Origin of the sequence: Methylobacterium sp. NFXW15, from assembly GCF_049887755.1 — a bacterium.
Classification (GTDB): Bacteria; Pseudomonadota; Alphaproteobacteria; order Rhizobiales; family Beijerinckiaceae; genus Methylobacterium.
Genome location: NZ_JAGEKG010000010.1, coordinates 113,813 through 154,681, shown reverse-complemented (window position 1 = coordinate 154,681; position 40,869 = coordinate 113,813). Strand labels below are relative to the sequence as shown.

General features: G+C 67.2%; 45 protein-coding genes and 1 pseudogene (1 of these 46 running past the window's edge). 21 read left to right on the top strand and 25 right to left on the bottom strand.

Features of this window, described 5'->3' with window-relative positions; genetic code table 11:
* Both J4O73_RS20475 and J4O73_RS20470 read left to right on the top strand, forming a co-directional pair.
* Positions 1-124, top strand: a pseudogene (locus J4O73_RS20475) (porin family protein); the annotation flags it as partial.
* Positions 125-321: 197 nt separating this feature from the next.
* On the top strand, positions 322-1,074 hold the full coding sequence (locus J4O73_RS20470) for a DUF2076 domain-containing protein (protein WP_426220366.1): 753 nt from the start codon (positions 322-324) through the stop codon (positions 1,072-1,074).
* Between the two features lie 77 nt (positions 1,075-1,151).
* On the opposite strand, the gene J4O73_RS20465 is transcribed toward J4O73_RS20470, so the two are convergent.
* Positions 1,152-1,928 (bottom strand): L,D-transpeptidase, encoded by a 777-nt coding sequence (locus tag J4O73_RS20465; RefSeq protein WP_426220364.1) that lies wholly within the window; start codon positions 1,926-1,928, stop codon positions 1,152-1,154.
* A 316-nt stretch (positions 1,929-2,244) separates the two neighbouring features.
* Between J4O73_RS20465 and J4O73_RS20460 the strand changes: the two genes are divergently transcribed.
* The 5 genes from J4O73_RS20460 (at position 2,245) to J4O73_RS20440 (ending at position 6,825) form a co-directional block, all read left to right on the top strand.
* Positions 2,245-2,949, top strand: coding sequence for a protein phosphatase CheZ (locus J4O73_RS20460; protein ID WP_426220362.1), 705 nt, complete (start codon positions 2,245-2,247; stop codon positions 2,947-2,949).
* 49 nt (positions 2,950-2,998) lie between these two features.
* The gene (uvrC, locus tag J4O73_RS20455) at positions 2,999-5,065 is read left to right on the top strand and encodes an excinuclease ABC subunit UvrC (protein WP_426220360.1); all 2,067 of its coding nucleotides are present in this window, start codon (positions 2,999-3,001) and stop codon (positions 5,063-5,065) included.
* A 64-nt stretch (positions 5,066-5,129) separates the two neighbouring features.
* Complete coding sequence (gene pgsA / locus J4O73_RS20450) at positions 5,130-5,729, top strand: CDP-diacylglycerol--glycerol-3-phosphate 3-phosphatidyltransferase (RefSeq protein ID WP_426220359.1); 600 nt, start codon at positions 5,130-5,132, stop codon at positions 5,727-5,729.
* A 7-nt stretch (positions 5,730-5,736) separates the two neighbouring features.
* A complete protein-coding gene (gene moaD, locus J4O73_RS20445) occupies positions 5,737-5,988 on the top strand; it encodes a molybdopterin converting factor subunit 1 (RefSeq protein WP_426220358.1) in 252 nt (83 codons plus the stop codon).
* A gap of 138 nt (positions 5,989-6,126) precedes the next feature.
* A complete protein-coding gene (locus J4O73_RS20440; RefSeq protein WP_426220357.1) occupies positions 6,127-6,825 on the top strand; it encodes a ribonuclease activity regulator RraA in 699 nt (232 codons plus the stop codon).
* Between the two features lie 2 nt (positions 6,826-6,827).
* On the opposite strand, the gene senB is transcribed toward J4O73_RS20440, so the two are convergent.
* Positions 6,828-7,778: a selenoneine biosynthesis selenosugar synthase SenB gene (gene senB, locus J4O73_RS20435; RefSeq protein ID WP_426220355.1), complete on the bottom strand. Its 951-nt coding sequence runs from the start codon at positions 7,776-7,778 to the stop codon at positions 6,828-6,830.
* Here senB and senA point away from each other — a divergent pair.
* Positions 7,753-9,117 carry a selenoneine synthase SenA gene (gene senA, locus J4O73_RS20430; protein WP_426220353.1) on the top strand — a complete coding sequence of 455 codons (1,365 nt, stop codon included), beginning with the start codon at positions 7,753-7,755 and terminating at the stop codon, positions 9,115-9,117. The genes senB and senA overlap by 26 nt on opposite strands.
* 5 nt (positions 9,118-9,122) lie before the next feature.
* Here senA and J4O73_RS20425 read toward each other — a convergent pair whose 3' ends face one another.
* Together J4O73_RS20425 and J4O73_RS20420 are read right to left on the bottom strand one after the other, a co-directional pair.
* The gene (locus J4O73_RS20425; protein WP_426220351.1) at positions 9,123-10,322 is read right to left on the bottom strand and encodes a flagellin; all 1,200 of its coding nucleotides are present in this window, start codon (positions 10,320-10,322) and stop codon (positions 9,123-9,125) included.
* Positions 10,323-10,522: 200 nt separating this feature from the next.
* On the bottom strand, positions 10,523-11,713 hold the full coding sequence (locus J4O73_RS20420; RefSeq protein ID WP_426220349.1) for a flagellin: 1,191 nt from the start codon (positions 11,711-11,713) through the stop codon (positions 10,523-10,525).
* 272 nt (positions 11,714-11,985) lie between these two features.
* Between J4O73_RS20420 and J4O73_RS20415 the strand changes: the two genes are divergently transcribed.
* On the top strand, positions 11,986-12,408 hold the full coding sequence (locus tag J4O73_RS20415) for a flagellar biosynthesis repressor FlbT (RefSeq protein ID WP_426220347.1): 423 nt from the start codon (positions 11,986-11,988) through the stop codon (positions 12,406-12,408).
* Positions 12,409-12,457: 49 nt separating this feature from the next.
* Here the strand turns inward: J4O73_RS20415 and flaF are convergent, their stop codons facing one another.
* On the bottom strand, positions 12,458-12,820 hold the full coding sequence (flaF, locus tag J4O73_RS20410; RefSeq protein WP_426220345.1) for a flagellar biosynthesis regulator FlaF: 363 nt from the start codon (positions 12,818-12,820) through the stop codon (positions 12,458-12,460).
* 429 nt (positions 12,821-13,249) lie between these two features.
* On the opposite strand from flaF, the gene J4O73_RS20405 reads away from it, so the two are divergent.
* Entirely contained in the window at positions 13,250-13,501 is a 252-nt protein-coding gene (locus tag J4O73_RS20405; protein ID WP_426220343.1) for a hypothetical protein, read from the top strand.
* A gap of 43 nt (positions 13,502-13,544) precedes the next feature.
* Here J4O73_RS20405 and J4O73_RS20400 read toward each other — a convergent pair whose 3' ends face one another.
* The 3 genes from J4O73_RS20400 to J4O73_RS20390 form a co-directional block, all read right to left on the bottom strand.
* Entirely contained in the window at positions 13,545-13,667 is a 123-nt protein-coding gene (locus J4O73_RS20400) for a hypothetical protein (RefSeq protein WP_378969820.1), read from the bottom strand.
* A gap of 110 nt (positions 13,668-13,777) precedes the next feature.
* Complete coding sequence (locus J4O73_RS20395) at positions 13,778-14,059, bottom strand: hypothetical protein (RefSeq protein WP_378975438.1); 282 nt, start codon at positions 14,057-14,059, stop codon at positions 13,778-13,780.
* A gap of 158 nt (positions 14,060-14,217) precedes the next feature.
* The gene (locus J4O73_RS20390) at positions 14,218-14,739 is read right to left on the bottom strand and encodes a metallophosphoesterase (protein WP_426220341.1); all 522 of its coding nucleotides are present in this window, start codon (positions 14,737-14,739) and stop codon (positions 14,218-14,220) included.
* A gap of 113 nt (positions 14,740-14,852) precedes the next feature.
* Between J4O73_RS20390 and selD the strand changes: the two genes are divergently transcribed.
* The 4 genes from selD (at position 14,853) to J4O73_RS20370 (ending at position 20,768) form a co-directional block, all read left to right on the top strand.
* The gene (gene selD / locus J4O73_RS20385; protein ID WP_426220339.1) at positions 14,853-15,899 is read left to right on the top strand and encodes a selenide, water dikinase SelD; all 1,047 of its coding nucleotides are present in this window, start codon (positions 14,853-14,855) and stop codon (positions 15,897-15,899) included.
* A 180-nt stretch (positions 15,900-16,079) separates the two neighbouring features.
* The gene (locus tag J4O73_RS20380; protein WP_426220337.1) at positions 16,080-17,999 is read left to right on the top strand and encodes a glycosyltransferase; all 1,920 of its coding nucleotides are present in this window, start codon (positions 16,080-16,082) and stop codon (positions 17,997-17,999) included.
* Complete coding sequence (locus J4O73_RS20375) at positions 17,999-19,084, top strand: glycosyltransferase (RefSeq protein WP_426220381.1); 1,086 nt, start codon at positions 17,999-18,001, stop codon at positions 19,082-19,084. Before J4O73_RS20380 ends, J4O73_RS20375 begins: the two co-directional genes overlap by 1 nt.
* A 205-nt stretch (positions 19,085-19,289) precedes the next feature.
* Complete coding sequence (locus J4O73_RS20370) at positions 19,290-20,768, top strand: GumC family protein (protein WP_426220335.1); 1,479 nt, start codon at positions 19,290-19,292, stop codon at positions 20,766-20,768.
* A 53-nt stretch (positions 20,769-20,821) separates the two neighbouring features.
* On the opposite strand, the gene J4O73_RS20365 is transcribed toward J4O73_RS20370, so the two are convergent.
* The 5 genes from J4O73_RS20365 to J4O73_RS20345 form a co-directional block, all read right to left on the bottom strand.
* On the bottom strand, positions 20,822-21,394 hold the full coding sequence (locus tag J4O73_RS20365; protein ID WP_426220333.1) for an NUDIX domain-containing protein: 573 nt from the start codon (positions 21,392-21,394) through the stop codon (positions 20,822-20,824).
* 45 nt (positions 21,395-21,439) lie between these two features.
* Positions 21,440-21,691 (bottom strand): sulfurtransferase TusA family protein, encoded by a 252-nt coding sequence (locus J4O73_RS20360; protein ID WP_426220332.1) that lies wholly within the window; start codon positions 21,689-21,691, stop codon positions 21,440-21,442.
* Between the two features lie 75 nt (positions 21,692-21,766).
* Positions 21,767-22,186, bottom strand: coding sequence for a hypothetical protein (locus J4O73_RS20355; protein ID WP_426220331.1), 420 nt, complete (start codon positions 22,184-22,186; stop codon positions 21,767-21,769).
* A gap of 101 nt (positions 22,187-22,287) precedes the next feature.
* Positions 22,288-23,655 (bottom strand): glutamate--cysteine ligase, encoded by a 1,368-nt coding sequence (locus tag J4O73_RS20350; RefSeq protein ID WP_426220330.1) that lies wholly within the window; start codon positions 23,653-23,655, stop codon positions 22,288-22,290.
* Between the two features lie 280 nt (positions 23,656-23,935).
* Entirely contained in the window at positions 23,936-24,688 is a 753-nt protein-coding gene (locus J4O73_RS20345; protein WP_426220329.1) for a 16S rRNA (uracil(1498)-N(3))-methyltransferase, read from the bottom strand.
* A gap of 217 nt (positions 24,689-24,905) precedes the next feature.
* On the opposite strand from J4O73_RS20345, the gene J4O73_RS20340 reads away from it, so the two are divergent.
* Both J4O73_RS20340 and ubiA read left to right on the top strand, forming a co-directional pair.
* Entirely contained in the window at positions 24,906-25,454 is a 549-nt protein-coding gene (locus tag J4O73_RS20340) for a hypothetical protein (protein ID WP_426220328.1), read from the top strand.
* Positions 25,451-26,416: a 4-hydroxybenzoate octaprenyltransferase gene (gene ubiA / locus J4O73_RS20335; protein WP_426220379.1), complete on the top strand. Its 966-nt coding sequence runs from the start codon at positions 25,451-25,453 to the stop codon at positions 26,414-26,416. Before J4O73_RS20340 ends, ubiA begins: the two co-directional genes overlap by 4 nt.
* A gap of 12 nt (positions 26,417-26,428) precedes the next feature.
* On the opposite strand, the gene J4O73_RS20330 is transcribed toward ubiA, so the two are convergent.
* Entirely contained in the window at positions 26,429-26,899 is a 471-nt protein-coding gene (locus J4O73_RS20330) for a DUF6101 family protein (protein ID WP_426220378.1), read from the bottom strand.
* A gap of 201 nt (positions 26,900-27,100) precedes the next feature.
* Positions 27,101-27,268, bottom strand: a complete 168-nt coding sequence (locus J4O73_RS20325; RefSeq protein ID WP_426220327.1) for a hypothetical protein — start codon at positions 27,266-27,268, stop codon at positions 27,101-27,103.
* A 44-nt stretch (positions 27,269-27,312) separates the two neighbouring features.
* Here J4O73_RS20325 and J4O73_RS20320 point away from each other — a divergent pair, with 44 nt between their 5' ends.
* Positions 27,313-28,128, top strand: coding sequence for an inositol monophosphatase family protein (locus tag J4O73_RS20320; RefSeq protein ID WP_426220326.1), 816 nt, complete (start codon positions 27,313-27,315; stop codon positions 28,126-28,128).
* 16 nt (positions 28,129-28,144) lie between these two features.
* On the opposite strand, the gene J4O73_RS20315 is transcribed toward J4O73_RS20320, so the two are convergent.
* On the bottom strand, positions 28,145-28,375 hold the full coding sequence (locus J4O73_RS20315; protein WP_426220325.1) for an AsnC family transcriptional regulator: 231 nt from the start codon (positions 28,373-28,375) through the stop codon (positions 28,145-28,147).
* 153 nt (positions 28,376-28,528) lie between these two features.
* The gene (locus J4O73_RS20310; RefSeq protein WP_378969785.1) at positions 28,529-28,738 is read right to left on the bottom strand and encodes a cold-shock protein; all 210 of its coding nucleotides are present in this window, start codon (positions 28,736-28,738) and stop codon (positions 28,529-28,531) included.
* Positions 28,739-29,102: 364 nt separating this feature from the next.
* Between J4O73_RS20310 and J4O73_RS20305 the strand changes: the two genes are divergently transcribed.
* Complete coding sequence (locus tag J4O73_RS20305) at positions 29,103-29,498, top strand: hypothetical protein (protein WP_378969783.1); 396 nt, start codon at positions 29,103-29,105, stop codon at positions 29,496-29,498.
* A gap of 15 nt (positions 29,499-29,513) precedes the next feature.
* Here J4O73_RS20305 and J4O73_RS20300 read toward each other — a convergent pair whose 3' ends face one another.
* Positions 29,514-29,717 carry a hypothetical protein gene (locus J4O73_RS20300; protein ID WP_426220324.1) on the bottom strand — a complete coding sequence of 68 codons (204 nt, stop codon included), beginning with the start codon at positions 29,715-29,717 and terminating at the stop codon, positions 29,514-29,516.
* 164 nt (positions 29,718-29,881) lie between these two features.
* Here J4O73_RS20300 and J4O73_RS20295 point away from each other — a divergent pair, with 164 nt between their 5' ends.
* Positions 29,882-30,460 carry a type 1 glutamine amidotransferase domain-containing protein gene (locus tag J4O73_RS20295; protein ID WP_426220323.1) on the top strand — a complete coding sequence of 193 codons (579 nt, stop codon included), beginning with the start codon at positions 29,882-29,884 and terminating at the stop codon, positions 30,458-30,460.
* A gap of 6 nt (positions 30,461-30,466) precedes the next feature.
* On the opposite strand, the gene J4O73_RS20290 is transcribed toward J4O73_RS20295, so the two are convergent.
* Positions 30,467-32,110, bottom strand: a complete 1,644-nt coding sequence (locus J4O73_RS20290; protein WP_426220322.1) for a calcineurin-like phosphoesterase C-terminal domain-containing protein — start codon at positions 32,108-32,110, stop codon at positions 30,467-30,469.
* A gap of 124 nt (positions 32,111-32,234) precedes the next feature.
* On the bottom strand, positions 32,235-33,563 hold the full coding sequence (locus J4O73_RS20285; RefSeq protein ID WP_426220321.1) for a L,D-transpeptidase family protein: 1,329 nt from the start codon (positions 33,561-33,563) through the stop codon (positions 32,235-32,237).
* Positions 33,564-33,975: 412 nt separating this feature from the next.
* Here J4O73_RS20285 and J4O73_RS20280 point away from each other — a divergent pair, with 412 nt between their 5' ends.
* Positions 33,976-34,506: a DUF1465 family protein gene (locus J4O73_RS20280; protein ID WP_426220320.1), complete on the top strand. Its 531-nt coding sequence runs from the start codon at positions 33,976-33,978 to the stop codon at positions 34,504-34,506.
* 33 nt (positions 34,507-34,539) lie between these two features.
* Here the strand turns inward: J4O73_RS20280 and J4O73_RS20275 are convergent, their stop codons facing one another.
* The 3 genes from J4O73_RS20275 to J4O73_RS20265 are packed head-to-tail and all read right to left on the bottom strand — an operon-like array spanning position 34,540 to position 37,331.
* Positions 34,540-35,793: a cytochrome P450 gene (locus J4O73_RS20275; RefSeq protein WP_426220319.1), complete on the bottom strand. Its 1,254-nt coding sequence runs from the start codon at positions 35,791-35,793 to the stop codon at positions 34,540-34,542.
* A 25-nt stretch (positions 35,794-35,818) separates the two neighbouring features.
* Positions 35,819-37,108 (bottom strand): NAD(P)/FAD-dependent oxidoreductase, encoded by a 1,290-nt coding sequence (locus tag J4O73_RS20270; RefSeq protein ID WP_426220317.1) that lies wholly within the window; start codon positions 37,106-37,108, stop codon positions 35,819-35,821.
* Positions 37,101-37,331: a ferredoxin gene (locus J4O73_RS20265; RefSeq protein ID WP_426220316.1), complete on the bottom strand. Its 231-nt coding sequence runs from the start codon at positions 37,329-37,331 to the stop codon at positions 37,101-37,103. Before J4O73_RS20265 ends, J4O73_RS20270 begins: the two co-directional genes overlap by 8 nt.
* A 274-nt stretch (positions 37,332-37,605) precedes the next feature.
* On the opposite strand from J4O73_RS20265, the gene J4O73_RS20260 reads away from it, so the two are divergent.
* Positions 37,606-38,118 carry a hypothetical protein gene (locus tag J4O73_RS20260; RefSeq protein ID WP_426220314.1) on the top strand — a complete coding sequence of 171 codons (513 nt, stop codon included), beginning with the start codon at positions 37,606-37,608 and terminating at the stop codon, positions 38,116-38,118.
* A gap of 10 nt (positions 38,119-38,128) precedes the next feature.
* Here J4O73_RS20260 and J4O73_RS20255 read toward each other — a convergent pair whose 3' ends face one another.
* Together J4O73_RS20255 and J4O73_RS20250 are read right to left on the bottom strand one after the other, a co-directional pair.
* Positions 38,129-39,586: a DUF882 domain-containing protein gene (locus J4O73_RS20255; protein ID WP_426220312.1), complete on the bottom strand. Its 1,458-nt coding sequence runs from the start codon at positions 39,584-39,586 to the stop codon at positions 38,129-38,131.
* A 182-nt stretch (positions 39,587-39,768) separates the two neighbouring features.
* A protein-coding gene (locus tag J4O73_RS20250; RefSeq protein WP_426220310.1) for a L,D-transpeptidase family protein crosses the window boundary here: on the bottom strand, positions 39,769-40,869 show its 3' portion. It continues 906 nt past the right edge of the window; the window shows 1,101 of its 2,007 coding nt (coding positions 907-2,007); its start codon lies beyond the right edge, outside the window; its stop codon occupies positions 39,769-39,771.

Genomic DNA, 40,869 nt, shown 5'->3' with positions numbered 1-40,869 from the left:
CGGCCAGACCATCACCACCACCTCCCCGGGCGTGACCCTGGTCTCCGGCCCGGCCAACAACCGCCGCGACACCGAGTTCGCCGTCGTCCGCGCCGGCGTGAACTACAAGTTCGGCTCGTACTAAGACCGGCATCGCCGCGGCTTCGGCCGCGGCCTTCCACCTTCGAAGCCCGGCCGCACGGCCGGGCTTTTTGTTTTCATCCCTCCGCGCGCGCACGAAGATTTTGAAAGACGCCCCTGACAAAGCGTCGCCGCGTTCCCATGTCCTGCGCAAGCCGAGCGGTGCGCCGCCGGTTGTGCGCTCGATCCGAGGAGGTTCCGATGAACAGCGAGGAACGCGATATCATCTCCGGTATCTTCCAGCGTCTGCAGCAGGCCCAGAGCCAGCCGCGCGACGCCGATGCCGAGCGGTTCATCGCCGAGAAGATCCGCGCGCAGCCTTATGCGCCCTACGCGATGGCCCAGCTGATCTACGTGCAGGAAGAGGCGATCAAGAGCCTCAACCAGCAGCTCGAAGAGGCGAAGCGCCAGTCGGCGTCCTCGCAATCCGCGGGCGGCGGTGGTGGCTTCCTGTCGAGCATCTTCGGTGGTGGCGGCTCGCAGCGCCCGCCGGAGCCGCAGCAGCGTCCCGGCGGCGCCTGGGGCGGCCAGCAGCCCGGTTACGCGCCTCAGCAGGGCTACCCGCAGCAAGGCGGTTACCCGCCCCAGCAGGGTGGGTATCCTCAGCAGGGCGGTCCGTGGGCCGGTCAGCAGGGTGCCCCGGCCCGTGGTGGCGGCTTCCTCGCCACCGCACTGCCGATGGCGGCAGGCGCGGCGGGCGGCATGTTGCTCGGTAGCGCCCTCTCCAACGCCTTCGCGGGCGGTCACTCGTCGCTGGGCAGCGCCGCTTCGGCGGGGCTCGGCGGCGGCGGTGAGACCGTCGTGAACAACTACTACGGCGACAGCGCCGGCAATTCCGACCTCGGCTCCGCCCTCGGCGGCGACGGCGGCTTCCAGGATGCCGGGTGGAGCGACCAGGGCGGCGGCGATTTCGGCGGCGACCTGGGCGGTGGCGACGACAGCGATTGGACCTGATCGCCTCGCCTCGATGACCTGAAACGAAAAGGGCCCGGCTGTTTCCAGCCGGGCCCTTTTTCATGCGCGTGGATCGATCAGAGCACCTCGACCCGCGTGCCCACCGGGACGCGTCCGTAAAGATCGATCACGTCCTCGTTCATCATGCGGATGCAACCGGAGGACACGTTGCGACCGATCGTGTGCGGCTCGTTCGTGCCGTGGATCCGGTAGAGGGACGAGCCGAGATACAGCGCGCGCGCGCCGAGCGGGTTCGCCGGGCCGCCCGCCATGTGGCGCGGTAGATCGGGCCGCCGGGCCAGCATCTCGGCCGGGGGAATCCAATCCGGCCACTCGGCCTTGCGGCTCACGGTTTTCAGGCCGCTCCACGAGAAGCCCGGCCGCCCGACGCCGATGCCGTAGCGGATCGCCCGGTGCCCCGGTTGCACGAGGAAGAGGTGCTTGGAGGCCGTGTCGACCACGATGGTGCCGGGCCGCTGGGGGCCGTCGAAGGCGACCTCCTGACGGAGGTAGCTCGGGTCCATTTCGCGCTGAACGCGGTATTCCTGCTGCTGCACGTAGGTCTCGACGGGAGCCGACGGCTCGAAGGCGGTGATCGGCGCTGCGAAAGGCATCGTCGAGGGCTCGCCGTAGGGCGGCACACGGTCGTCGTGCGAGAGCGAAGCCTGCCGACGCGGGGCCAAGCCGGGCTGCGGCCATGTCGGCCGGGTGCGGGAATCGGCACGGCCGGTCACGAGATACTCGATCAGGCCGCCGCCATAGCCGCCCGTCGAGGATGCCTCGGCGTAACGGGCCTGCTGAGCCGAAGCCGGCCCGCACATTACGGACGCCAGCAGCAAGCCGGCAACCGCCATTCCCCTTTCAGACCTCATCGCAGCCACTCCGCAGCGGACCTCTTCCGTCCTGTGCGGGAAACATCGACCGCGATCCTGCGAATTCGCGTCAATGATTATGGTAAACCGCTTACTTCGGCGTCCTATTCCACGAGCGGAAGATTTTAGCGTGAATCAACCGCTAATTGCTTCGCTTCAGACGCTATTCAGTATTGGGCGACCGTGCCCCGGGGAACTCAGGCCGACCGTTAGGGTTCTGAGGTCCTTGGTCACGGTCCGCTAAGGGTTTTCCGTCAAATCTGCACCATTCGAGCAAGCGCAGGCCGTCAGCCGACCGATGAAGACCAAACGCTACCGTATCGAGCAGAGCCTGGGCATCGAAACTCCGGCGGCCATCGAGTTGCCCGAGACTGGCCGCACGGATGAGATCCTCGCAGCCATCGGCGATCTGAAGCGCATCATGCAGATGAGCGCCAGCGAGACCGTGGAGGCTTGTCGCAAGGAGCTGAACGACGCTCTCGCCATGCGCGGCGAACTCGACGCGATGAAGGACGCCATCGTCCGCACGAAGGCCGACCTCGCCGCGCTTCACCGCTCCGACGCAACCGGCAAGGGCATGCGCCGCGCCGCCGACGAGCTCGATGCGGTCGTCGAATCCACCGAGCGCGCCACATCGACGCTGCTCACCGTGGTCGAGGATGTCGAGAGCCGCGCCTCGGTGCTGCGCTCGCTCCAGTTGTCGGCCGATGCGCGCCCCCATGTGGACGCGATCCTCGAACAGGTGATTCAGGCCTACGAGGCCTGCAACTTCCAGGATCTGACCGGTCAGCGCATCAGCAAGATCGTCCAGGTCATGAAGTTCATCGAGGAGCATCTCGACCGCGTGATCGCGGCTTGGTCCGCCCTCGACAGCTTCCGCGATCTCGTGGCCTCCGAAGCCGCGCCGGAGGATCTCGGCGACGCCAGCCTGCTCAACGGGCCGAAGCTGCCCGACGATCCGGGCCACGTCGATCAGTCGGATATCGACGCTCTGTTCGATTGATCGTCAACTCCGCGATGCACGGGCGCCGGAAAGCGCCTACATTCGCGGGATGAGCCGCAGAGCCCTCAACGACCTGCCACCGGACACCTTCGACGACGGCCGCGCGGCCGAGATGGAAGATGCCGACGAGTCGGAGGTCTCCCTTACGGCCGATCCCTCTCCCGAGATCGACTTCGATCTCGAACCGGGGGCGGTGCAGGCGGGGACGGAGGTCATCCGTCGCTTCTGGTCGACCCTGCCGCCCTCACCGGGCGTGTACCGGATGTTCGACCACAAGGGCGACGTCCTCTATGTCGGCAAGGCGAAGAACCTGAAGGCGCGCGTCGGCTCCTATGCGCGGGGCCAGGCGCATTCGAACCGCATTGCGCGGATGATCTCGCAGACGGCGGCGATGGAGTTCGTCACCACCGCCACCGAAACCGAGGCGCTGCTTCTCGAAGCCAACCTGATCAAGCAGTTGAAGCCCCGCTTCAACGTGCTGATGCGGGACGACAAGTCCTTCCCCTACATCCTCGTCACGGATGACGGGCCCGCGCCGCAGATCGTGAAGCATCGCGGCGCGCGGCGGCGGAAGGGGAATTACTATGGCCCCTTCGCCAGCGTCTGGGCGGTGAACCGCACCGTGAATGCTCTGCAGCGGGCCTTCCTCCTGCGCACCTGCACCGACAGCTATTACGAGAACCGCACGCGGCCCTGCCTGCTGTTCCAGATCAAGCGGTGCTCGGGTCCCTGCACCGGGGAGATCAGCACGGAGGATTACGCCGCGATGGCGGATTCCGCCCGCGCCTTCCTGGCCGGCAAGTCGAATGCCGTGAAGGACCGGATGCGGACGGAGATGCAGGAGGCTTCCGAAGCGCTGGAATTCGAGCGGGCCGCCCGGTTTCGAGACCGCATCGCCGCCCTGTCCGCCATCCAGGGCGTGCAAGGCGTCAACACGCAGGGCGTGGAAGAAGCCGATGTGTTCGCGCTGGACGAGCAGGCCGGGCAGTTCTGCATCGAGGTGTTCTTCTTCCGCAACTTCCAGAACTGGGGCAACCGCGCCTACTTCCCGAAAGCCGACCGCAGCATGACGGCGGACGAGGTGCTGGGCTCGTTCATCGGCCAGTTCTACGACGATAAGCCTGCACCCCGCGTCGTACTGACGAGCCACGTGGTGGAGGATGCCGAGCTGGTGGGCGCCGCTCTGTCGAGCCGGGTCGATTACCGGGTCGAGATCCACAAGCCGATGCGCGGCGAGCGCAAGAACCTCGTGGATTACGCCCAGCGCAACGCCAAGGAGGCCTTGGCCCGTCGGCTCGCGGATACGGCCTCCCAGGGCAAGCTGCTGGCCGCCCTTGGGCAGGCGCTGGGAATGGAGAAGCCGCCGCGCCGGGTCGAGGTCTACGACAACTCCCACATCATGGGCACGAACGCGGTCGGCGGAATGATCGTCGCCGGGCCGACCGGGTTCATGAAGCAGTACTACCGCACCTTCAACATCAAGTCGGAGGAGCTGACCCCCGGCGACGATTTCGGGATGATGCGCGAGGTGCTTCAGCGCCGCTTCAAGCGGCTGGTGAAGGAGGCGCCCCGCAACGCCCCCGAAGCTGCAATGGCCGAGGCCGAGGGCGGCGCCCCCGAACCGGCCCCCATGCCGGAGGACTCCGATGCCGATGCATTCCCCGCTTGGCCCGACCTCGTGCTGATCGACGGCGGCAAGGGTCAATTGGAAGCCGCGCGTACCGCCATCGCGGCCATCGGCGTCGAGGATGTGCCCCTGGTCGGCATCGCCAAGGGTCGCGACCGCGATGCCGGACGCGAGACGTTTTTCGTGCCGGGCAAGCCGCCCTTCAAACTGCCGCCGCGTGATCCGACGCTCTATTTCATTCAACGCCTGCGCGACGAAGCACACCGTTTCGCCATCGGCACGCATCGGGCGAAACGGAAGCGTGAGATGATCAAGAACCCGCTGGATGAGATTGCCGGGGTCGGACCCTCTCGAAAGCGCGCGCTGCTCCACCATTTCGGAACGGTGAAAGCGATCGAACGCGCCGCATACGAGGATCTGGCCAAGACGCCGGGCGTGAATGCGGCGACGGCCCGCGCCGTCTACGACTTCTTTCATGCCGGCGCCTGATCCAGAGCGCGAGAATGGAGCCGAGCCGTTGACGGGATTGCCGCGCTCTGATTTCACCCCCCCTATGAACGCCGTCCTGCCCCGGCGACGCTCACCGGCCTGGAACCTGGCGAACTGCCTGACCTATGGGCGGCTCGTCGCTGTGCCGGTGATGGTCGCGCTCCTGTTCTACCCGGACTCGACCACCGCCCGCTCCGTGGCCTTCGTCGTGTTCGTCGTCGCCGCCGTGACCGATTACCTCGACGGTTACGTGGCGCGGACCTACCAACAGAGCTCGGCACTGGGCCGGATGCTCGACCCGATCGCCGACAAGCTGCTGGTGGCCGCTTGTCTCCTGATGCTCGCCGCCGACCACACGATCACCGGCCCCTCGGTCTGGGCAGCGGTCGTCATCCTGTGCCGTGAGGTGCTGGTTTCGGGATTGCGCGAATACCTCGCGGAGTTGAAGGTCGGCGTGCCGGTCAGCCGGATCGCCAAATGGAAGACGACGGTGCAGTTGATCGCCCTGGGCTTCCTCGTGGCTGGACCGGCGGGCGAGAGCATCCTGCCGGGCACGCAGGCCATCGGCCTCGCCCTCCTGTGGCTTGCCGCCGCCCTCACCATTTGGACCGGGTGGGACTACATGCGGGCGGGCATCCGTCACGTCATCAACGATCCGCGATAGAATTGGGATGAAGCTCGTCTATTTCGCCTGGGTCCGCGAGCGGATTGGCCGGGCCGAGGAAACCCTCGATCCCCCGCCGGACGTCGTTACCGTGGCCGATCTCGCCCGGTGGCTGGCGGGACGAGGCGAGGAATACGCCCACGCCTTCGAGAACCCGGGTATCGTGCGCGCGGCGATCGACCGCGTTCACGCCAAGCCCGATGCGCCCATTGCCGGGGCTGGCGAGATCGCGTTCTTTCCGCCGATGACCGGTGGCTAGTGCGGGCGCACGCTCACCCCGTTCGTGCGTCCCTGCCCTAGCTTTTTGTTCTTGCATCGATTTCTTAGGCGTAGCTGACGCCTCCGTCTGGATCGATGCACCAGGGCTAGCGTGCCCGAAATGAAAGAGTGATCGCAGATGTCGAACGATGCGCGGATCGTCGAGACGCTGTCGGGCGTCACCACCGCCACGATCACCACGATTCTCTTGAAGAAGGGCCTGCGCAACGTCTGGATGCGCGGTACCCGGCCCTTGCGGCCGGACCAGCCGCGACTCGTTGGCCGTGCCTTCACCTTGCGCTTCGTTCCCGCGCGAGAGGACCTCGCCACACCCGAATCGTGGTCGTCCCCCACCTCCACCCGTGCCGCCATCGAGGCGATGCCGGAGGGATGCATCGCCGTGGTCGATGCCATGGGTGTGACCGATGCGGGCATCTTCGGTGACATCCTCTGCGCGCGCATGGCGAAGAAGGGCGTCGCGGGCCTCGTGTCCGATGGCGTGGTGCGGGACCTGTCGGGCGTGCTGGGCACCGGCCTGCCGGTCTGGTGCCAGGGCGCGGCCGCACCGCCCTCCGTCGCCGGCCTGACCTTCGTCGGCTGGCAGCAGCCCATCGCCTGCGGCGGCGTCGCAGTCTTCTCCGATGATGTCGTGGTCGCCGATGCGGATGGCGCCGTGCTGATCCCCGCGGCCCTGATCGACACGGTCCTCGAACTCGCCCCCGAGCAGGAGCGGTTCGAAGGCTGGATCATGGACGAGGTCGGGCGCGGCGCAGCCTTGCCTGGACTCTATCCGCCGAACGCCGAGAACAAGGCCCGCTACGAGGCCTCGAAAAAGTAAAGCTATCGAAGCTCGTCGAGCAATGCGCCGAGCTTCTCGCGCTCCCGCTCCGGCCGGAACAGGGGCTCCCTCTCCGCGCAGGCCGCAGTGAGACGGCCGAGAAAGGCGGGCTCGTCCTCGGCGTGGGCGAGCAGCCGGGCCAGGGCGTTCGTATCGCTCGGCGGGAAGTAGCCCGGATAATCCGGGCCCAGAAGCCCGACCGAACCGTCGATCCGCGAGGCCAGGACCGGCAGACCGGATACGACCGCCTCAGAGATGACATTCGCACCGCCCTCCATGAGCGAGGACAGCACCATCAATCGGGCACGGGCCATGTGCCGCCGGACCCGCGACGAGGGACAATCGCCAAGCCAGACGTAACGCGGATTCTCCTGCATCTCGGTGCGGGCGGTCTCGGCCCAGGCGGGCTCGTGCGCCCCACCGAGATGCACCACGCGGATCCGCGAATCCTGCCTGAGGTGGCGCGCCGCGCGTGCCGTGCGGAACGGGTCCTTTTCGGGCCGCAAATGCCCGACGACGAGCACTTCGAAGATGTCGGGATCGGGCGCCTCGCGATTGGCTCGTCCCCGTGCTGATTGGTGGATCACCCGCAACTTGGGGCGGAATCGCTCGGGCAGGGCTCGCGCAACCTCATCGTGGAGACCGACCAGCCGGTCCGCGAGATCGAGGCTGCGCAGGGTCGCCTCCGGTTCGCTCGCGAGAAAGTGGTAAAGGTCGGTGCCGGTCAGCACGACCACGACCGGCCGGTTGGGATAGGCCGCACGGAATTTCGCCACGGCTCCGGCGCTCCGCCAGGCATGGAGCGCGATCAGCGCGTCCGCGTCCAAGGTGGACGGTGGGTTGATCAGGGCTTCATGCCCGAGATCGCCGAGGAACCCGGCCCACCGCGTCGCCGTGGCGCGGTTGCCGGTGCGGCGTGTGGCGGCAATGGGTGTGGCGATGGCGATGCGCATGTCAGACCGCAGCTTGCGCGGAGGTACGGCGATGGACGGGATACGGACAGCGACGGGATCCGACCTGATGGCCGCGCTGAAGGATGCCCGCGCGCGGACCCTCGAACTGATCGATGGCCTCGATGATGAGGCCCTGATGGGACCCCGCCTGTCGATCGTGAACCCACTGCTCTGGGAGATCGGGCATCTCGCGTGGTTTCATGAGCACTTCATTCTGCGTGGGCTCGACGGGCGCCCTCCCCTGAGGGCGGATGCGGACGCCCTGTATGATTCGGCCGCCGTGCCCCACGCAACGCGCTGGGACCTGCCTTTGCCCAGTTTGGCCGAGACGCTCGGCTACATGGACAGCGTCCAATCGGCCCTCGCCGACCGGATCGACGGGCGGGAGCCGGAGCCGCACGAGGCTTATCTCTACCGCTTGGTCGGTTTGCACGAGGACATGCACGCCGAGGCCTTCACCTACACCCGGCAGACCCTCGGCCAGCCTCGCCCCACCTTCGCGGCAGCCCTCACCGGCGAGGCGGAAGCCGGTCCGCTCCCAGGAGATGTGGAGGTCGGCGGCGGCCTCTTGCGGCTCGGAGCCGAGCGGGAAGCGGCCCACTTCGTCTTCGACAACGAGAAATGGGCGCATCCCGTAGACATCGCGCCGTTCCGCATCGCGAGGGCGCCGGTCACCAACGCGGAGTTCGCCGCCTTCGTCGAGGATGGCGGATACCGCGAACGGCGCCATTGGGATGAGACGGGACAGGCGTGGCTCGCGGAAAGCGGCGCTGAGCATCCGCTCTACTGGCGCCGCGACGGCAATAGCTGGATGGTCCGCGAGTTCGATGCCGATGCGCCGCTGAAGCCGCATCGTCCGGTAATTCACGTGAATTGGCACGAGGCACGGGCCTGGTGCCGCTGGGCGGGGCGCCGCCTTCCGAGCGAGGCGGAATGGGAGGCAGCGGCGATCGGAGCGCGCGAGCCGGAAGGCGGCCTCGCGACGACGAAACGCACCTACCCCTGGGGCGAGGCTGCGCCTGACCGGATCCTGGCCAATCTCGATGGTCTGCGGCTCGGCACGGTGGATGTCTCCGCCCATCCGGAGGGAGACAGCCCTTGGGGGTGCCGCCAGATGATCGGCAATGTCTGGGAATGGACGGAGAGCCCGTTCCTCCCCTACCCCGGCTTCGCGCCGGACGCTTACGCCGACTATTCCGAGCCGTCTTTCGGCTCGCGGAAAGTGCTGCGGGGCGGGGCCTGGGCGACCCGCGCCCGCATGGTGACGGGGATGTACCGCAACTTCTTCAGCCCGGAGCGCCGCGATGTGCTCGCCGGTTTCCGGACCGTAGCCGTCTAAAGTGCTTATCGCAGAAGCTGAAGGATGCCCTGCTGAGCCTGGTTGGCGAGCGACAGGGCGGAGATGCCCAGCGACTGACGGGTCGAGAGGGCCTGAGAGTTCGCCGCCTCGGCGTTGAGGTCGGCGTTCGTCAGGTTCGCGGAGCCCGTGTCGAGCACGTTGACCAAGTTCTTGGTGAAGTCCTGGCGATTCTGCACCACCGACAGATTCGATCCGAAGGTCGAGGAATCGGTACGAAGCTGGTTGGACGCCTTGGTCAGGCCGGTCAGCGTGTTGTTGATGTCGGTGTTCAGCAGGAAGCTGCCCTGGCCATAGAGGCCGCCGGTCCCCGCCGACGTGGTGGTGATCGCCTGGAGGCCGAGGCCGTTCGAGGTCTCATCCGTGGACTGGACGATCAGGCTTGAATTGCCCTTCGGGTTGAAGTTGATCGTCAGGTTGTTGTTCGTGCCCTTGCCCGCGATCAGGTTCACACCGTTGTAGCTGGCGTCGGACGCAAGCTGGTCGATCTGCGTCAGCAGGCTGTTGTACTGGCTCGCAAGGGCGGCCCGGCCCGCGACGCCGTTGACGATGAGGTCGGAGCTCTGCGGAGCCGCGACCGTGGAGCCGTAGCTCGCGCCCGTACCGGAGCCGGCGCTGAAGCCGAGCTTGGTCTGATCGCCCGAGGTCGCGAACTCGATATCCGCGCTCGCGTTCATGACGATCTTCGTGCCCGTCGTGTCCTTCGAGAAGCTGCCGGGGCCGACCACGCTGTTCAGGGCCAGGACCGCCTGATCGATGGTCGCGCTTGTCGGCAGCACCGCCGAGGTCGAGGTGCCGTTCACGAACAGGTTGATGGTCGTGGTGGCGGTCGTGTTCGGGGTGGTGAAGGCCGTCGAAGCCGAGCCGGTGGTGGTGATCTGCGTGGCGAGGGCTTGGTTCGCCACCGACTTCGCCTGATCCACGAGTTTCTGGATCGAGGTGATGCCCTGGTTGGCGGCCTGGATCGTCTGGATCCCGTTGGAGATACCGTCGAGCAGGCTCGCCAGGTCGCCCGAGCGCTGATTCAGCGACTGCGAGGTAAAGAACGTGACCGGATTGTCGAGGGCGGAGGAGACCTTCTTACCCGTCGACAAGCGGCCCTGCGTGGTCGCCTGGATGGCTGCGGTGTCCTGCAGCGAGAGGAGGTTCTGGCGGGTCGCTGCGGTGAGGGTAATGTCGGACGACATGGGCGTGATTCCGATAGATGGATACGCGAGCTATCCACGCGTTATCCCAATCAGATCACGAACATGCTTTCCGAAGCGTTAAGCAGCTTTTCCGACGTTCTTCTTAGAAAAAGATGCTGCGCGGCAAATGGCACAAAAGAAAACGGCCGGCGCAAAGCGCCGGCCGCATCTATGGTAGTTTTCCGGTCCCGGCGCTTCGATTAGCGGAGGAGCTGGAGGATACCCTGCTGAGCCTGGTTGGCGAGCGACAGGGCGGAGATGCCCAGCGACTGGCGGGTCGAGAGAGCCTGGGAGTTCGCCGCCTCAGCGTTGAGGTCGGCGTTCGTCAGGTTCGCGGAGCCCGTGTCGAGCACGTTGATCAGGTTCTTGGTGAAGTCCTGACGGTTCTGCACGACCGACAGGGCCGAGCCGAAGGTCGAGGAGTCGGACCGGAGCTGGTTCGACGCCGTGGTCAGGTTGTTCAGGGTGGTGTTGATGTCCTTGTTGAGCAGGAAGTTGCCCTGACCCACCGTGCCGGCGGCGGAGCTGCCGGTGATGGCCTTCAGGCCGAGACCGTTCGAAGTCTCATCGGTCGCGGTGACCGTGAGGTTCGAGTTGCCCTTGGCGTTGAAGTTGATCGTCAGGTTGTTGTTGGTGCCCTTACCGCCGATCAGGTTCGTGCCGTTGAAGCTCGCGTCGCCAGCCAGCTGATCGATCTGGGTCAGCAGGCTGTTGTACTGCGTCGCGAGGGCGGAACGAGCGGACACGCCCGAGACCGTGAGATCCGAGCTCTGCGCCACGGCGGTGGTGGCGCCGTAGGCCGTGGTCGAGCCCGAACCGGCGGCGAAGCCGAGGTTCGTCTGGTCGGTGGTGGTGTTGAACTCGACGTCCGAGCTCGCGTTCATCACGATCTTGGTGCCGGTCGAGTCCTTCGAGAAGCTACCCGCGCCGACCGCCGTGTTGAGGGCCGTGATGGCCTGATCGATCGTGGCGCTGGTCGGGATGGTGGCCGAGGTCGAGGTGCCGTTCACGAACAGATTGATGGTCGTGGCGGCCGTCGTGTTGGCGCTGAACGCCGTCGAGGCCGTGCCCGTGGTGGTGATCTGGGTCGAGATCGCCTGGTTGGCGACGGACTTGGCCTGATCCACCAGCTTCTGGATGGAGGTGATGCCCTGGTTGGCCGCCTGGATCGCCTGCACGCCGTTGGAGATGCCGTCGAGGAGGCTCGACAGATCGCCCGACCGCTGGTCGAGGGCCTGCGAGGTGAAGAAGGTGACCGGGTTGTCGAGGGCCGAGGAGACCTTCTTGCCGGTGGCAAGGCGGTTCTGGGTGGTGGCCGTCAGAGACGCCGTATCCTGCAGCGACAGCAGGTTCTGACGGGTAGCAGCGGTGAGAGTAACGCCGTTCGACATGACGTCGTATCCATTCTGGTTGATGCGCCTCCGTTTTGGAGACGGCCATCATTTCGAACCAGCCGACTTACTACTGTCTTAAAACGGACATTTGCTTTTGTCGGAACGAGCCTCTCCAGGTAAACTCAGTTAATGGATTGACAATGCAGCCCGTATTGCAGCCCAGATTGCGATCGGCGACACTCGGCTCTCGTCCCGACGGGTCGGCAGGGTTAGCGCAACGTTAACGTCGCCGTGCCTACCAAGGGGCAGCCTGCGTGGGATGTCGCATCATGCCCCTGAAAATCGAGCTGAAGCCCGACGAGCGGCTGATCATCGGCAATGCCGCGATCCGCAACGGCCCGCGCCGCTCTACCTTTGTGATCGAGACCAACACGAAGTTCCTGCGCGAAAGCGACATCATCACGGAGTCGGAAGCCGACACGCCGTGCAAGAGGCTCTATTTCGCGCTGACGCTGATGTATCTCGCGGATGATGCGACGCTCGCGGAGAACAGCTTCGTCGAACAGGCCAACGCCCTGATGGAGGCGGCCCCGAGCACGAAACCCTACATTGCGGCGATCTACGAGCAAGTGCAGGGCGGCGACTTGTACCGCGCCCTGAAGCGGGGGAAGGATTTGCTCGCCTACGAGGCGCAGCTGCGCTCTCTTCTTGAAGGCAACACCGCGAAGGCCGAGACGGCCGACGCGCCTTGATACCCCAGCCGAACCGGCTCCGGTTCCGCGCGGGGGAGACGTCCCGGCCTCAGCGACCCGCGAGGCCCGCGGCGAGGTTCAGATTGATCGAAATGATCGAGGTGAGCTTTTCCGGAGCGGGCTCGGCCATGGTGTCGATCATCTGCCGGAACACATAGACGGCCAAATTGGCCACGCCCTGTTTCACATCGGCGGGGAGCGGGTTGGCCGTATCGGTCGCGGCGGTCGCCAGGATCGTCCAGACCTTCTGATTGAAGTTCAGGGCTGCAACGAGTTCGCCCGACTGGTTCGCCCAATCATCGCGCACCATCTGGAGGCGCTGCGCTGCCTTGGTCAGCACTGCCGATTCCGCCTCTCGCGGGGTGAGAACGCTGCGCGAGGTTTTGGCATAGGCGTTTGCGGCGTAGCTCATCGCAATCCTCGGTTGGCGATGCGAAATCGGGCGGACGTGCCGACTTGTCGCGCCATACCAGTTAAGGACGCGTGAGTTTGCTGCTGAGTTTGTCGTGAGAACCCGAAATTCGGTTACCGGTACGTGCCGAAATTCCAAGAAAATTCCGCGTTCTGTTATAGCGCGCCAAGCTTGAACTGAAGAAGCCGAAACTACAACCTGTACAGTACAACCTCTGCCTTTACTGCCTCTTGAGATTGCATTGCGCGCGCACCGATGAACTTTAGCAGTGCCACGCGCTCCAGCACTTCACGGAAACGCAAGGATCCCCCCTCATGCTGAGGCAGGGTCACATTCTCGGGATCGGCCCCGTGCCGCCATCTTGCAGCCGACATATCGGGCAAAAAGGCGAACAGGCCGCAGATCGAGACCCAACGGGTCGTAACGCGTATGTTGAACTTTTCCCTCGGCGCGGTGGCGGGTGCCCTTATCGCCGGAACCCTGACGATCGCTGCGGCGCGTCAGCCCGAGTTGCAGACCAAGCTCGGGCTGGTCTCGGCGCCTCTGCCAATCACGACGGCGGCGGCATCCACGCGCCCGCCAGAGCCGCAATGCCGACCTGAACCGGTGACGACGGCATCGGTGAACAAGGTTCAAGACATCCTGTTCAACCGGCAGCGTTTCTGGTCCGTAGTGCCCTGATGGCCGGACCGCCCCCGGATCACAGGGGGCCAGGGGTTTCGCCTCAGAGCGCGACGAGCAGAAGGACCAGGGCCGAAGCGGCCACCATGGAACTCACGAAGCCGCACAGGGCAGCGGCGAAGGACGGGCCGTTGACGACGGCGGTCTGGGTCGTGGCTTCGGACATGATCGAACAGGCTCCCCGGAGGCCGTCAGGCCGTCCGTTGCATGTGAATGTTGGAGGATGGTTCATGCCGCTGTGCGTCAGCACACGACTCTAGACAATTCGCTGCATTCTCAGTCGCAACGGTTAATCTTCTTTGCAATGCGCAATTGCCGCAACTCGTCACGAAGATCGATCGCGATGACACCCTGGCCACAATCTTCGAAAGCATCGCGGGCATCGTTGTAGCGATCCCCGATCTCGTCGAGGGTATCGCAGACCCGGTCGTGATCGCCGAGGCGCATGTCCTGACGCACTTGGTGGCGCAGGGCCGCCGCCTCATCGACCTTCCTGCGCGCCTCGATGCAGGCAGGCGCCGCCAGGACCGAGGTCGCGGCGACCGAACCGACGATCATGCCGAGCAGGCTGGCCGAAAGATTTGATCTGAAGGTGCGCATGATATCGACTGATGGTGAACGTACACACAAGGAAAGCTGACGAGATCTTGAGCAGATCTACGCCGCCCCGTCTTATGTTCGCTCAACGGTGAAGCTGCGCGAAGGGTTCCTCATTTTCAGGGTCGGCTTCGCGGTGCACCACGGCGGCGGGAGATCAGGATGGTTGCCAGATCGACCGGCCGGAAGCCCATCGGATCGACGCCGACATCGTATTGTCTCGGGATCGGCGCCAGCGCGCCGTGTGAATGCCCGTGAAGATTGATCGAGCCGCGCCCGCCGCCATTCCAGGTGCGGAATGCGTAGTGGCAGAGCACGAGCGGACGATCATCGACCACGATCTCTGCGTAAGCCTGGACGGAGGCCCAGCCGGACGCCGCCAGCGTCGCGGGACAATCGTTGTTGCCCGAAATGAGGTGCTTCTCACCGTTTAACCGACCGAGGATCTCCGCGATCCGCTCGGGCGGAGGGCCGAGGGCGAAGTCACCGAGGTGCCAGACGGTGTCGCCCGGCGCGACCACCGCATTCCACGCCTCGATCAGGCCCTCGTCATGGGCATCGAGATCCGGGAAAGGCCGGTGATCGAACCGGAGCGCTCGGGGGTCGCCGAAATGCGTGTCGGCGGTGAAATAGATCGTCACCCTCGTCTCCCTCAGCGCGGCGACGGGCACGGTATCCGTCCCGGCGCCGCCGCACTACGTTGCCGCCACAGGCGAACGCCCCCGCGAGGGGCGCGATCCGAAGGAGCCATGCCATGACCGACAGCCCCCGTCTTACGAGCCTTGCCCATGGCGGCGGTTGCGGGTGCAAGCTCGACCCGGAGGTGCTGCGCAAGCTCCTCGCCGATCAGCCCGCCTCGGCCCGGTTCGAACAGCTCCTCGTCGGCAACGAGACCGCCGACGATGCCGCCGTGTGGGAGCAGGAGGATGGCACCTGCATCATCGCCACGACAGACTTCTTCACGCCCATGGTGGATGACCCCGCCGATTTCGGGCGGATCGCTGCCACGAACGCCATTTCCGATGTCTATGCCATGGGCGGGCGCCCGCTTCTGGCTCTGGCGATCCTGGGCATGCCGGTCGGCAAGATCGCCCCCGAGGTGGTCGCCAAGATCCTGCGCGGCGGGGCCGAGAAATGCGGCGAGGCCGGGATCCCCGTGGCGGGAGGGCATTCCATCGATACACCGGAGCCGATCTACGGCCTCGCCGTCATCGGCACCTGCCGCCGTGAGGCCGTACGGCGGAACGCCGACGCGAAGGCGGGGGATGCGCTGATCCTCACGAAACCCGTGGGCGTGGGCGTCTACTCGGCGGCGATCAAGCGAGAGGCTTTGGACGAGACGGGGTATCGCGATTTCATCGCCACCACCACGCTGCTCAACCGCGTCGGCACCGAACTCGCCGAGGATCAGGCAGTCCATGCCATCACGGACGTGACCGGCTTCGGCATCCTGGGCCACGGGCTCGAACTCGCGCGCGGCGCGGGTCTCACCCTCGTGCTGGAAGCCGATGCCCTCCCTCTCCTGCCGCAGGCGGAGGGATTGGCGCGGGATGGCTTCGTCACGGGCGCCTCGCACCGGAACTGGGCGGCCTTTGGAGGCAGCGTCGACCTGCCGGAGGGGTTGCCGGATTGGCGGCGCCACCTGCTGACCGATCCGCAGACCTCCGGCGGCCTCCTCGTGTCCTGCGCACCGGACCACGCCTCGGCGATATTGGAGCGCATCCGCGCGGCGGGTTACCCGGCGGCAGCGGTGATCGGCCGGATGGAGGAAGGCGCACCGCGCATTCGCGTCCTCGCTTAGCCACCCTAACCGATGGTTGGACAGAATATCTTCACGACTTACGATTATAAAAGCCTGGAAACCCGCGCTTTACTATGATCGCTAGGCCGATGGCCGTCAGGGTCGGGCGCGGCGAGGATTGCACCGGCACCGCCTTGGACTGTCCAAGACGGGATCGGCGCGAGCGAGTGGTCATCCGGTTTGTCGGGATCCTTCACCTCTCCGGCGTGCGGCGTCACGGGCTGGCCTTTCGGCCCGGCCCCGGCGCGTGCCCTGCGCCCGGAGTTCCTTCCGGACGGTCGCCCCTGGCCAGTGATCCGCGTGCTGTCGCCCGCCGGATCCACGCCGGAGATGGCGGCCTCCCTGGCCGGACAGGATTATCCCGAGCACCGGCACGACACCTACACCCCCGCGACCCTGGCGGATTTGCTTTCCCAGAACGACGCCTGTGCGACGCTCGTCCTGCGCGAGCACGACATGCTGGCACCGGGCGCACTTACGGCCCTGGCCTTCGAGATGGCGCACAGGGGTGCCTTGGCCGTCGCGGGGCTGCGTGTACTCTATGACGAGGCGGTCAGCGGCCTCGACGTGCCCTCCCTCACCGGGCACCCCGATGCGATCGGCGGCGAAATCCTCTGGGCGCCGGGCACGCTGACGGGCGAAGCGGACCTCACGAGCGCGTGGGCTGCACTTCCTGCAGCGGCCAAGGCCCGGATCGGGCGCCCCGTCGTCCTGCATCGTGGACAGGCCGGACAAGTCTCGAAGCCTCTGACCATCGTCTCCCTGACCGGGACGGGCACCGTGGGCGGGGCAGGTGTCGCCCACCGTCGGCTTTCGGATGCTCTGGCACTGGCGCACCATGCGGTCAGCGAAGACATCCTGAGCGACCGCCCGGCCGCCGCCGAGTGGACCGATTCCTTCCCCGAGGTAGAAGCACGCATCGCCGCCAAGGCCCCGGACTTCGTGCTGATCGGCAACGTCCACGGCGCGACCCGCAGCCTCGACGTGGTCGGGCGGCTGGCGAGCGCGCACCCGACCGCCCTCGTCCTGCACGATCTCTTCCCGCTCACCGGCCGGTGCTGCCACCCGCGCGATTGCACCCGGGCCGAGAGCGGCTGCGACGCCACCTGCCCCACACCGGACGAGTATCCGCCACTGGCGCCCAACCGCATCGCGGGGATGCACCGCCGCAAGTGCGCGGTGCTCGGTGCCGAAGCGGGACCGCTGCTGCTCGCCAACTCGGCCTGGACCAGGGCGCGGAGCGAAGCGCTCGCCCCTGCCTCGGCGGTGACGCGGCCCATGAGCCTCGCCTTCCCGACCGGCATCTTCCGGCCCGGTGACAAAGCTGCCCTGCGCCGCCGCCTCGGCCTGCCCGAAAGCGACGTGCTTATCCTCGTGTCCTCGGTCATCGTCGATGGTCCGGACAAGGGCTTCGCCGACCTGCGGGACGCCCTGCGCGCGGTCGCGCGACCGGGGGTCGGCGTGGTCGCCATCGGGCGGCTCGATGATCCGGCGAAGCTCGGAATCGGCAACCTCTTTGCGCCGGGCCTCATCGCAAGCGAGGAACAACTGGCGGCCTGGTACGGCGCCTGCGACCTCCATGTCACCGCGAGCCGCCACGAGACCCTGGGCCAGACGCCGATCGAGGCCGGACTCTGCGGCGTGCCGACCCTCGCTTATCGGACATCCGGCCTCACCACCTCGGTCATCGACGGCGTGTCCGGGCGTCTCGTGGAAATGCGCCCCGGCGCATTGGCCGAAGCTCTCGCCGATCTGGTCGCCGACGAAGCCGCGCGGACGAGGCTCGGCGCCTTCGCGCGGATCGCTCTGGAGAACCGCTTCAGCCCCGCCGCCGCCGTGCTGTCCCTCGACGCGATCCTGCGCGAGCGCGGACTGATCGCAGACGGGGCGGAGCGGACGCTCTTCGCACCCGCCATGCTCGGGCATTTTCCTTTCGCAGCCCAGCGGCTGCGTGGGGCGGAAGGGACCGTGCAGGCGTCGTCCTCGCCGATCGTTCGCCGCCTGCGGCGGACGAAGCAGGCCGTCCTCGGGCGGCGGATGCCGCTCTTCGTGCGCCGTTGCCTATACCTCGCCGACGCGCTTCGCCGGAGGGCGTCGTGATGCACGGCATCGTCTCCCGTCGGCAGCGGATCTATCTCGACCAGACGCATATCCGGAAGCGCGTCACGGGGATCGAGCGCGTCACGCTCGATCTGTTCTCGCCGGAAAGCCTCGCGCCGCACGAGGTCCGTCCCGTGGTCAGCCGGTCGCTACCGGGAATGATCGCGCGTCAGCAAGTCGGCCTGCCGCTGACCGCCCTGCGGGATCAGGAGGCCCTGTTCATCTTCCCCGGCTTCCCGCCTGCGCCTCTCTGTGCGCCGGCCGCGGCGCGCTGCCTGCTCTACATCCACGACACGTTCCTCCTGAGCCGCCCGGAGGATCTGAGCCTGCGCAGCCGGGTCTATCTCAGCCCGGCCTTCGCGCTGGCGATGCGCTGGGGCCGCAACCTGTTCGTCAACAGCCGGACCACGGGCGAGGATCTGCGGCGCTACTGCTCACCGGAAGCGGGCGTTTTCCTGCTGCGCCCGCCGGTGCGCGACGTGTTCAGCCTCGCCGAGCGGCGTGGGCCCGGCCCGCGCAACCCGAGCGATCCGCTGCGCCTGCTCGCCATCGGCACCGTCGAACCGCGCAAGAACTACCCGGCCTCCCTCGCCATCGTCGAAGCCTTGAACAGCATCGGCGTCCCCGCCGAACTGCATCTTGTGGGGCGCAAGGGCTGGGGTCGGCACGACTTCCTCGATTCGCCGCCGTCCTATCTGCACATGCACGGCTACCTGCCGGATTCCGAGCTTATGGCCCTGGCGGAAACCTGCCACGCCCTGCTCTCAACATCGAAGGCGGAGGGCCTCGGCCTGCCGCTGCTCGAGGTCCAACACGGTGGGCTGCCGGTGATTGCGCCGGACGCGCCGGTCTTCCGCGAGGCGCTCGGTCAGTCCGGCTTGCTGATCCGTCCGGACGCGGTCGACGCCAGCGCGCGGGCGATCGCGGCCTGGACCGGCTCTCACGAATTTTCCGAGGCCGCTCAGGCGGCGCGAGCCAATGTCGAGCGGTGGAACGGGATGGCGGCGGGGGATGCCGCCCGCCTGCTCGCCCTGCTCGACGGTGATCCGCGCGCCTATGCGGCACCGGATTCCATGATTCCCTGAGGCGGGCCCCCGTCCGCGCCGACAAGGCGCATCGGCGGGCCGGCGGAGGGGTCGTTTAACTGGCCTTTGACGTATAGGGCGCGGTACGGCGCTTGCGACAACGGTCTTGAGTAAGTCGTCATAGTAGTTCAACTGTCTCAAAATGGAACGTACTGTTCCATGGCGGGACGCGAGCGACGAGACGAAAGGTCAAGGAGCGAGGCGTATGTTCGACTTCTCGACACGCATCAGCGGCGAGCCGGTGCGTATGGTTCTTCCGGAGGTGGCTCCGGCCCGTCCCGATGCGCGGACCATCGCGCGGCGCCTGTGGCGCGGCTCACCGTTCATCATTCTGGGCGGCCTGCTCATGGCGGCCCTGGCGGTGGTGGTGCTGGGTCTGCTGACGCCCAGCTACACGTCGAATATTCAGATCCTCGTCGATCCGACCGATCTGCGCGTCGTGGAGAACGACGTGAATGCCCGTGCCCCTCAGGCGGATAGCGGTGTGTCCATCGCCGAAAGCCAAGTGCGCGTGATCCAGTCGGACAACGTCCTGCGCCGGGTGGTGGAAAAGCTGCACCTCGATCAGGACGAGGAGTTCGTGAGAGGCGACAGCAGCAACCCGCTGACGCATTGGCTCCGCGGCATCATGGGTACGCTTCCCCCCGAGGTGAGCCGAGACCCGACCAATATCGCCCTCGACATTCTGCAGCGGAACATGATCGTCCGCCGCCCCGAGCGTACCTTCGTGATCGATGTGGCGGTCCAGTCCCGCGATCCCGCCAAGGCCGCCAGGATCGCCAACGCGATCGGCGACGCCTATTTCGCCGAGGAGACCTCCGCCCGCATGGATTCGGCCAAGCGCGCCTCCGACGCGTTGGCCGGCCGCCTCGCCAACCTGAAGCGCGACGTCGAGGACGCGGAGCGGCAGGTGGTCCGCTACCGCGAGGAACATCGCCTCGTCGCGTCGAGCGGACGTCTGCTGACCGACCAGCAGCTTGGGGACCTGAACCAGCAGCTCGTCGGCTCCTCAATCAAGACGGCCGAGTCGAAGGCCCGCTTGGAGCAGGCTCGCAAGATGCGCTCCTCCGACCCGAGCACGGCCCTGCCCGAGATGCTGCAATCCCTGGAAATGCAGGCGCTGCGGCAGCAATACGCGACGCTCTCGCGCAATACCGCCGAACTCGCCACGCGCCTCGGCGAGCGCCATCCGGCCATGGCCGAGCAATACGCCCAGCAGCGCGACCTTCAGCGGCTGATTCAGCGGGAGAAGGAGCGCATCATCGACACGCTCCAGAAGGATTACGACCGCGCCGCCGCCAGCGAGGCCGCGATCCGCTCCAGCCTCGACCGGGTGAAGACCGAGACGACCGTCAGCGACCGCGCCTATGTCGGCCTGCGCGAGTTGGAACGCACCCTGGAAGCCCGCAAGGGCGTGTACGAGGCCTATCTGCGCCGCTCGCGCGAGGCGAGCGAGCAGGAGCGCCTGAACACAACCAACGTGCGCATCATCTCGGTGGCAACGCCCGCCCTTCAGCGGACCTTCCCGCCCTCGCCGAAGATCGTGCTGCCGGTGGCCCTGCTGCTCGGCCTCGCCATCGGCGCTGGCGTCGCCCTGCTCCTGGGCGCCGATGCCGACCGCCGCCGCTCCCTGCGTCAGGCCAGCCAGCCCACCGGGCGCAGCCTGCGTGCCGCCGACGCCTGAGCCTATACGTCCAGTCGAAACAGGCGCCGGGGCGAGCTTCGCCCCGGCGTTTTTCATTGTCCGGCGAACAGTTCGGGCCTGCGCAGTTGCAGGGCGAACAAGAGGACCAGGGTCTTCATGTCCGTCAGCGCGCCGCGCGCGGCCATGGACGTGAGTTCCGACAGGGGGAGTTCGTGGACGGTGACCGCCTCGCCGTCGTTCCCCGCACCGCCGCCCTGGCCGACCCGGTCCGCGCTCGAATAGGACGCCAGGAACAGGTCCATGCGCTCGGTCGAGAGGCCCGGCATCGTCCAGGCGCTCGCAACGGGATCGAACGGACCGAGTCGCAGGCCGGCCTCCTCTACCGTCTCCCGCCGGGCGCCCTCTTCCGGTTCTTCGTCCTCCAGAAGACCGGCGGGCGCTTCGAGAATGCTCTCGGGACCGCCCGCATAGAGAAGGGCCGCCCGCACCTGGGACACGAGGGTCGCGACGCGGCGCTCGGGATCGTAAGGAAGGACGCAGACGGCACGGCCGTGATCTTCGACCTCGCGGCTGAGCCGCGTTCCGTCTGCCTGGATCACTTCCGCCACGAGGAAGCGCGCCCACCCGTCGTGGACGACGCGCACGCCGCCGATCTGTGCTGGCATTCTGTCCGACCGCTCCGCAACTCTTCGTGAGAGTGAGCGGATCGATCAAGAATGCGGCGGCATCGCGAAGACGGTGATGGCGAAGCGCAATTCGTCTCCATCGCGCTGTGTGCGATCCAGCCGGGCGCCCTCCTCCCGCACGAGATTCGGGATGTCGATGGCCGCCATCGGATCAGTGCAGACCACGGTGAGGCGGCCCCCCTCCTGCAGCGCGCGCATCGCCTTGCGCGTGCGCAGCACCGGCAGCGGGCATTTCAGACCGGCGAGGTCGAGAAGGATCTCGGCGGGATCGCTCATGCAAAACTCCCCGCCCCGGAGCGAACCGGGACGGGGAGTGCTTAGCCACGAGTTGGCGCGACGGCCAGGGCCGCCTTACCAGCCGTAGTAGCCGCCGCCGTAACCGCCGTAACCGCCGCCGTAGCCGCCATAGCCATAGGCCGGGTAGCCATAGCCGTAGCTGCGAACCGGGGCGTAGCCATAGCCGTAGGACGGGGCGTAGCCGTTATCATAGTAGCCGTAGCGCGGGGCGGCGCTGGCAGCGAGCGCGCCGCCGATGATGCCGAGGGCGGCACCCGCCGCGAGGGCACCAGCGGCCCGGCCGCCGTAGCCGCGGCGGTAGCCGTACCCATAGCCGTAGCCGCGATAGCGGACATGATCGACGGTGGTGTTTTCACCGGCGACCTTCACGGCGCTCTGAGCCGGCAGCGGAGCCGCCTGAGCCGTGGTGAGCGTACCGGCGACCAGCGCCAGCGACGTGACCGTGCCGACGGCGAAGGTAGCGATGCGAGACATGGCTTTGTCCTTCAGTTGAACGTGTCGGACCCAAAACCACGAGTCCTACCAAGTCGTTCCACCTGAAATTTCGCGCCCGTCTGCCGCACCCGAGATCAGGATTAAAATACGCACTCGCTGAAGGCGGGATCGACTGACGTTTCCCAGCGGGACTCGTACGCGTCGAGCAGATCTTGTGCCCGGGTGCGTCCGGCAGCCACGATCATCTCCAAAGGCTGGAGATAGCCTGTCTCGTCATGGCCGTTGGCATCGCGGCGTGCGCGGGCCTTGAGCCCCGAGCGGGCGATGGCCAGAGCTTCGGCAGCGACCTCGCCGAGGGTCCGCTTGGCGATCGGCGTGGCGAGGCCGAGGCGCGGCGCCGTGGCACGAGCAGCCTCGCGCTGCGACGCGGTCCAGCCCTTCACGAGGTCCAGGGCCGCATCGAGGGCGCCCTCGTCGTAGAGAAGTCCGACCCAGAACGCGGCCTGCGCCGCGATCATGTCGGGCCCGCCGACATCGGCGCCGCGCATTTCGAGGAAACGCTTGAGCCTGACCTCGGGGAAGGCGGTGGAGGCGTGGTTCACCCAGTCCGACATCGTGGCCCGCTCGCCTGGCAATTGCGGCAGGCGGCCTTCCATCAGGTCGCGGAACGAGGCGCCCGACACGTCGTGATAGGTGTCGCCGCGCTTCACGAAGTACATCGGCATGTCGAGTAGCCAATCAGCATAGGCTTCGTAGCCGAAGCCCGACTCGAATGCGAAGGGCAGCATCCCGGTGCGGTCGCCGTCGGTATCGCGCCAGATCTCCGAGCGGCGGGACAGGAAACCGTTCGGACGCCCGTCCGTGAAGGGCGAGTTGGCGAACAGGGCGGTCGCCACCGGTTGGAGGGCGAGGGACGCGCGCATCTTGCGCGCCATGTCGTCCTCGGAGCGGAAATCGAGGTTCACCTGCACGGTGGCGGTGCGGAGCATCATGTCGAGGCCGAGGCTGCCGACCTTCGGCATGTAGCCCGCCATGATCTTGTAGCGGCTCTTGGGCATGACGGGCGTCTCGTCCCGCCGCCATTTCGGGCTCATGCCGAGGGTGAGGAACTTGATCCCCATCGGATCGGCCACGCGCTTGACCGCATCGAGATGCGTCGCGAGTTCGGCCGCCGTGGCATGAACGTCCGGCAGGGCTGCGCCTGACAGCTCGAACTGGCCGCCGGGCTCGATCGAGATCGCGCCGCCCTCGCTCGCCGCCAGCCCGATGACGGCACCGCGATCGGTGATCGGCTCCCAGCCGGTCTCGCGGCCGAGTCCGTCCAGCAGCGCGCCGATCCCGGCCTCGCCTGCATAAGGCACCGGGCGGCGGTCGGCCGAGTAGAACGGGATCTTCTCGTGCTCCGTGCCGATGGCGAAGCGCTCGCGCGGTTTCTCGCCGGCGGCGAACCACTCGATCAGTTCGGCGCGCGAGGTCAGCGGCGTCGTGTCATCGGAGTCGCGCGCCATGCGCTGCCCACCCAGGAAATCTGAACGTTCGGATGGCGGCGCGCCGGTCGCCCGGTCGTCCCGCCCGGCTATATCTCGCCCCGATACCGGGACGTCGGACGGGCGACCGCCAGCCGCGACGGGTCGGCGGCGCGGGCGGCGTCCGACCACGCACATAATTGAGAGCGCGCTGGGGGACAACGCAGGCGCCCGCTTCGAGAAAGCGCAGCTGTGGGCGATGATGGGCCGTTATTCCCAGCGCAAAATCGCGATGTGCGCGGGCACACCAAAAACTCGCCCCTCAACGGCCATCGCCCAGCACTGCTTGAACCAGGGCCAGAACAGCCACCGCCGCCGTATCCGCCCGCAGGATGCGTGGGCCGAGCGACAGCGCCACCGTGTTGGGTCGGGCCCGGATCGCCACCCGCTCCTCCTCGGAGAAACCACCCTCCGGCCCGACGAGCACCGCGAGCGGCGGGGGTCGAGCGGGATCGGCTGCCTCGGACAGGGCGCGCACGGGGTCTGAGATCGGCGCATCCTCGTCGCAGAAGACGAGGAGCCTGCCCGCGTCGAGTGTGGTCAACGCCTCTGCCAAGCGACACGGCGGCGCGAGTTCGGGAATCGCCAGGATGCCGCATTGCTCGGCGGCCTCGATGGTGTTGGCCCTGAGCCGGTCCATGTTGATCCGGTCGCCCTGCGTGAAACGGGTGAGGACGGGGCGGATCGTTCCCGCCCCCATCTCCGCCGCCTTCTGGGCGAGGTAATCGAGCCGCGCGCTCTTGAGCGGAGCGAACAGGTAATGCAGGTCGGCGGCAGGATGCTGCGGCCGCGTCTGCTTCACGAGGCGAAGCTCGCCGTCCTTGCGGCCCGTGGCGACGAGGCTCGCATGCCACTCCCCGTCGCGGCCGTTGAAGACCAAGACAGGATCGTCCTCACCGCGACGCAGGACGTTGATGAGGTAATTCGCCTGGGCCCGTTCCAGGGAGATCACCGTCCCGGCTGCGAGGGGCGTCTCCACGAAGAGGCGTGGCGCTTTGAAATCATAGGCGGGCATGGCCGGGTGGTCGCGCGGGCCCACTCGGGAGTCAACGGAGCCCGCTCCCGTGGGTGTGGCCGCGATGCGACAGGGAGGAGATTTCGCAATCCTCCCCAGGGTCACACGGGAGAAGCACCCGACCGCTCGATTGACGCCACATTCCTATGGCGAAGGCGGTAGCAACGTTCTCGTAACGCTTCGGCGGCACGAGGCAGCGAGTCGAGGGAGTCTCGAAATGACCTACAGGAGCTTCGTGCTGGGAGCGGCGTCGCTGGCGGCCGGCCTCCTGGTGTCCGGCAATGCTTCGGCGCAGTCGATGACCATGCCGATGCCTCAGCCGTCGATGTCGCAGCCCGCGCCTGCCCAGGCCGCGCCCCAGGCGGCGGCCCCGGCGGGGAACAGCGATTGCGGCGCCATCCAGAAGACGCTGGCCGAGCGCAAGGCGCTGGTCGGCCGTGCCAACGCGGCCTCGACCTCCAAGAAGAAGATGACGCCCGCCGAGGCGTGCAGCCTGTTCGGGCGCCTCGTCTCCAACGGTGCCGAGGGCATGAAGTGGATCTCGGCCAACCGTGAGTGGTGCTCGATCCCCGATTCCTTCGCGGAAGGCTTTAAGGCCGACCACGCCAAGGTCAGCGGCATCCGCACCCAGATCTGCGGCGTCGCGGCCCAGGCCGCGAAGATGGAAGCGCAGGCTCGCGCCCAGGCGCAGAATGGCGGCGGTGGCGGCCTGCTCGGCGGCCCCGGCCTCACCGGTTCGTTCAAGCTGCCGCAGGGCGCGCTCTGAACCCGCTTCCACCCGCCAACGGGGCCTCTTTTCCGGACAGGCGCCCCGCCGACGCGGTCGCAGGCCATTGGGTCGATCGCCACGCGCCGCCTGCGTGGCGCCCCTACCTGCGCCTCGCGCGGATCGACCGGCCGATCGGCTGGTGGCTTCTGCTGCTGCCATGCTGGTGGTCGGCCGCCCTCGCGGCCATTGCCGCCGACCGGACTTTCCCCGACCCCGTCGATTGCCTGCTCTTCCTGATCGGCGCCATCGCCATGCGCGGCGCGGGCTCGACCTATAACGACATCGCCGACCGCGACCTCGACGCGAAGGTCGAGCGCACCCGCTTGCGCCCCCTCCCCTCCGGGCAATTGCGGGTGCGGCATGCGGCTCTGTTCCTGCTGGCGCAGGCGCTCGTCGGCTTCGCGGTGCTGGTGCAGTTCAACGGCCACGCCATCGTGGTCGGCCTGTTCTCGCTGCTGCCGGTGGCGATCTACCCGTTCATGAAGCGGGTGATGTCCCTGCCGCAATTCGTGCTCGGCCTCGCCTTCGCCTGGGGGGCGCTGATGGGGTGGGCCGCCGTCTTCGCACGGCTCGATGCGGCGCCGCTGCTGCTCTATGCCGGGACGGTGGCGTGGATCGTCGGCTACGACACGATCTATGCCGTGCAGGACATCGAGGATGACGAGATCGCCGGGATCCGGTCCTCGGCCCGCCTCTTCGGCCGTCGCCTCAAGATGGCGGTGGGCCTTTGCTATGGGCTGGCGGCTTTGTTCGTGGGCCTTGCCGCGTGGCGGGCTGGCGCGGGACCTGTGGGCGCCCTCGGCGTCGCCGCCTTTGCCGGGCATCTCGCGTGGCAGGTCCGGCGGCTTCAGGAGCGCGACGGGGCCGGGGCGCTACGCCTGTTCCGGTCGAACCGGGATGCGGGGTTGATCCTGTTCGTCGGGCTCACCGCCGACGCACTCGTGAAGGGACTTGCCTGAAGACAGGACCGCTCACGAGCGGGCGATGATTTCGGCCTCGCCGCGGAAGATCTGCGGGCGGGCCGGGAGACGGCCGGTCTTGCGGCGGGCCAGGAAACGCGGACGGCGGGCGCCGAGACCGGCATGACGGCGGCGGATCCGGATCCGGCCGAGGCTGAGGCGGCCGATCTGCTGTGAGACAGGCACGAGGACGCCATCCTCACGGATGATCATCCGCACGAGACCGGCGCTGTTGGCGAGGTCTCGCCACGTCGCGACGACATCCTCTTCCATGAATGGGCCGAGGCGTTGGAGCGTTTGGCCCTCCGCGTCGACCAGCAGCAGGAGGAAGCGATCCTCTTCGCAGATCTCCGCATCGTCGTCGGCATAGGCCAGCGCGATGCCGACGGCCGGGCGCGCGGCGGCGAGGCGACCGATCACCGGCAGGGACGACGCCACGAAGGCGGGCATCGTCAGGGCCGGTTCTTCGCGGTGGTCACGCATATCCATCGTTCGAGCCTCAACGCCTTTTTGCGATTCTCGCAAGTGGCGGCCCCAGTCGGGCGATCCGTTATGCGCAGCAAATTCGCATCGCTCTTCCTCGTTACGGCTTAAGAGCTCTAGTTAAGCGATTCTGGACAAGGACTTCACTGACGGAATGCTCAATGCTTTCTTGAATGATCAACGATTTCTTGCGAGCGAGCTTCAACTTCGATTCATCATGCCGTTTCGGGCCTGTAAGAACCCCGCCGGTGCGGCGGCGCGGCCGTCATGGTCGCGCTTGTCGCGATGGGTCATGCGGCTTAGAACAATGATGAGGATCGGCACCGGTCTCCCTAGATCGTAGAGTCCGGCGTCGGTCGTGCCCTGCACGACGGTCTCCGCGCTGGTGCCGACAAGTCCCGCACAGGACCGTGATGTCGAAACCCTTCACCGACGCGAGCGTGGCAGGCCTGATGCCCGAATTGCGCGCGGTGATGCGCGAGGCGGCCGCGATCGCCAAGCCCTTCTTCCGGCATGGCGGGCAGACCACGGCACGGATCTGGTCGAAGGCGGGCGGCTCGCCGGTGACGGAGGCGGATGTCGCCGTCGACACCTTCCTGAAGATTCGCCTGAGCGAGATGGTGCCGCAGGCCGCATGGCTTTCGGAAGAGACGGCGGATGACCCCGCCCGGATCGGGCGGGACCTCGTCTGGATCGTCGATCCGATCGACGGCACGCGTGCCTTCCTGTCGGGGCATCCCGATTGGTCGATCGCGGTGGCGCTTCTCTACAAGGGCGAGCCGCTGATCGGCTTCGTCCACGCCCCAGCCCTCGGCGTTGCCTATGAGGCGGTGCGAGGCCAGGGTGCCTTCCGGGACGAACAGAAGATCGTTGTCGATCCACGCACGTCGCTCCGCGCGGCGCGGATTACCGGCCCGAAGCCGATGCTCGATCGGTTGACCCGTGGTGCGGGCCCGGATCCAGATTTCGTGCGCATCGACCGAATTCCTTCGCTGGCCTTGCGCTTGGTGCGCGTGGCCGAAGGCTCGGTCGATGTGGGGATGATCTCATCCGACGCGCGGGATTGGGATCTCGCGGCGGCGGATCTTGTCCTACGGGAAGCGGGAGGCCTGGTCGGTACGATGAGCGGCCAGGCAACGGTCTATAACCGGCCTGAGCCGATCCACGGCGAACTCGTCGCCTTGTCGACGGCGTTACGCGATCCCGTGATCGCGGCCTGGGGCGCCTGAAGCGCCCCGTCTCCGCTTAGGCGGCAGCCACGGTTTCCCGCAGCGAGACCGCGTTCGGCGCGAGGCCGAGACGGTCCGCGAGATGCCAGTGAAGCTCGCGCGAGGAATGGTAGTTGTAGGAGCGGTCGATCAGGTGGCTCATATCCCGACCGGTACGGTCGGCATCAGCGAGGCGGCCGACCTTGAAGGTGGGCGCGTCGGTGACGGGAGAGCGAACGCTGCGGCGCCGCGTATATTCGAACTGCATTGAAATATCGACTTCTTTTCTTGTCTGGACCGGCGCGTCGCTGCGCGCGCGGCGTCGTTTCTCGTTATGGGTCTTCTGCGCTGTCCCGGACGCGAAGGCGCCCGGGACGGCTGTCGAGGGAGCCGGTTCAGGCGGCTCCAGAACCTCGGCCGATCAAGCGGCCTGGAGGTTTGCGGCAGCGTCCTTGCCGCTGCGCTTGTCCTGCAGGATCTCGTAAGAAATCCGCTGACCTTCGACTAGGTTGCGCATTCCGGCGCGCTCGACCGCGGAGATATGGACAAAGATGTCCTTACCGCCGTCATCGGGCTGGATGAAGCCATAGCCCTTGGTCTCGTTGAACCACTTTACAGTGCCGGTATTCACGTAGTGTACCTCGTTCGTCCATAGCTCGTGCGCGCAGCATCGCTGCCGCGCATGCACGACGGTCTGTCTGGCTTTTTCCAGAGCGGCGGGGCGCGAGACATGGAACCTCTCGCGTGAGCGTCGGTCTCGACCGGTGTTGCCCCCCGAGGACTTAGATAGGCCGCCGCTGCGGCAGCAACAAGGCATGGCCGACGTCGCAACCGGACCGGGTATCTGCCGCACCCCTCCGGCCCCTGTGATTTCCCGCCCCGGCGGTGCATATAGAACAGAGGGAACAGCCTCTTACGGCTGGGACAGGGCCTTGCCGCGATCCGATCGAAAAAGTCGGGCGGGGCGGGCGCACACATCGGCTTCCGGGCGGTATATGGCAGGCATCTCGGTCTCGCTGGATGGCGCGAACATCCAGCTCTCGTTTCAAAAGGACGATCAGGCGACGGCCGTGGTGATGGACGCCCGTGCCGCCCGCGCGCTGGTGCGCGCCGTCGGCCAGTTGCTCACCGCGATCGACGACTCCGACGAAGGCGACGAGCCGGAGGGCGCGGATTCGATGGGCGAGGACGTCGCCATGCTTGACGTGACCTCGGCCGCCATCGAGGTCGGCACCGACGAGGATGGGCAGGCGGTCGTCGCGTTCCAGGCGGGGGCCCTGCCGCCGTTCCAGCTGCGCCTGACGGACGAAGAGGCCCGTCACGTGGCGACGAGCCTCTCCGAAATTCTCAATGCACCCCGTGACGTGCGCGCCTCTCACGGCGGGCACTGACGCGAGGGCCGAACGCTACATCCGCGTGCCGGGATCGGTCGGGGAGCCGGGAAACACGTCCGGCTCGGAACCGGGTCCACCGGGCTCCCCTACGCCGGGATCGTTCACCGGATAGGGCGTGCGCGGTCCGGTCGGCCCGATATCGGGCTCCTGATCGGGCGGCGGCGGGGGCGGCGGCAGATCTCCGGGTGTCGGATCGGGGATGCCTGGATTGACCATGAGAATTCTCCTGAGGCGTCCGGGTGTGGGTCCAACGGGGTCGGCACGGCCTTGTTCCGGCGTCTCCAGCGGCTGGCCGATGGGGCCAAGCGTCCCGGTTCGGGCCGGGAACACGCGATGCGCTGACCCGTTTGCGGGACAACTCCACGAACGGGAGATCCCCCATGACCGACATCAAGCAAGCCAAGGTTCTCATCATCGCCACAGACGGCTTCGAGGAGAGCGAGCTGACCGTGCCGCAGTCGAAGCTCAAGGAGGCGGGCGCTACCGTCACCGTCGCGGCGCCGAAGTCCCGGCAGGGCGAAACCAGCATCCGCGGCTGGGACAAGACCGATTGGGGCAAGGACGTGAAGGTCGATGCCGACCTTGAGACGGTCGATGCGTCGTCCTTCGACGCGTTGGTCCTGCCGGGCGGTCAGATCAACCCGGACAAGCTGCGCCTTGAGCCGAAGGCTCTGGAGATCATCAAGACGTTCCTGACGAGCGGCAAGGTCGTCGCTGCGATCTGCCATGGCCCGTGGCTGCTGATCGAAGCCGGAGCCGCCAAAGGCCGTGACATGACGTCATTCCCGTCGATCAAGACCGACGTGATCAACGCGGGCGGCAAGTGGCATGACAAGGAAGTCGTGACCGATCAGGGCATCATCACCAGCCGCAACCCGAACGACCTCGATGCCTTCTGCGCGAAGATCATCGAGGAGATCGGTGAGGGAAGCCACGGCCAGCGCCAGCTCGCGGCCTGAGCCACCCTACCCGCCGCGGGTCACTTCCAGAACCGCGGCGGACCGGATGGGACGGCCGTATTCGTCGCTGCCCTCCACACCGATCCGGTGCGCGCCCGGCGGCAGGTCCGCCGGGAGGCGCGCCGTCCAGATATGGCTCGAGGGGATGGCTTGAACCCAGGGCTTCTTCGTCTCGGGATACCGGGCGAAGAGTTCGGTCACGAATGGATCGGGCCGCCGCGTGCGGACCATCGGCTCGGGATCACGCCCGCCGACTCGCACCGTAAGACGCGTCTTCGGCCCGCCATCGAACACGTTCACCACCACCATCCCATCGGTCAGGGCGTCCTGCGGGATCGGCGGGCGGAGGCCCTCCATCGGCCGGGTGGCGCGCACCATTTCCGTGGCGCCGGTGCGGATCTGGCTCTCGAAGGCGATCCGCATCGCGCCGTCGGGCTCGCCCTGGGCGGGCACGTAGCGGGTCGTGTAGGCCGTGCCGCGCACCGACAGGACATGGAAGCCGTTGGGTGTCCCGTCACGGCTGTCGGCGGAAGGGATCCCAGTTCGCGTGTCCGGCCCACTCCACCACGATCCCGACACGGCGGTGAGGACGTGATGGTGCAGATCGTCCGTCAGGTAATGGTGCTCGGTCGTGTGGGTGTGCCCGCAGATCGCGAGCACCTTCCGCCCCTTCACGATCTCCAGAAGCGCTGCCCGGTCAGCGGTCTCGTTCTGCTTGCTGCCGGTCGCTGAATCGGTGTGCAACGGAATATGAGTCGCCAGGACGATCAGGGTGTCGGACGGGACCTGGTCCAGCAAGTTGCGCAGGAACGCGAGGTTCCGCTCGCCGATCCGCCCCTCGTAGGTGTTCGCCCCCGTGGCGACGGGCGGCCCGAGCCACACGACGTTGTCGAGCATCACGAACAGCGCCTTGCCGTGCTGGAAGGCGAAGGACGGCGCGCCGAAGACGCGCTTCCACGTCTCGCGACTGAAGCGAGCATCGGGCGCCTGCATGTTCAGGTCGTGGTTGCCGGGCAGAGAATACCAGGGAATGCCGATCCGCCCGACGATGGCGTTCGACCGGCCGTAGAGCGACAGGTCATCGAACAGGACGTCCCCGGTGGTGATGCCGAAGGCCGCCGGAATGGCCATCGCGCGATTCACAGCCGTGTCACGGACGTGATCGAGTTCGTGGCGGCTTTCGGGCTGCGGATCGGTGAAGAGCAGGACGTCGAAATCCTCCGGCTCGTCCTGTTTCGTCAGGGTGAAGTCGATGGTGGAGGGAAGCGGACCGGTCGGGTCGACGCCCCGGTAGCGCAGGCCGAGATCCTTCGGCGTCCCCTCGGGCTGGTGGATGTAGCTGTGGCGGACGACGTTGTCGGCATCGCGCGGTAGGGCGTAGCCCCGTGGCTTGATCACGAAGACCGCGCCGTCGCCCGGCAGCGGCAAGCGGTAGCGCCCCTGCGCATCGGTGCGAGTCACTTCCTGCCCGTTCGATACGAGCACGCCCGGCAGAGGCGAGCGGGCCGCGCCGTCGAGGGCGTAGATGGTGCCCGTCGCCTCGGTGGATTGCGCTGAGGCATGCCCCGACGCGAGCGTCAGGGCGGCGGCACCGGCAAGGGTTCCTGCGAGAGTACTTGCGAGGGTCTCGCGACGGGTCAGGGGCGGCATCGTCGGCTCCTCGATTGCGTGGCCGAACCACCAGATTTCCGCGACCGTCGCGTGACAGTTCGACCACGAAAAAGGCCCGCGCTTCGGGGAAGCGCGGGCCATCTCATTTCAGAGGGTCGAGCGATCAGTTGGCGTCTTCGTCGCCCGGCTCGAAGGTCTGCGGCATGGTCGACTCGGCGCTGGCGACCGGGGTCGGGGCGCTGATCGTCGAAGGCACGTTCACGCCGTCACGCTTGTAGATGTCGTCGCGGAACTGCACGACGCCGTCCGGGGTCGCCCAGGCGGTGATGTAGGTCCAGTAGACCGGCACCGGCGACGACAGGGTGGCATCGACGCGCTTCCCGCTCTCGATCGCCTGCTCGACCTGCTCGCGGCCCCAGCCGGGCGTGTCCTTGAGCAGCCACGTGATGTACTCGCGTACGTTCTGCACGCGCACGCAGCCCGAGGAGATGAAGCGGAAGTCGTCGCCGAACACACCCTTGGTGTTCGTGTCGTGCATGAACACGCCGTAGGGGTTCGGGATGTTGATGCGGACGATGCCCATTGAGTTGAAGTCGGCGCCCGAATCCTGACGGTAGGTATAGCGGGTGCCCTCGTCCGAGTTCCAGTTCACCGCCTTCGGCGAGACTTCCTGACCGTTCGACAGGATGCGGATCCGGTTATCCGTGAGGTAGTTCGGATCCTTCTGCATCTTCGGGATCAGGTCCTTCTTCACGATGGAAGCCGGGACCGTCCAGGTCGGGTTGAAATTGATCTGCGTCGCCTTGGTGTTCATGATCGGCGACTGGCGATCGATCTTGCCGACGCCCGCCGCATGCAGCGTCACGATGCGCCCGTCCTCGACGGTCTGCACCAGGGCGGCCGGGATGTTGGTGATGACGAAGCGGCGTCCGAGATCGCCCGAATAGGAGCGCAGGCGCAGCACGTTGGTCTCGAGCTGGCGCAGGCGGATCTCGGCGGGCACGTTCATGGCCTGCTCGGTCGCCGCGCTCATGGCGCCGGTCTGGCTGAGGCCATGGCGGGCCTGGAAGCGCTTCACGCCCGCCGCGACGTAGGAATCATACACGCCGGTATTGGCCGAGGCCGGGTCGAGATCGCCCGTCACGATCAGGCGCTGCCGGACGGCGGCCACGGCCGGGCCCTTCGAGCCGATGCGCAGGCGCTCAGCGCCGTTCACCGGGCGCCAGCCGCCGCGCGAGACGATCTCGCGGTACTTCTCGACCATCTGCTCGGTGGCCGCCACGGTCTGGGGCGAAAGGATCGGCACGGTCTCGCGCTGAACCTGCATTGCGGCGGGCGCCGCGTAATCCTGCGCCCATTCGGCCTGCGCGTAACCGGATTGATCACGCGCCGGAGCGGCCATGGCGGCGGACGCCGCGGCTGTGCCGAGGGCGAGTCCGAGCAGGGCCGTGAGGCGGGGGGTGGTGAACCGGGATGGTGCCTGATTGCGCATCGGTGGCTGGCTCTGGTCCAGATTTCGGTTGGCACGGACGGCCTGTGACGATGGCCGCACCGTGTCGTGTCGGGTTTTAACACTCCCTATCGAAGGGGCCGGAATGTGGCGCCGCCGTGCGGCGGCGCACGTCGACGCCCACCTTCGGGCGAGTGCGTCCCGCACGCCACAGTCGATGAGCCGGAATCGCGATCCACAGGCGGCTACGCAGCGGCGATCACGGAGACGGCGGCGATCTGCTCACATTCTCTCGAAGATTCGCCGATCGGCCGTTCTGGCGGTTTAAGGTTAACGAGAGGTCAACTTCGCATCGGCGCGAGTAAGGCGCTAGGATTGCGTTGCCACCGCGAGATCCGCCGGGGGTTGGTCCGGCCCGGGACAGACGGGGCCGCTCCGCGGCACAGGAGGCAGGATGAACGGATACGACGTCACGTTTCGGGACAACCGGGACTGGGTGGAGTTCGGCGCCAGCTACGTTCACTCGGATGCATTCAAGGCCCTGTTCCGCGACGGCATGGCCCTCGTGGAGGAAACGGCGGGCTACCTCGACGGTGACGGGCGCGACGAGTCTCGCCTCGTCTCGCGAGACGCGACCCTGAGCTACGCGGCCGAGAGCATGCGCCTCACCACGCTGCTCATGCAGATCGCCTCGTGGCTTCTGGTGCAGCGCGCCGTGGCCGAGGGCGAGATGACGCCCGCCCAGGCGACCGAGGAGAAGCATCGGGTGAAGCTCGGCGCCACCGAGCCGCCGAAGGCGGAAGCCTTCGCGCTTCTGCCGCTGCGGCTTCAGGAACTGATCATGCGCACCCGCCGCTTGCACTCTCGCATCCTGCACTTAGACGGGCTGATCACTGAAGACCGGCCGACGCCCCGCCCGGTGGAGAGCCCGGTCGCGGCCCAGCAGGGCCTGCTTCATGCGGTGTTCGGGCGGCGCGAGGGCTGAGGGACGAGAGCGCCTCGGCCCTAAGTCGAGTCGCTATTCCATCCCCTCGATGGCGACATGCAGATGCTTCGGCCCGCGCAGGGCCGCACCCGGCCGGTAGGGCGGCGGGTCCTCGACGAGGCGGGGGCTCTTCAGGCGACGCGTCAGGGCGGTGAGAGCCGATTCGGCCTCGAACCGGGCGAGTGGTGCGCCGACGCAGTAATGCAGCGATCCGCCGAAGCCGAGATGGCGGATGCCGACCCGATCCGGATTGAACCGATCGGGCTCGGGGAAGACGGAGGCGTCCCGATTGCCGGCAGCAAGCAGCAGCACGAGGTCCGCGCCTTCCGGGATCGTCACGCCGGCGATGTCGATCGGGCTCAGTGTCGTGCGGGTCCGGAATTGGACAGGCGGCTCGTAACGCAACAATTCCTCGACCACCTTCGGCGCGCGGGCGGGATCGGCCCGTAGCTTTTCGAGCTCGTCCGGGTGGCGCAGCAGGGTCAGGAGGCCGTTGGTGATGAGATTCACCGTGGTCTCGTGGCCTGCGACGAGCATCAGCACCGATGTGGCGATCAGGTCGTAGTCGCCCATTTTCACGCCCGAGGGCGTCGCCTCGTTGGCGAGGCCCGAGAGCATGTCGTCCTTGGGATGGCGCCGCTTATCCTTGATCAGACCCGCCATGTAATCGGCGATGGCATCGAAGGTCCGGCTGTTTTCCGCGCGGGTCTCGTCATCCGTGAGGCTGTCGGGTTCGAGCGCTGTGGCGAGCTGCGTCGCCCAAGAATGGAATTGCGGCTCGTCCTCGCGGGGCACACCGAACAATTCGCAGATGACGGTCACCGGCAAGGGATAGGCAAGGTCGTCCACGGCGTCGAAGCGATGGGCGTCGCGCTTTGCATCGAGCAGTTCCGCCACGAGCCGATCGGATCGCTCCCGCATCCCCTGCACGCGCTCCCGCGTGAATTGGTGCATCACCGCCGCGCGCAACGTGTCATGGTCGGGCGGATCGCGAAAGATGAAGGGACGGTGCTGATCGGTGATCCGGTCCTTGATCGGCTTGATCAGGTAATCCTTCAACGGATTGCCAGTCTTCGGCCTGTCGGCGGGCGGCAGCGTTTCCGAACTCACCCGCGGGTCACCGAGCAGACTTGCGACCGCGCCATGGCTCGCGGCCACCCACGTGCCCTCCGGCGTGCCGTCCTCCTGATGAGAGACCGGGTTCTGGCGCAGTCGCGCATAGAGCGGGTAGGGATTCGCGCGGTTCGCGGGGTCCTTCACCTGCGACAGGAGGGTGGCGTCGGCCATCTTTTTTTGACTCCTAGCCGTTTGGTCAGGCGAAGCCCGGATCTTGGATCTCGGGCTCACGCAGGGGGCGGTCGGTGGTGGCCTCGACCGGAGGGAACGGCGCGGCGGTCGCGACCTTCTCGGCATAGGCGGGAAGCCAGCGGGCGCTGTCGACGGACAGGGCCGCGATACAGCGCCCGGCTCGTCCGTAGACGGCGAGGAAGCGGCGCTCGGCCGGGTCGCCCTGCACGATGGCGACGGCATCCGCCCCATCCGTGAGGCCCACCGACTTCACGACCATATCGCCCTGCGTCGACCAGAAGTTCGGTACCGCCGCGTAGGGCGCGACGGGATCGGCGCCCGCGAGCAGCCGCCCCGCATACTCCGCCTGCGCAACCGCATGGCCCCAATGCTCCAGCGCGACCCGGCGCCCGCCATAAAGCGGGTGCGGGAAGCGGGCGACATCCCCCGCCGCCGCAAGGGCGTGATCCGGGTTTCCCTGCTCATCGAGAACGAAGCCGTGCTCGTCGCAATCGACCCCGCCCTCATCCGCCGAGAGGCCAGCCCCGGCGAGCCATTCGACGTTGCGCACGGCGCCAAGGGCGACGACGACGACATCCCCGGAAAGCCGCTCGCCATCCGCGAAGATGGCGCCCGTCACACGTCCATCCCGATGGTCGAGATGCGACACCTCAGTGCCGAAGCGCATTTCGACGCCCCGGCTTTCATGGATCTCACCGATCAGCTTTCCGACCGTCGCGCCGAGCACGCGCGTGAGCGGCGCAGGCGATGGGTCGACGAGCGCCACGGGAAGGTCGAGTTCGCGGCAGACCGAGGCGACCTCGCACCCGATGAAGCCCGCGCCGATCACGAGCACTCGCCGGGGCCTCTTCGCCAGTGCAAGCTGCAGCAAGGCGGCGTCGTCGCGGGTGCGGATGGTGAAGACGTTGTCGAGCCGCGCCTCGTCGTCATGGATCCAGGGCCGCGCCCGCGTTCCGCTCGCGACGAGGAGCCGATCGTAATCGAGACTCTGACCGTCCGCGAGATGCAGCCGCCGGGCCGCCCGGTCGAGGGATCGTGCTCCGACACCGAGGCGCCACGTCACGGCATCATCGAGTTCGCTCGGGAGTCGGCTCGCCTCCGCAGGGACCAAGCCCAGCAGCACATGCTTCGAGAGGGGCGGCCGGTCATAGGGCCGGTGCGGCTCGTCCCCGACGATGGTGAGTGTGCCCTCGAATCCGGCGGCACGGATCGCCTCGGCTCCGCGCAGGCCCGCAAGCCCTGCCCCGACGATGACGATCCGCTCCGGAGGTGGTTCGGACGCCCGGTCAGGCATTGGGATCCTCGACGCGGATCGCCTGGACCGGACAGGCCAGCCTGGCACGCTCGATATCGAGGCGGTCGGTGGCCGAGGGTGCAGGATCGTAGAAGAGCGCCTCGCGTCCCTCGATGCGGAAATGACGCGGCGCCGCGTAGCAGCACTGCGCATACGCTTGGCAGAGATTGAGATCGACGCTGACCCTGAGGGGGGTGGCGTCCGGTGAAGTGTCCGTTGGCATCGGCCTGCAAACCACGCGCAGCCATCGCGGTTCCGTGCCAGATCTTCGCATCGCACCAAAAGGGGAATCGTTCGCACCGAAACGGGCGAAATGCGACGAGAGAGATCAATCCTTCCGCGATGACAGGATTAACTTAATCGCCGGATCGACTGACAATCCATCTATAAAAGATTGTCGCTCATTGCGGCGCGCCATATCTCGAATCACGCAATTGCTGTATACAGTTTGGCAATCTTGCGCCGCTCGTGCGGCAGCACCTTTTCGGGAGGTCTTCATGCCGTTCGGCGTGCGCTCCAGCCTCGTCATTGCCTTTCTTTGCAGCACGGTCGCGGTGCATGCGGCGGATGGCTCCACATGGACCGATCCGCCCCCACGGCCGCCGGAAACCGCCAAGGCCGCCCCTGCGGCTCCGGCGCCTCAGGCTGCCGCACCCGACACTCCGGCCGCCCTCTCGGAGTCGGCGCGGACATCGCCGAGGGTCCAGCGCAGGAAGGTGGCCGCCCAGAAGCGGCTTGCTGCTCAGCCACGGCGCGTGGTCGTGGCCCACACGATCCGCCGACCTGCCCGGATCGTCACATTGCAGGCGATGCGACCCGCACCCCGGCGCTCCGCCTATCGGGTCTACAGCCAAGCGGGCGTTCCGGTAGATTATGACGATCCGCGGTTCGACCGGCTCGGGTCGGCGGTCGGCTCCGGCTACCTCGTGATGCACCGGCGCACGGTCGAATATCCGGACGGGCGCATGATCCGGTACTATCGGCCCGTGGAGTCCGACAGCGACGAGTGAGGCTCAGGCCTCACTGAGCCCGGCGTAACGGGGCCGAACCCGGAGCCGTGAAGCGGTCGCCGGCAAGTGCGCCTTCCGGCACGTCCCGCGCGAAGCGGGTTGTCACGCCCGATGTCGCGGCAACGGGCACGTCGGGCGCCGCCGCACGCGGTTTGGTGGTCGCCACCCGCACCGGCACGTCGCGCCCGGCCGGCTTGGCGACGGATCCCATCGAGACGGCCTCGAACAGCGAGCGTAGCTGTGCCTTGGCGTCGGCATCCGGCCCGACGAGCTTCGCATGCGGAGCCGACGCGGCTTGCGGAGCGGGAGCGGCAGCCGTCGACGACCGGAGCGGCAGGGCCATGCCGCCATCCAGGGCAGCCAACTGAACCGGGCGCGGCGGCGGCAGCGGCATGGTGAGCGCGGCGGCCGCGACGATGGCGGTCTCGCTCGGACGACGCGGCGGCAGCGGCGCGACAACCGAAGGCAGCGCGTATTCGGTCGGCGCGACGTCACGCTCGGCGGTCAGCATCGACCTGACATCGGCCGACGCGGGGGGCGGCGCAACGGCAACCGGCGCCGCATAGGCCAAGGCGGCCTTGGCGGCGGAGGTATCCTCGGCATCGGCGCTGGCCACGGCGACGATCGGGGCGCGTCCGCCCTTGCGCGAGGCCACGACAGGCGGCGGAGCGACCGGCTCCGACTTCGAGCCACCGAACAGCCCAGCCAGGAAACTCATCAGGCCGGGGCCATCCTCCTCCTCGCCAGCGGCGAGCTGAGTGGTGATCCCGGCGACTGTGCCGCCCCGCGCCAGAATCTCGGCCTTCGCCTCCTCGTAGCGAGGCATCGGCCGTCCCTCGGCGGGCAGGTGCACGGTCTTCCCGTCTGGGAAGAGCCGGGCCAATTGGTCATGCGTCATGCGCGGCCACGAGCGCACCGAGCCGACATCGAGATGAATGAAGGGGTTGTGAGCGCGCGGATACCAACCGACGCCGCCGCGCGACATCAGGAAGCCGACCTCGCGGATCCGGTCGATCGAAACATCGGGAAGGTAGAAGTCCATCGCCTTGCCAAGCATGTGCTGGCTGTACTCGGCGACCATCCGCGAGCGCCGCCGCAGCATGGCGTTGGTGCCGGGGGAGCGATAGGCGGAGACGATGTTGATCGGTTGGCCGGAGCCGACCTGCCGGTAGGCTTCCCACACCGTATCGAACAGGCGCGGGTCCATCTTGGTCGGCTCGTTGATCCGCCAGTCACGCAGCAGCCAGTTCAACTGGTCGAGGGCGGCCCGGTCGTAGCGCCCGTCCCGCTTGAACGTGATGGTGGCGCTTTCCTGCGTATGGGTGTGGTAGATGGAGAGGGTGCGCGTATCGCCGTTGGCGACGGCGTTCTCGGTCTCGGCCGTACCCGCAATGATCGCCACGAGGACGGCCGACGCGGCCGCGAGCCATCGGCGGGCGAAGCGGGCGGACACGCGACTGGTCGGCACGGCACATCCTCCCGGAGCCCGCCCGATGCGGGGTGATCCGTGGCTGCACCCTGTCCGGCCCGGCCACCGAGGGGACCGGACCGCCGCGCGGCCATCTGCCTGAAACGGCTAAGCATGGACCGTGGCGAAATCGTGCCCTGTCGTGCGAACCCGCACGCTTCGGCGTGGAAGCGTGGCCGCCGCTACCAGAAAGAGCGGCTGACGGGCGCGGGCGCCGGGGTCCACAGGCCGGGTTCGCCGTATTCCGGCCGCCCGCCGCGGGAGGCACGGGGGGAATCGAAGGCGTCCATCTCGGGCTGCGCATAGGTGCGGGCGTGGGCACGCACCGGAGCCGCCTGGCGCGACGGCCCATGATTGTGCGGAGCGGTTGATCCGGTCTCTTCGGCAACCTTGCGCGCGGGCTCCTTCGGCAGTTTGGCGATGGCCGGACCACCACCGCCGGGCAGACCGAGGGCGGCCCGCATCGGCGCATCGTAGCCGTAGAGGTCGGGCACTCGGCGCAAGGAACCGAGATCATCCACGTAAGTGGTGAAGTAGGCGATGTGGACCGGCAACTTCTGCGGCAGACGGATGGTCCGCTCGCCCTTGCCGATGAGCTTCTTCAGGCGCTCCTCGGTCCAGTCCGGCAGCACCGTGTCGGCGAAGCGGAATGGGTCGTCGACACGCACGCAACCATGGCTGAACGCCCGGGTCGACGCCGAGAACAGCGAGCGGTTCGGCGTGTCGTGCAGGTACACGGCATGCTGGTTGGGGAACATGAACTTGACGAAGCCGAGAGCATTCTTCTCACCCGGCGGCTGGCGGAGGGAGATGTGACCGCCGCGGCGTACGATCTCGTACCCGCCCCAGGTCTTACCACCGTAGCTCGCGAGCTTCGGCGCCATGGTCTTCAGGATGGAGGGCGGCACGTACCAAGACGGGTTGACGACGGCATATTCCATCATCCCCGAGAAGATCGGCGTGGGCGATTCCGTCTTGCCGACGATCACGCGGGTTTCGTCCCGCATCTTGCCGTCGCGGAAGACGCGCAGGCGGAATTCCGGTACGTTGACCAGCACGTAATCCGGCCCGAGCTCGTGCGGCAGCCAGCGCCAGCGTTCCATGTTCACGAGCAATTCCGGCTCATCGGAGGACTTGGCCCCGCGGCCCGTTTCCGCGAGCGCCAGGACCGTACGCTTGTTGAGCACCCCGTTGCCCGGCAGGCCCCGCAGGCGCTGAAACTTCGTCACCGCATCGGCCACGCCGGAATCGTAGAGCGTCGGCTCGGCCGAGTTGGCATCGAG

Bases quoted from the DNA above. Each gene is read 5' to 3' on its own strand.
- pgsA (WP_426220359.1), top strand. From the start codon at position 5,130: ATGAACGCCGTCCTGCCCCGGCGACGCTCACCGGCCTGGAACCTGGCG.
- uvrC (WP_426220360.1), top strand. From the start codon at position 2,999: ATGAGCCGCAGAGCCCTCAACGACCTGCCACCGGACACCTTCGACGAC.
- J4O73_RS20360 (WP_426220332.1), bottom strand. From the start codon at position 21,691: ATGAGCGATCCCGCCGAGATCCTTCTCGACCTCGCCGGTCTGAAATGC.
- flaF (WP_426220345.1), bottom strand. From the start codon at position 12,820: ATGAGCTACGCCGCAAACGCCTATGCCAAAACCTCGCGCAGCGTTCTC.
- J4O73_RS20460 (WP_426220362.1), top strand. From the start codon at position 2,245: ATGAAGACCAAACGCTACCGTATCGAGCAGAGCCTGGGCATCGAAACT.
- J4O73_RS20400 (WP_378969820.1), bottom strand. From the start codon at position 13,667: ATGTCCGAAGCCACGACCCAGACCGCCGTCGTCAACGGCCCGTCCTTC.
- J4O73_RS20305 (WP_378969783.1), top strand. From the start codon at position 29,103: ATGGCAGGCATCTCGGTCTCGCTGGATGGCGCGAACATCCAGCTCTCG.
- J4O73_RS20470 (WP_426220366.1), top strand. From the start codon at position 322: ATGAACAGCGAGGAACGCGATATCATCTCCGGTATCTTCCAGCGTCTG.
- J4O73_RS20295 (WP_426220323.1), top strand. From the start codon at position 29,882: ATGACCGACATCAAGCAAGCCAAGGTTCTCATCATCGCCACAGACGGC.
- J4O73_RS20350 (WP_426220330.1), bottom strand. From the start codon at position 23,655: ATGGCGCGCGACTCCGATGACACGACGCCGCTGACCTCGCGCGCCGAA.
- J4O73_RS20345 (WP_426220329.1), bottom strand. From the start codon at position 24,688: ATGCCCGCCTATGATTTCAAAGCGCCACGCCTCTTCGTGGAGACGCCC.
- senB (WP_426220355.1), bottom strand. From the start codon at position 7,778: ATGCGCATCGCCATCGCCACACCCATTGCCGCCACACGCCGCACCGGC.
- J4O73_RS20425 (WP_426220351.1), bottom strand. From the start codon at position 10,322: ATGTCGTCCGACATTACCCTCACCGCAGCGACCCGCCAGAACCTCCTC.
- J4O73_RS20365 (WP_426220333.1), bottom strand. From the start codon at position 21,394: ATGCCAGCACAGATCGGCGGCGTGCGCGTCGTCCACGACGGGTGGGCG.
- J4O73_RS20370 (WP_426220335.1), top strand. From the start codon at position 19,290: ATGTTCGACTTCTCGACACGCATCAGCGGCGAGCCGGTGCGTATGGTT.
- J4O73_RS20355 (WP_426220331.1), bottom strand. From the start codon at position 22,186: ATGTCTCGCATCGCTACCTTCGCCGTCGGCACGGTCACGTCGCTGGCG.
- J4O73_RS20395 (WP_378975438.1), bottom strand. From the start codon at position 14,059: ATGATCGTCGGTTCGGTCGCCGCGACCTCGGTCCTGGCGGCGCCTGCC.
- J4O73_RS20405 (WP_426220343.1), top strand. From the start codon at position 13,250: ATGTTGAACTTTTCCCTCGGCGCGGTGGCGGGTGCCCTTATCGCCGGA.
- J4O73_RS20375 (WP_426220381.1), top strand. From the start codon at position 17,999: ATGCACGGCATCGTCTCCCGTCGGCAGCGGATCTATCTCGACCAGACG.
- J4O73_RS20285 (WP_426220321.1), bottom strand. From the start codon at position 33,563: ATGCGCAATCAGGCACCATCCCGGTTCACCACCCCCCGCCTCACGGCC.
- J4O73_RS20300 (WP_426220324.1), bottom strand. From the start codon at position 29,717: ATGGTCAATCCAGGCATCCCCGATCCGACACCCGGAGATCTGCCGCCG.
- selD (WP_426220339.1), top strand. From the start codon at position 14,853: ATGACCGACAGCCCCCGTCTTACGAGCCTTGCCCATGGCGGCGGTTGC.
- J4O73_RS20315 (WP_426220325.1), bottom strand. From the start codon at position 28,375: ATGCAGTTCGAATATACGCGGCGCCGCAGCGTTCGCTCTCCCGTCACC.
- J4O73_RS20465 (WP_426220364.1), bottom strand. From the start codon at position 1,928: ATGGCGGTTGCCGGCTTGCTGCTGGCGTCCGTAATGTGCGGGCCGGCT.
- J4O73_RS20420 (WP_426220349.1), bottom strand. From the start codon at position 11,713: ATGTCGAACGGCGTTACTCTCACCGCTGCTACCCGTCAGAACCTGCTG.
- J4O73_RS20260 (WP_426220314.1), top strand. From the start codon at position 37,606: ATGCCGTTCGGCGTGCGCTCCAGCCTCGTCATTGCCTTTCTTTGCAGC.
- J4O73_RS20290 (WP_426220322.1), bottom strand. From the start codon at position 32,110: ATGCCGCCCCTGACCCGTCGCGAGACCCTCGCAAGTACTCTCGCAGGA.
- J4O73_RS20340 (WP_426220328.1), top strand. From the start codon at position 24,906: ATGACCTACAGGAGCTTCGTGCTGGGAGCGGCGTCGCTGGCGGCCGGC.
- J4O73_RS20415 (WP_426220347.1), top strand. From the start codon at position 11,986: ATGCCCCTGAAAATCGAGCTGAAGCCCGACGAGCGGCTGATCATCGGC.
- senA (WP_426220353.1), top strand. From the start codon at position 7,753: ATGGGTGTGGCGATGGCGATGCGCATGTCAGACCGCAGCTTGCGCGGA.
- J4O73_RS20320 (WP_426220326.1), top strand. From the start codon at position 27,313: ATGTCGAAACCCTTCACCGACGCGAGCGTGGCAGGCCTGATGCCCGAA.
- J4O73_RS20265 (WP_426220316.1), bottom strand. From the start codon at position 37,331: ATGCCAACGGACACTTCACCGGACGCCACCCCCCTCAGGGTCAGCGTC.
- moaD (WP_426220358.1), top strand. From the start codon at position 5,737: ATGAAGCTCGTCTATTTCGCCTGGGTCCGCGAGCGGATTGGCCGGGCC.
- J4O73_RS20280 (WP_426220320.1), top strand. From the start codon at position 33,976: ATGAACGGATACGACGTCACGTTTCGGGACAACCGGGACTGGGTGGAG.
- J4O73_RS20270 (WP_426220317.1), bottom strand. From the start codon at position 37,108: ATGCCTGACCGGGCGTCCGAACCACCTCCGGAGCGGATCGTCATCGTC.
- J4O73_RS20275 (WP_426220319.1), bottom strand. From the start codon at position 35,793: ATGGCCGACGCCACCCTCCTGTCGCAGGTGAAGGACCCCGCGAACCGC.
- J4O73_RS20330 (WP_426220378.1), bottom strand. From the start codon at position 26,899: ATGCGTGACCACCGCGAAGAACCGGCCCTGACGATGCCCGCCTTCGTG.
- J4O73_RS20440 (WP_426220357.1), top strand. From the start codon at position 6,127: ATGTCGAACGATGCGCGGATCGTCGAGACGCTGTCGGGCGTCACCACC.